Raw genomic sequence first — 51,928 nt, forward strand, 5'->3', positions numbered from 1 at the left:
CAGGTTCAGCACATCGGTGCCGGTGGTGCCGGTGACCGAGTCGATCGCCGAAACGGAGACGGTGCCGGCGGCCAGCAGCGTCACCGCTTCGGTCGTGTCGGTGGTGCCGATGATCGTGTCGATCGCCGAGACCGACAGCGAGTCGCCGGCGTTGGCCAGCGTGACCACCTCGACCGCGGTCGTGCCGACCAGCGATTCGACCGCCGACACGCTGAGCGAGCCGCCGCCGAGCATGTTGACGATGTCGGTCGTGTCGGTCGAGCCGATCACCGATTCGACCGCCGAGACGGTCATCGTGCCGGTGGCCAGCATCGTGATCGCGTCGGTCGTGTCGGTCGAGCCCAACACGGTGTCGATGTCGCTGACCGAGACCGCCCCGCCGGCCAGCAGGTTCAGCACATCGGTCGTCGCGGTGGTACCCAGCACGCTCTCGACGCCGCTGACCGACATCGTGCCGCTGGTGAGCATCGACAGCACGTCGGTGCCGGTGGAGCCGACGACGGTCTCGACATCGGAGACGAATACGGTGCCGCTGTTGGCGGTGTTCAGCGTCACCGCATCGGTGCCGGTGGACCCCAGGACGGATTCGATGTCGCTGATCGCGATGCTGCCGCCGGTGCCAAGCAGGGTCAGCACATCCGCCGTCGAGGTGGTGCCGCCGATGCTGCTGACGTTGCCCGAGATGACAACACCGTTGATATCGACCGAATCAATCATGAGAACTCCGAAGTCTGGAAGCGTGACGTTTTTGACGTTCTGGTGACCCGACAAGCTGGCGAACCGGCCAATGGCCGCATGCCCCCTCCTTCAGGTCGTCGTCGAGTTTTCGGCTTCTCGCGGTAGAGCTTGAAGTGCCAGTGAGGGCTATTCGCAGGCTTTATTTCTCGATTGAAGCGTTTACCGGAGGGCTACCCTCCCCGGCATTGGCTCCCGCCGTGCCCGGCGGGCGCTCGGCCATGGACCGAATTCGCGATGAACCCATCTGCATTGCCTGCCCGCCCCGTCAACGCGCCACGCCGCCGCGAAGGCCCGATGGCCCGCGCCCTGGCGGGCGAGAAGCGGGCGCTCGCGGCCTGTGCCATGTTCAGCGGCGCCTCCAGCATCCTGTTGCTGGTGCCGTCGGTCTATTCGATGCAGATTTACGACCGCGTGCTGTCCAGCCGTCACGGCGTCACGCTGCTGGCGCTGACCGCGATCGCACTGGGTCTCTACGCTTTGTTGGCAGCGCTCGACTGGGCGCGCGGCGAGTTGATGGTTGTGGCCGGAATGCGGCTCGACGAGAAGTTGCGCCAGCGGGTGTTCGATGCCGCGATGAGCCGACCCGGCGCCGGCGCAGTGGCCGCGAATGCCGCGCAGGCCGATCTGCACACGGTGCGCCAGTTCATTTCCGGCCCTGCCTTGCACGCCTTGTTCGACTTGCCATGGTTGCCGCTGATGGCGCTGGCCGCCACGCTGTTGCATCCCTGGCTCGGCGCCTACGTGGTGGCGGCGACGTTGACGCTGCTGGCGCTGACCTGGCTCAGCGAGTGGCGCAGTGCTGCGCCCCTGGTCCGTGCAGGTGTCGAGGGCCTGGCCGCCCAGCAATCACTGGCCGAAACCGCACGCCATGCAGAGGTGGTGCGTGCGCTCGGCATGCAGCCGGCCATGCGGGAACGCTGGCTGCGCCACCACCTGGCCATGCTCGGGTGGCAGTCGCGCGCCAGCCAGGCGGCCGAGACGCTGGGCGCCGGCACGCGCTTTGCGCGCATGGGGCTGCAGTCGCTGGTTTTCGCGCTGGGCGCGTGGCTGGTGCTCGACGCCGAACTCTCGGCCGGCGGCATCTTCGCGGTGTCGCTGATCGTGGGCCGTGCGCTGGCACCGGTCGAACAAGTGCTGAATCTGTGGCGCCAGGTCGTGCAGGTGCGCAGCGCCTGGGACCGGCTGGACGCGCTGTTGATCGATGCCGGCCAGATGCCGGACCGCATGGCGCTGCCGGCGCCGACCGGCCAGATCACCGTCAACCAGGCTTCGGCGCTGGCGCCCGGTGGCGCGCGGCCGGTGCTGGTCGGCATCAATTGCTCGGCGATGCCGGGCGACATTGTTGGCGTGATCGGCCACAGCGGCTCGGGCAAGTCGACGCTCGGGCGACTCTTGATTGGCCTGGACGCACCCGCTGCCGGCCAGGTGCGGCTGGATGGCGCCGAGCTGTCGCAGTGGCCGCGCGAAGCGCTCGGGCCGCACATCGGCTACCTGCCACAGACGGTCGACTTGATCGAGGGCACGGTGGCCGAGAACATCGCGCGCTTCGGCGAGGTGGATGCCGAGAAGGTGGTCACCGCTGCGCGCGCTGCCGGCGTGCACGACCTGGTGCTGAAGCTGCCCCAAGGCTACGACACGCCACTGGGGCCGGATGGCGCCGGTCTCTCCGGCGGCCAGAAGCAGCGTGTCGCACTGGCCCGTGCGCTCTATGGTGATCCGCGGCTGCTGGTGCTCGATGAGCCGAACGCCAACCTCGACGCCGACGGCGAGGCCGCGCTGCACGCCGCGCTGATCGGGTGCAAGGCCCGCGGCGCGACGGTCTTCGTGATCACCCAGCGCAACGGCGTGCTGGGCCTGGCCGACAAGCTGCTGGTGCTGCAGGAAGGCAGCGCCTTGGCCTTCGGCGCCAAGCAAGAGGTGCTGGCGCGCTTTGCCGTACCGAGCGCCGCACCCGCTGCGGCGCCACGTCCGGCAGGCCAGCACGAGACGATGGAGGCCGGCGCATGAACCCCGGCAAGACGATGGACACGATCGAGCTGGCGCCGCCGGTGCCGCTGGACCTGCAGCGGCCGCTGCGCTTCGGCCTCGGCGCGCTGGTGATCGGCGTTGCCGTCACGCTGTGGTGGTCGGCTGCGGTGCCGCTGGCCGAAGGCGTGCCCGCCGAAGGCGTGGTGAAGACCGAGGGCAGCCGACGCAGCGTGCAGCATGCGCGCGGCGGCACGCTGCGCGAGATCCTGGTGCGCGATGGCGACACGGTGCGCCAGGGCCAGCCGCTGCTGCGCCTGGACGACACCGACGCGAAGGCGCGCCTGGGCATGATCGAGGCGCGCTGGTGGCCGGCATTGGCGCAAGAGGCCCGTTTGCTGGCCGAGCGTGATGGCCTGGCGCGTGTCGCATTTCCCAGCGAACTGCGCGACAGCAAGGCCGATGGTGCGGCCGATGCGATCAAGGCGCAGCAGCGCCTGTTCGACGCCCGCCGTGCAGCCCTGGCGCAAGACGACGTGGCGCAGCAGGTGGCCGTCGACTCGCTGCGTGCCTACGGCAGTGGGCTGAAAGAGCAGTCGAGCACGCGTGAGGAACAGATCCGTTCGCTGAACGAAGAGCTGAAGACCTGGCGCGAGCTGCAGGCGCAGGGCTATGTGGCACGGGCGCGCCTGTTCGAGATCGAGCGCAACCTGATGGCGGTGCAGGGCCAGTACAGCCAGGACATCGGCACCTTGTCGCGCGTCGAAGGCAGCGTGGCCGAGACGCAGGCCAAGCGCGCACAGCGCCGGTCGGAGCTGCGGCGCGACATCGAAACGCAGCTGAGCGACGTGCAATCGCGCCTGGCCGAGCTGCGCGAACAACGCACAGCCTTGCGGGAAGAGTTGGCCCGTTGCACGCTGACCGCGCCGGTCGACGGCACGGTGGTCGACCTGGCGGTGCACACCGAAGGCGGCGTCGCCACTGCGGGCCAGAAACTGATGGACCTCGTGCCCAGTCACGAGGCGCTGCTGGTCGAGGCGCAGGTGCCGGTGCGCCTGGCCGACGGGCTGGTCAACGGCCTGCAGAGCCAGGTGCGCTTCACGTCGCGCGACCAGAGCCTGACCAAGCCGGCCGAGGGACGCGTGGTCTACGTGGCCGCCGACCGCAGCGCCGACATGCACAACCCCGAAGGCTGGTACCTGGTGAAGGTGGCCGTCACGCCCCAAGCCTTGCGCGAGGCCGGCATCGCCCCGCTGCAGCCCGGCATGCCGGCGCAGGTGATGATCGCGACCGGCCAGCGCTCGATGCTCGGCTACCTGCTGGATCCGCTGACCAAACGCCTGAATGGCGTGCTGGCGGAACGTTAACGCTTGGCAGCGCAGCGAGCGATTCGTGACCTTGTGCACGCGATGCGACCCCGCCGGCCCGGCGAAGAGCCGCTGCCAGCCGGGACACTGCCGGCTGCCCTTTCCGGTTGCTGTTTGAACCGATGCGCATGCGTACCTCGTTGCCCTTGACCCTCGCGCTGGCCGCCATCCTGGCCGGCTGCGCCAACCCACCACCGGCGCCCCCGGCCGAGGCCAACGCGTGGCGACCGATGAAGCTGCCGGGCAAGCTGTCGACGCACTACGAATGGTCCGTCAAGGAGGGGCGGGCAGCGGTGAGCGCCCAGGCCGATCGTTCGGCCAGCCTGTGGCGCCGCCACGTGGCACCGGAGTTGAAGCACGCTCGAGAACTGCAGTTTTCCTGGTGGGTGCAGGACATGATCCCGACCGCCGACCTGTCCGACCCGGACCTCGGCGATGCGCCGGCCCGTGTGCTGCTCGGCTTCGATGGCGACACGGCGTCGCTGCCCCTGCGCACGCGCCTGATGTTCGATCTGGCCAAGACGCTGACCGGCGAGGAGCCGCCGTATGCCACCCTGGTGTACGTCTGGGATGCCAAGTTGCCGGTCGGCACGGTGTTGAAGCATCCGCGCAGCGACCGTGTCCGCAAGATCGTGGTCGATTCAGGCGCTGCCCAGTTGCGCCGCTGGCGAGAGCATCGGCGCGACGTGGCGGCGGACTTTCGTCTCGTCTTCGGTGAAGAGCCTGGGCCGTTGCTGACGGTGGCCTTGATGACCGACAGCGACAACACCCGCTCACGTGCCCGGGCGTGGTACGGCGCCGTCGAGTTGCGTTGAGCGCAGCGCGCGCTGAACCGGCGTTCGGCTGAACCGATCGCCGCGGTCGCGGGTGGTCAGCCCGGCAGGCGAGTTCGGGCAGTCAGGCCTCGTCCGGGCCGCTGCCGAATCACTGGCCGGCTTCGAGGTGGTAGTCCGTCGCGCGCTGGACCTCGTTCTTCGAGCCCAGCACCACGCTGACGCGCTCGTGCAGCTTGGTCGGCACCAAATCCATGATCCGTTGGCGGCCGTTGGTCGCAATGCCGCCCGCCTGCTCGACCAGGAAGGACATCGGGTTGGCCTCGTACATCAGGCGCAGCTTGCCGGGCTTGTCCGGCTCGCGCTTGTCCCACGGGTACAGGAACACGCCGCCGCGGGTCAGGATGCGGTGCACGTCGGCCACCATCGAGGCGACCCAGCGCATGTTGAAGTCCTTGCCCCGGGGCCCTTCCTTGCCGGCCAGGCACTCTTCGATGTAGCGCTTGACCGGCGCGTCCCAGTGGCGCAGGTTCGACATGTTGATCGCGAACTCCTTGGTGTCTTCCGGGATCCGCACGTCTTCTTCGGTCAGCACCCACGAGCCTTGCTCGCGGTCGAGCGTGAACATCGCAACACCGCGGCCGACGGTCAGCACCAGCGTGGTCTGCGGGCCGTAGACGCAGTAGCCGGCCGCGGCTTGCTGCTTGCCCGGCTGCAGGAAGTCCTCTTCACTGATGCCGCGCTGGTTGTTGACCTTGCGCAGCACCGAGAAGATGGTGCCGATCGAGACGTTGACGTCGATGTTCGACGAGCCGTCGAGCGGGTCGAACAGCAGCAGGTACTCGCCCTGGGGATATCGGTTCGGCACGACGTGGATCGAGTCCATCTCCTCCGACGCCATCGCCGCCAGGTGGCCGCCCCATTCGTTGGCCTCGATCAGCACCTCGTTGCTGATCACGTCGAGCTTCTTCTGGACTTCGCCCTGCACGTTCTCGGAACCGGCGGTGCCCAGCACGTCGCCGAGCGCGCCCTTGTTGACCGAGATCGCGATGCGCTTGCAGGCGCGCGCGACCACTTCGATCAGCAGGCGCAACTGCGCCGGGATGTGGCCGTGCTCGCGTTGCTGCTCGACCAGGTACTGGGTAAGGCTGATGCGTGAACTCATGGGTGCGGTCAGGTAGTGATGGGGCAGAGGGCCTGGCTGGTCAGGCGGGCGTTCCAAGCGCAACCACGCCCGGATAGCCCACCGCGACGAACTGTCGACCGTCGAAGGCCGTCGAATTGAGAATGTCGCCGCGCTGACCGACCCGCGTCTCTTGCCAAGACAGCGCGTCGGTGCTGTTCAGGATCGACTGTCCGTTGGTCAGCACGAAGGTGCTTCCCAGGGAGGTCAGGGTGGTGTAGTTGGTCGGATCGAACCGGTGGCGCACAGTCCAGCGGATACGGTCGGTGCTGGTCATGAGGCCGCCGGCGGCGGTCGCGGCGACATAAATGCCGTTGCCATAAGTCATGTCCGCGATATCGACGATATTGCCGTCGACCTCGATATAGGCCTGGCTCCAGTGCTCGCCCGAATCGGTTGACATCAAGAGCAGCCAGCCGCCGCTTGTCAACGAAAACGCGTACACGATGCCGTTGACAAACTTCATTGGCGACAACGCGAACCCAACGCCGCTGGAGATCGGCTCGGACCAAGCCAGGCCATCCAGGCTGTGCCAGGTGTGCGCGATCAGGTTGTCTTGGAGATCGCCCGAAATCACGAATCGGCCGTTGCCAAAGGCGACGGTGTAGAAGCTCGCCGTCGGATGGCTGGCGACAAGGCTCCAGGTCTGACCGTCGACACTCCCGAAGATGCGGCCGGTCTCTGACACGGCCACGAAACGACCGTTGCCGAAGGCGATAGCCATGATCCGGCCGCTGTCTTGTCCCCCGACGTTCATCGCAACGGCTGTCCACGACCGGCCGTCCAGGCTGTACGAGACGGTTCGATGCAGCTCCTGGTTCGGCGTGGGGTCGGCCGACCCGACCGCAACGAACACCGAATTGCCATAGCAGACGGATACGAGCCCATTGGAGTCGGACTGGCGCTTCGCCTGGGTCCACTGGATGTCAGCCGTCGTGGCGTCGCTATCGCCGCCGCAGGCAGACAGCAAAAGGGGCGAAGCGAGTGCGAGCACGGCCTGTCTTCTGGATACGCTCATAACGGTTTCCTCTCTGCCTGTTTTGCTCTTACGCGTGGGCCACTGCGGCTGTCAGTCCTGCAGCGCGCGGTTGATGATCTCGGCGGTGTCGCCCGACAGGTCGGTCTTGGCAGCGACGCGGGCGATTGCTTCACGTGCGGCCGAGCGGTAGGGCTCCGCCAGCGCGCGCCAACGGTCCAGGCCGCGGGCAACTCGCGACGCGATCTGCGGGTTGATCGCGTCCAGCTCCACCACACGATCGGCCCAGAACACGTAGCCGGCCGCATCGACGCGGTGGAAGGCAGCCGGGTTGTAAAACGCCAGCGACATCAGCAGCGAACGCACGCGGTTCGGGTTGTGCAGCGTGAAGTCGGGGTGCTTGAACAACTGCTTGATCTGCGCGAAGACGCGGCCATCACGTTCGGGCGCGCGGGCTTGCAGCATGAACCACTTGTCGAGCACCAGTGCATCGTTGCGGAACAGCGTGTGGAAACGCTCGAGCGCCGGGGCGGCCAGCTCGGCGTGGGCGTAGACCAGGGCCTGCAGCGCACCGAGGCGATCGGTCATGTTGCTGGCGTCTTTGAAGCGCTGGTACGCGCGGCCCGGCCAGATGGTGTCGCCGGTGGCCACGGCGTGGCGTACCAGCATCGCGAGCGCCAGGTTGGCAAGCGCGCGCTTGCCCGCTTGATCGGCGGTCGGTTGGTAGCCCTCGCGCACCTGATGGGCGCCAAAGGCCCAGGTCCAGTCGTCGTGCAGGCGCGCGGCCAACTGGTCGATCATCGCTTCGCGCAGCGCATGCACACGCTGTGGGTCGACCTCGGTCGTCTGCTCGGCGATGTAGCCTTCGGACGGCGGCACCAACGCCAGCTCCTTGAAGGCCGGGTCCAGCGTGGCATCGCGCAACACGGTGCGCATCGCATTGATGAACGGCTCGTCCAGCTCCAGCGTTCCGCTGCGCAGTGCGGCCAGCAAGCGTGACAGTGCCAGCTTCTGGCCGGCTTCCCAGCGGTTGAACGCGTCGCTGTCGTGTGCCAGCAGCACCAGGCGGTCGGCGTCGCTGAGGCCGTCGTCCAGCAGCACCGGGGCCGAGAAGCCGCGCAGCAACGACGGCACGCAGTCTTCGGTGACGTTGGTGAACACGAAGCGTTGCGTGGCCTCGGTCATCACCAGCACGCGCTCGGTGCCGGCGGCTGCGGTTTCGCCTTCGAGCTGCAGCGGCAATGCGCGGCCATCGGCGCGGCCGACCAGGCCCATCGCGACCGGGATCAGCTGCGGCTGCTTGGCCGGCTGCGCGGCCGAGGCCGGATTGGTTTGCGACAACTCCAGCGTGTAGGTGGCACTGGTGGCATCGAACTGGCCACGCGCGGTCAGGTGCGGCGTGCCGGACTGGGCGTACCAGCGCTTGAACAGATCCAGGTTCTGCGTCAGCGCGCTGCCAGGGTTCGCGTCGGCGATCGCCTGGGCGAAGTCGTCGCAGGTCACGGCCTGCCCGTCATGGCGCTGGAAGTACAGCGCCATGCCCTCGGCAAAACCTTCACGGCCGACGAGGGTGTGCATCATGCGCACGACCTCGGCACCCTTCTCGTAGACGGTCGAGGTGTAGAAGTTGTCGATCGCCTGGTAGGCGTCGGGCCGCACCGGATGGGCCATCGGGCCGGCGTCTTCGGGGAACTGCGACTCGCGCAGGCGCAGCACGTCGGCGATGCGGCACACCGCGCGGGCCGACGCGCTGCCGGCCATGTCCATCGAGAATTCCTGGTCGCGGAAGACGGTCAGGCCTTCTTTCAACGACAGCTGAAACCAGTCGCGGCAGGTGATGCGGTTGCCGGTCCAGTTGTGGAAGTACTCGTGGCCGACCACGCTTTCGATGCCGTCGAAGTCGGTGTCGGTGGCGGTGGCGGCGCTGGCCAGCACGAACTTGGTGTTGAACAGGTTCAGGCCCTTGTTCTCCATCGCGCCCATGTTGAAGTCGTCGACCGCGACGATCATGAAGCGCTCGAGGTCCAGGGCCAAGTTGAAGCGGGCTTCGTCCCACACGACGGACGCGATCAGCGAGTTCATCGCGTGCTCGGTCTTGTCCAGGTCACCGCGCTTGACGAAGATCTGCAGCAGGTGGTCCCGGCCAGCCCGGGTGCGCACCCATTGTTCGCGGGCCACCAGGTCGGCCGCGACCAACGCGAACAGGTAGCTGGGCTTCGGGAACGGGTCGTGCCATTTGGCGAAGTGGCGGCCACCGTCCAGCTCGCCCTGTTCGACCAGGTTGCCGTTGCTCAGCAGCACCGGGTACTTCTTCTTGTCGCCCCGCAGCGTGACGCTGTAAATGGCCATCACATCGGGCCGGTCGAGGAAATATGTGATGCGGCGGAAACCCTCGGCCTCGCACTGGGTGTACAGGCCGCCGCCCGAGGCGTACAGACCACTCAGCTGGGTGTTCTTTTCCGGCGCGATCGTGTTGCGCATCTCCAGCACGAACTGGTCCGCCGCCGGCGCGTCGATCACCAGCATGTCGTCTTCATGGCGGAACGAGACGCTCTGCCCGTCGACCAGCACGCGCAGCAGGTTCAGCTCTTCGCCGTGCAGGCGCAACGGCTGCACCGGCTGGGCGCTGTTGCGCTCGATCGTGAGCCTGCTGGCGACGATCGTCTTCGCGGCGTCCAGGTCCAGCGTCAGATCGACGTTGCGGATCCAGTAGGCCGGCGCGAGGTAGTCTTCGCGGCGAATGAGGGGGGCGGTGCCTTCGCGCATGGTGTGTCTTGACGTTGTGGGTCGCGGGAGTGATGCAGCGGCGGCGCAACCGCGTCACGGTGCGCGCGGTACGGCCTGGCGCAAAGCGCCACGCAGCCGTGGCTGAGGCCGGGTAGGCCCAACCCGGCAGTTTACCGGCTGGCCGGGTTCAGAAACCGGCGAGGTCGTCGGCCCGCAAACGAGCCAAGTGACGAGAAATTCGCTCGCTGGGCGGGGCTTCCACCAATGGCGCGGCGCTCAAGGCGGGGTTTCACCCGTCCATTGCCGCCGCAGCTCGTCGATCGGGATCACCGGCGACAGGTGGCCGCGCACCAGCTCCTTCAGGCGCACACGGGTCATCCGGTACCAGAAGCCAAAGGCTTCGTGCATCTTCGGGTCGCCGTGGAACTTGACGATCGTGGCACCGGCAATGCGGGCCCGGCCCTGGGCCGCGTTGTGTCGCCCCAGGCGCACGGTCTTCTTGAAGCTGACGATTTGTTCCACCGGGAACAACGCCACGCGGTCGCGTAGGCCGTGGGCGTGGACCACGTTCTGGGTGAATTCCTGGTCGCCCAGCACTTTCTGTTTGTAGGTTTCGCCGGCGACGAAGGCGTCATAGACCTTGCGCAGGCCGCCGCGGCGAATGCGCATCACCGACGAGTTGAAGCCTTCGTAGTGCCAGTTCGGCACGATCACCAGGTCGGCCGGGTGGCCAAAGGCGAACGACAGCATCTCTTCCATGTCGCGCCGGATGACCAGGCTCAGGTCGAGGTAGAGGAACTCTTCGAAGGGCAGGTAGTCGGGGTTGAACAGGCCCAGCTTGCGGGTCGTGCCGCGCATGCCGGGACGGTCCAGCTCGGTCCAGCCCGAACAGTCATGCCGGATCACGCCGGCCGGCAGCGGGCGCGGCGAGTCGGTGAAGCAATGCAGTTCGAATGGCCGATGGCAATGCCGCTTGAGCATGCCGTGCAGGCGCTCGATGTAGGTGTCGGTCATCGGGTGCGGCTCGCCAAAGGCCATGCACACGATGGGCAGCGGCTGACCGCTCATGGAATGTTCCTCATGCATACTCCTCGGGTGATGGCGGCGCCAAACCCGGCTTCTGTAGCGATTGTGATGGATGGCAGTGAGACGGGCAGCGGCGCTTGCCTGTTCCTGGCGTCCACGCCGCTGCATACTTTTTTCGCGCTGGGCTTGATGGCCGGGCCGATGCGGCAAGCGCCGAAGCACCTGTGGCTGATCGACCAGCCCCCCGGTGCGCGCGACTACCTCGCCGAGGCACTGGAGCAGTCCACCGCCATCGATGTGAAGGTCGCCCGTTGTGCGGCGCTGCGCGGTATTGCCTCGGCGCGCGCGAAATTGCATGAGATGAGCGCAGAGGCGGCGCGGATTGCACCCGCGACCATCGCCGTCGGCATGGATCACCGGCTCGAGTTCTACGCGGCGCTGCGCGGTTGCCCGCAGGCGAGCCGGCTCTACATTGACGATGGCCTGTACAGCTACCTGCCGCATCAACATGCGACGGCACCTTGGCTCGAAGTCCTGACGAACTGGCGGCGCAGCCTGAAGTACGGCTTGCCGGTGGAGCGGCCGGCGCTGGTGGGTGGCTCAAAGGCGGTGCAGTCCGGGTTTGTGCTGCTGCCCGGCCAGGTGCATGCCGGGCTCGCCGGCAAGTCGGTGCGGGCGCTGCAACCCGAGTGGTTTGCGACCGATGTCGTGCGACGGACCTGCATCAGGGCCGCGGCCCTCGCCGGTTTCGACGCCGCCGGTTGCGCGGGTCTCGGCCTGCTGATGCTGTTGCCGCACCCGCGGTTTCTTCAGTCCGACCCCGCCTTGAAAGAACAACTGGCCCGGCTGGTGCGCAGCCATACAGAGCGCGGCCAGACCGTGGCACTGAAATCGCATCCCAACGCGGCCCAGCCCGCGCATCAGCAACTGGGCTTGCCCGAAGCCCCCTGCATCGAAGTGCCAGCGCGGCTACCGGCCGAGGTGCTGGCGCCCATGCTGGACAAGACAGTGGTCGTGGGCACGCTGACCACCGCGTTGCTGAGTCTGTCGTTGCTCGGCCACGGCTTGCGCGTGTTCCGTCTGCCCAGCGCGGTGGCCACCGTGAGCGCCTTCGAAGCCGGCGCGCAGCGCGTTTACGATGCGGCCGGTGTCCAGGTCTTTGACGCAGTGCAAGTGGCCTGAGCAGCCCGCATTTGCTGGCCCCTGACAAAATCCCCACGATGACCGAACCCATTCGCGTGTTTGTCGGCGCAGTGCATTCGCACCGGCTGATGTTCGAAGTCCTGCGCTGGTCGATCAAGCGCCATGCCTCGCGGCCGGTCGAGGTGCGCTCGATCGGCGAGTTGACCGCGCCCGGCCTGCCGGTGCCGAAGAAACCCGAGAACCGGCCGGTGACGCCGTTCTCGTTCCAGCGCTTTGCCGTGCCGATGCTGGCCGGCTGGCGTGGCCGGGCGATCTACTGCGACTCCGACCAGGTCGTCTTGCGCGACATCGCGGCGCTGAACGACCTGCGGATGCACTTCGGCGCTCGCATCATGCGGCGCACCGAGAAGGGCCCGGACGGCCGCACCGGCAGCCACGCGTCCAGCGTGATGCTGCTGCGCTGCGACAAGCTGCAAGCCTGGGAGCCGCAGCGCATTGCCGACGACCTGGACGCGGGCCGCTACGACTACCACCGGCTGATGAAGTTGAAGACGGTGTGGCTCAAGGGCTCGATGCCGCGCCACTGGAACGCGCTGGATCACCACGAGCCGGCGACCTGCCTGGTGCACTACACGCGCCGCTCGACACAACCGTGGATCGCGCGCGGTCACCCGCATGAAGGGCTGTGGTTCGAGGCGCTCTACAGCGGCCTGGACGCCGGCGAGGTCAGCCAGGACGCGATCGACTTCGCTGTCGCCAACCGCTATGTGCGCCCGTCCTTCGGCTGGCAGGCCGAGCGTCGCGAGAGTGATTCGAACAAGGTGCCGGCGGAGTTGCACGCCGCTGATGCGGCATTCCTGGAACACTGCAGCAAGCACCAGTTCAACAACCTCGACGGCGACTACCGCCAGACATGAAGCCCCCACGCGCCTTTCCAGTCGCTGCCCCCCGCGGGGGCCCTTGCAGCGGACCGGCGGACCCGGATCCGCGCAAGTCCCTTGGTTCGGAACACGCTTGTGCTGTCTTCGTCGTTTGTGATGCCTTTGATGGCGACCATGTGAGGTTCAAGTGCGTCGAGTAGTGACCTTCGGAACCTTCGACGTGCTGCACGTCGGCCATGTGCTGATCCTCGAACGCGCGCGGGCGCTGGGGGATCAACTGATCGTCGGTGTGTCGTCCGACGAGCTGAATTTCTCGAAGAAAGGCCGGCGCCCGATCTACAGCCAGAAGGACCGCGTGCACATCATCAGCGCGCTGCGCTGTGTCGACGAGGTCTTCATCGAGGAGTCGCTGGAGAAGAAGGGCGACTACCTGCGTGAGCACCGGGCGTCGGTGCTGGTGATGGGCGACGACTGGGCCGGCCGCTTCGACGAGTTCAAGTCGATCTGCGAGGTGGTCTATCTGCCGCGCACGCCGTCGATCTCGACGACGGAGATCATCGAGGTGATCCGTCAGGCGACGTGACCTGCTGAGGCCTGCGCTTCGACAAGCTCAGCCCGAACGGCGCATCTTGTTCAGGCGCGCGCAGCGTTGCCGCCGATCAAGTGGCGTGCGCGGATCCGGCTCTGCCGGTCCGCTGCGCGAGCCCCCTCGGGGGCAAGGCCCGGAAGGGCCTGTGGGGGCCTATTTCTCCAGCGCGTCGACGATGCGCTGCGAGGTCAGCCCGTCGCGCGGCCCGATCAGGTGTTCGATCAGCGCTTCACGCTCTGCCGATGGCGGTTTGCCGCTGCGCCGGTCGGCCAGTGCCTGCTGCAGCACGCCGGCCAACCCTGCTGGCTTGTCGGCGCCGTACGCCACCGCTTCGTAGCGCGGCGTGTTCGGGTCGATGCGCTGCTTGTAGCGCCAGGCGAAGACACCGCGGTAGCTCCAGCGCAGCTTCAGGAAGCGGCACCAGACGACGGGCTTGTTGAGTGCGGCGAACTCGAACAGCGCACTCGACGCATCGCTGACCAGCACATCGGCGCGCGCCATCAGCGGCACCAGGTCGTAGTGCTCGGGTCCCAGCACCTCGATGCCGGCGTCGGCCCAGCGCTTCATGCGTTCACGCTGCTTGGCGTATTGCGGCACCACCCACGAGAAGAAGTGCGGCTTGACGATCCAGTGCGCGCCGGGCACCAGGCGTTGCAGGTCCTCGGGCATCAGCTCGAGCGACGAGGGGTAGAAGGTCGGTGCGTACAGCAGTACCGGTGCGGCGCTGCCCGAAAGGGCGGTGGGCTGCACCGGGAGCAGCGGATCGAGCTTGGCGAAGCCGACCAGCGCCAGACGGTCGCGCACGCCGGGCTGGCGCGTGACCAACTCGTCCAGCACGCGTTGCGATTCGACGCAGCGCAGGTCGAAGCGGTTCAAGCGCGGGTCGAACAGCACGTTCTTGACGCCGATGCCGTGGTAGACCAGCGCAGTGCGGGTGTTCGGCGCGAGTGTTTCGCCCTCGGCCAGGAAGCTGCCGAACACCGCCCAGTCCGGCGCCAGGCTGCGCAGGGCGGCGTAGGCCTGGGCGGGGCTGTCGACACGCTGCAGCGTGTGCGAATCACCCTTCGGCAAGTCGACCGTCAACGGCACATCGCGCAGCTTCTCGTCCACCCGCAGCAGCGTGGTCACGCGGTGCCCACGCGCGATCAGCGCGCGCACCACGGGTGCAAATTGCGGCAGGTAGTAGAGCTGTTCGGCAAAGAAGGCGACGTGCATCGGGGCGGCGATTCAGAGCTTCCATGAAAAGCGGCCCTTGGCGGGCCGCTGTGGGGGTCACACGATCACAGCCCTTGCTTCAGGCTCGCTGCGATGAACGCGTCGAGGTCGCCGTCCAGCACCTTCTGGGTGTTGGAGATCTCGACGTTGGTGCGCAGATCCTTGATGCGGCTCTGGTCCAGCACGTACGAGCGGATCTGGTGGCCCCAGCCGACGTCGGTCTTGGTGTCCTCCAGCTTTTGCTGCTCTTCCATGCGTTTGCGCAGCTCATGGTCGTACAGCCGCGAGCGCAGGCGCCGCCAGGCCACGTCGCGGTTGCTGTGCTGGCTGCGGCCGTCCTGGCACTGCACGACGATGCCGGTCGGGATGTGCGTCAACCGCACCGCCGAGTCCGTCTTGTTGATGTGCTGGCCACCGGCGCCGGAGGCGCGGAAGGTGTCGGTGCGCACGTCGGACGGATTGATCTCGATCTCGATCGAGTCATCGACTTCCGGGTAGACGAACAGCGAGGCGAAGCTGGTGTGGCGGCCGCCGGCCGAGTCGAACGGGCTCTTGCGCACCAGGCGATGCACGCCGGTTTCGGTGCGCAGGTGGCCGAACGCATAGTCGCCCTCGACCTTGATCGTGGCGCTCTTGATGCCGGCGATGTCGCCCGGCGTCTCGTCTTCCATCGTCGCCTTGAAGCCCTTGCGTTCGGCGTACTTCAGGTACTGGCGCAGCAGCATGCTGGCCCAGTCGCAGGCCTCGGTGCCACCGGCGCCGGCCTGGATGTCGATGAAGCAGTTCAGCGGGTCGGCCGGGTTGCTGAACATCCGGCGGAACTCGAGCTTCTCGACGATTGCCTGCAGCGTAGCGGCTTCGGCTTCGATCGCCTGCAGACCGTCCAGGTCGTTGTCGGCCTTGGACATCTCGAACAACTCGGTGTTGTCCGACAGGTTGCTCGTCAGGTGGTCGATGGTCTCGACGACCTCGTCGAGCGCCTTCTTTTCCTTGCCCAACTCCTGGGCCCGCTTGGGATCGTTCCAGATGTCGGGATTTTCGAGGGTCGCGTTGACTTCCCTCAGACGCAGGACCTTGCGGTCGTAGTCAAAGATACCCCCGTAGATCGAGGGTACGCTGGGTCAGATCGGCCAGCGAGGTGCCGATGGCGTTGATGCGTTCGATGTCCATGGCGCTCATTCCAGTCTTGTCAAACCGCATATTTTCGCTCAAGCAGCGAGCCTGCGCTGCCAGGCCGGCCTTCCTCGGGTGCGCGCGAATGGGCGGCAGGCCGGCACGTCGGCACAATGGCTCACGGTCCCCCACCCAAGAGCCGCCCTCCGGCGGCATGTTTCGCCCCGACGCGCCCACCACCTCGCGATGACGGTTGTTGCCGACGACAGCTCCGCCGCAGCGCTCGCGCGCCGCCGCCAGGCCCATTGGCGGGCCGTGCGGCGCTGGACCGGGGGCTTGTTGCTGGTCTGGGCCGGCGTCACCTTCGGCGTGGCCTTCGAGGCCCGGGCCTTGAGCTTCAACTTCTTCGGCTGGCCGTTCAGCTTCTGGGTTGGTGCCCAAGGCGCCGTGCTGGTCTACCTGCTGCTGGTGGGTGTGTACGCGTGGGCCGCGCGGCGGCTCGACGAGGTGCACGACCTCGACGAACTGGATTGATGGCCGTGCCCCGACCACCCACCCGGAGTCGCCGCGCCAGCACGCTGTTCAGCAGCCGGCTGCGACGGATTTACGCCGCCTACACGCTGTGCTTCGTGCTGTTCGTGCTGGTGATGGTGATCGCCGAACGCTACGGCCTGCCGAAAAAGTGGATCGGCTTCATCTTTCTGGCCGCGCCGGTGGTGATCTATGCGGTGATCGGCATCGTCAGCCGGACCACCGAAGCGGCCGAGTACTACGTCGCCGGCCGGCGCGTGCCGGCGATGTACAACGGCATGGCGACCGGGGCCGACTGGATGAGCGCCGCCTCGTTCCTTGGCATGGCTGGCACGCTGTACCTGAGTGGTTACGACGGGCTGGCGTTCGTGATGGGCTGGACCGGTGGCTATGTGCTGGTGGCGCTGCTGCTGGCGCCGTACCTGCGCAAGTTCGGCCAGTACACGATCCCTGACTTCCTCGGCGTTCGCTACCAAGGCAACCTGGCGCGGCAGATCGGCGTCGCGGCGACGGTGCTGGTCTCGTTCATCTACGTCGTGGCGCAAATCTACGGCGTCGGGCTGATCACCACGCGTCTGACGGGAATTGCCTCGTTCGAGGTCGGGGTGTTTCTCGGCCTGGGCGGCATCCTGGTCTGCTCCTTCCTGGGTGGCATGCGGGCGGTGACCTGGACCCAGGTCGCCCAGTACATCGTGCTGATCGTGGCCTACCTGGTGCCGGTGGTGTGGCTGAGCGTCAAGCAGACGGGCGTGCCCGTGCCGCAGGCCGTCTACGGCCAGCAATTGCAACAGGTGAGCCAGGCCGAAGAGCGGCTGAAGGCCGATCTGAAAGAGCAGCAGGTGATTGCCACCTTGCGTCTGCGGGCCGACGAGCTGGGCACCAAGCTGCAGGATGTGCCGCAGGCGGTGGCCGCCGAACGCGCGGCGATGGAACGGCTGCTCGAGTCACTGAAGGCGGTGAACGCGCCGCAGCGCCAGATCCAGGCCGCCGAACGCGCGCTGACGGCGCTGTCGCGTGATCCCTCTGCTACCGCCGAGGCGTGGGGGCGCGAGCGCGCCGAGCTGGAAGCGCGCGCCCGCCCATTGGGCGGCATGCCCGATCACGCTCAACCCTATGCGGGCGACCCGAACGGGGATGTCGTCGCGCGCCAAGCCTACGAAGACTCGCGCAACAACTTCCTGGCGCTGGTCCTGTGCCTGATGATGGGCACCGCCGCGCTGCCGCATGTGCTGACGCGCTACTACACCACGCCGTCGGTACGCGAGTCGCGCGAATCGGTGGTCTGGTCGCTGCTGTTCATCGGCCTGCTGTACTTGACTGCTCCGGCGTTGGCGGTGATGGTCAAGTTCGAAGTCTTCACGTCGCTCGTCGGCACGCCGTTCGATCAGTTGCCGGCCTGGATCGCCAACTGGGCCAAGGTCGACCCGTCGCTGGTCTCGGTGGTCGACGTCAACCGCGACGGCATCCTTCAGCTGGCCGAGATGAAGATCGGCGGCGACATCATCGTGCTGGCCACGCCAGAGATCGCGGGGCTGCCGTATGTGGTGTCGGGCCTGGTCGCCGCGGGCGGGTTGGCGGCGGCGCTGTCTACGGCCGACGGGTTGCTGCTGACGATTGCCAACGCGCTGTCGCATGACTTCTACGGCCGCATGGTCGACCCCGACGCGCCGACCGCAAGGCGCGTGATGATCTCGAAGGTGTTGCTGCTGGTGGTGGCGTTGGCGGCAGCATTCGTGGCCGCGCGGCGGCCGGCCGACATTCTGTTGCTCGTCACGGCGGCGTTCTCATTGGCCGCGTCGGCGTTCTTCCCCGCGCTGGTGCTGGGCATTTTCTGGAAGCGGGCCAACCGCTGGGGCGCCGGGGCCGGCATGCTGGCCGGGCTGGGCGTCTGCAGCGGCTACCTGGCGATCACCCAGCCGTGGCTGCGCGAGCTGCTGCATCTGCAGGGGCCGCCTACGCTGTGGTGGGGCATCCAGCCGGTCTCGGCGGGCATCTTCGGTGTGCCGGTGGGGCTGGTGGTGATGGTCATCGTGAGCCTGCTGACGCCGCGGCCACCGCCGGCCGTCGAGGCCCTCGTCGACGACCTGCGCTACCCGCGGCAGCTCAAGCCTTGAGGGCTGGCGCGTCGAGAAAGGCCCTCAACCGCTCGGCCAGTGCGTCGGGCTGGTCGTGGTGCAGCATGTGGCCGCAGTCGGCCAACAGCGTCTGCTCGACCTTGGGTACCGCCGCCAGCCGGGCTTCGAAGTCCTCACGGGGATAGCGGTTGCCCCACCATTTGGTGACGTCGGTCTCGTTGCCTTCGACCCACAGCACCGGCGCGGTGATCAGCTTCCAGGTCTCGACGATCTCCTCCTTGCGGTAGAGGATCGGGTTCGCGCGCTTGTGGGCCGGGTCACCGAGGATGTGCCAGCGCCCATCGGCGCGCTCTTCGGCCCAGTGTGCGGCCAGCCACGCGGCGTGCGCGGCGTCGAGCCGCGGGTTGTTCTTCATCAGCCGCTCGGCCACTGCGCCCACGCTGGCGTAGTCGCGCAGCGTGGCTTCGGTGCGCAGTTCGTCCAGCCACTGGCGCAGGCGTTTCGGCGCATGGTGCGGCTTGGTCTCGGGCAGGCCGAAGCCTTCGAGGTTGACCAGCCGGCGGATGCGTTCGGGCCGCACGCCGGCGTAGCTCATCACCACGTTGCCGCCCATGCTGTGGCCCAGCAGGTCGACCGGTGCGTCGCCGTTCAGCCCCAGGTCGGCATGGTGCAGCAGCGCATCGAGGTCGCCCACGTAGTCGGCGAACCAGTAGCTGTCGGTTGGCGGCACGCGGGTCAGGCCGAAGCCACGCCAGTCGGCCGCGAGGATGTAGCGCGAATCCCCTTCCAGCGCCGCCAGCGCATCGACGACGAACTGGAATGACGCCCCGACATCCATCCAGCCATGCACCATGAACAGTGCCGGCTTCTCGGGCGTGATGAGCGACGGATCGCCCCAGGCGATCACGTGATAGTCCAGTCCGCGCACTGGCACGAGGCGGTCGGTGCCAGGGCGGCGGGGCGAATAGATGGGGGTGGGCGAATCCATGCAGCGGAATGTAGGGGCTGCGCCGAAAGTCTGCTGCCGCGGGGGTGACAGAATCGTTCGCATGACCGCTTCTGCCTTTACCCTGCGCGCGGCCGAGCCGCGCGACATCCCCGCCATCGTCGGCCTGATCGGCGAACTGGCCGAGTTCGAAAAACTGACCCATTTGCTGCAGGTGACGCCGGAAACACTGGCACCCCACCTGTTCGGCCCGAGGCCGGTGGCCGAAAGCTGGGTTGCCGAGCTGCAAGGTGATCAACACGGTGGCGAGATCGTCGCCTTCGCGCTGTGCTTCACCAACTTCTCGACCTTCCTCGCCAAGCCCGGGCTGTACCTCGAAGACCTGTACGTGAAGCCTGCGCACCGCAGCCTGGGCATCGGCAAGGCAATGCTGACGCACCTGGCGCGCACGGCGGTCGAGCGCGACTCCGGCCGCTTCGAATGGAGCGTGCTCGACTGGAACGAGAATGCGATCCGCTTCTACGAGAAGATGGGCGCGACGGTGATGCCGGATTGGCGCATCTGCCGGGTCACCGGCGACGCATTGGCCAAATTCGGCCAGGCTTGATCAACGCAGCGCCGCGTCCCACTGAAACGCACCCTCCGCCAGCCGCGGCACGCAGCTGCTGCCGTTGAGCTGGGACGCCAGGCGCACGTCGTCGGCGTAGCCGCGTTCGACCAGCTCGCGGCCCGAGGCGCAGGCGGTCAGTTTGTCGTGCAGGTGGTGGCGCGCGGCCAGGAAGACGGCCTCGGCGGCCAGCGCTTCGGGTGATTTGCTGCCCGGCAGCGCGTGCACGATCGCGCCGGTGCCGATCAGGTCTTCGAGCGCCACTCGCAGCGTGCCGTCGGGCCATTGTTCGCCGGCTGCGATGATCGCGACCGGGCCGTCGCTGCCACGCATCACCGAGCTGGCCACGGCGCCGGCGTTGCGCAGGCAGCCGGCGATCACGATCGGGGCATGGCAGGCGCGGGCCAGCGTGCTGCCGTTCGGCGACGGCAGCACGAGCCGGGTGCCAGCGGCCACCGTCTGCAGCGAGCCGGGCGACAGCGACAGCCCGCCGTGGTCGCGCGGGCCAGCCAGCAGCGCGCGGTGCTGGGCGGCGTAGGCCGCGGCTGACGAATCCTTGTACGGATAGGGCAGCACCGCGGCGCCGCGGGCGCAGGCGACGTCGACGCAGGTCGAGAACGACAACACGTCGACCAGCACCACGGCCGGGCACAGCGCCGCCACGTTGCGCAGGCCAGGCATGCCCCAGTCGACCCGCACATCGAAACCCTGCTGCGCGGCGAACATGGTTTGGGTGAATGTGGTCACTTAGGGTCCTCCGGTATCCCAGGCGCGCGCAGCGTCGCCGCAAGTCAAGTGGCGTGCGCGGAACCGGCTGCGCCGGTCCGCTGCGCGAGCCCCCCTCGGGGGCTGAGGCCGGACATGAACAGTCCCGAGGACTGTTCGTGCCTGCCGAAGGGATGAGTCTCTGGCTCGGCGCGGCCTGCAAGTCAGCCCGCCGGAGCGGGCGTGGGGGCTCATAGTTTCCCCAGGCGCTCCTTGGCGTCTTCGAGGTTTTTCGGGTGGCCGCGGCCGGCGCTGACGAATTTCTGCAGCAGTGCCTTGGCCTTCGTGAGGTCGCCCAGCTGCAACCAGACCAGCGCCTCGCGGTAGTCGATCGGCAACGACAGCTGGCCGCGCAGCGTGCGCGCCTGGGCAAACAGGCGCAGCGCCTCTTGCGGCACCCCGCCTTCGGATTTGACGCGGCCCAGCCCGTAGACCGCGAACGCGCGGCTGGAATCGAACTGGATCAGGCGCTCGAACAACGCCTGTGCCTGTGTCGGCTGCTTGTTGCTCAGCCTCTGCACGGCGATCTGGCCCAGGTTGCCGTATACCGCCGAGCGCAGCGCGTTGTCGTTGCCCGGCTGGACGGCCCACAGCAGCTTCTCGGCCTCGTCGAACTTGTCTTCGTAGATCGCGACCATGGCGCGCAGGCAACGGGCTTGTTCGGGCTGCTTGGCCTCGGTGGCCTGCGCGAGTTCGCGGGCCTTGTCGACACCGCCGCCGGCGATGCCGGGCGCTGCCAGGAAGTACTGCATCAATGCGGTGCGGTGATTGAAGGACTCCGGCTGCAGCGCCACCGCCTTCTCGAACGACTCGCGGATGCGGCCGGCCATGCCCATCGCCTTGAACATGCCGCCGCGCAGCGCCTGGACGCCCATCAGATTGCCGAGCATGTAGTGGCACTCGCCGGCGTCGGGATGGCGGGTGACGCAGTCTTCGACCAGCGGTACCGCGGCGTCCTGCTGCGCTGGCGTGCCCTGGCTCAGCAGCGCAAAACCCAGCGCCAGCGTGGCTTGCGGGTCGCCCGGCTGGGCCTTCAGGCGCTGGCGGGCCTGGGCTTCGAGCTCGGCGTGGCGGTCGTTTTCGAGCAGGGTCTCCCAGGCCGGATCGCGCAGGCTCTGGGCGGTGGCGGGCAGCAGCGGCAGGGCGCAGAGCAGGGCGAGGGTCAGGGTGCGCAGCGGCGTGAAGCGTGGGGGCATGGTGAAGTGATGTTTGAAGTGAAGCAGGGTGAGGCTGCAGATTTGCAGGGTCCGCCCGGTGGGCCGGCGCCGCGGCTGGCCGTACGCTTGGCAGGATGAACGATGAGCATTCGATTTCGGTTGACCGTGCGAATCCCGATGGCGCGAGCGCCGCGGATCGTCATGCCCAGTGGCACGGCAGTTTTCGCTGGCGCGTGCCGACGCGCTTCAACATCGCCGAGGCCTGCTGCGCACGCTGGGCGCGCGAGCGGCCGCAGGCGGTGGCGATCCGCGCCGAGCGCGAAGACGGGCGCGTGACATTGCATCGTTATGCCGAGCTGCAGGCGGCGGCCAACCGGCTGTCGAACGTGCTGCGCCGCCTGGGTGTGAAAGCGGGCGACCGGGTGGCGGTGGTGATGCCGCAGCGGGTCGAGACGGCGGTGGCGCACATGGCTGTCTACCAGCTTGGCGCGGTGGCGATGCCTTTGTCGATGCTGTTCGGGCCGGATGCGCTGGAGTACCGCCTGAACGACAGCGAGGCGCGGGTCGCGATCGTCGACGAATCGGCCATGGCCAACCTGTTGGTGGTGCGGGCACAGTGCCAGCACCTGAAGACCGTGCTCGCGGTGGGCGAGGCCGCCGGGCAGGGCGACGTGGACTGGTTCGCGGCATTGGCCGGCGAAGCAGCCACCTTCACCGCCCGGAAGACCCATGCCGACGACGCCGCGGTGCTGATCTACACCAGTGGTACCACCGGTCCGCCCAAGGGGGCGCTGATCCCGCATCGTGCGCTGATCGGCAACCTCTCCGGCTTTGTCTGCAGCCAGAACTGGCTGCGCGGTGGCCGCGCGGCGCCGAAGAAAAAGCTCGGCCCCGGCGGCGCCCCGGCCGACGCGGTGTTCTGGAGCCCGGCCGACTGGGCCTGGACCGGCGGGTTGATGGACGCATTGCTGCCTGCGCTGTACTTCGGCGTGCCGATCGTTGCCTTCCAAGGCCGCTTCGGCCCCGAGCGCGCGTTCGAGCTGATGCAGCGGCACCGGGTGACCAATACCTTTCTCTTCCCGACCGCGCTGAAGGCGATGATGAAGGCGGTGCCACACCCCCGCGAACGCTATGCGGGCCTGAAGCTGCGGGCGGTGATGAGCGCTGGCGAGGCCGTCGGCGACGCGGTGTTCAACTGGTGCCGCGACGAGTTGGGACTGACGGTCAACGAGATGTTCGGCCAGACCGAGATCAACTACGTCGTCGGCAACTGCAGCCAGACGATGGGCACCGACGGCCACCCCTGCATCGGCTGGCCGGCGCGCCCGGGCAGCATGGGGCGCGCCTACCCCGGCCACCGCGTCGCGGTGATCGACGACGATGGCAACGAATGCCCACGCGGCACGCCCGGCGACGTGGCGGTGCACCGGCTCGACGTGCATGGCGCGCCCGACCCGGTGTTCTTCCTCGGCTACTGGAGGCGCGACGACGCGACCCGCGCCAAGTTCACCGGAGACATGGGCCCTTCGCCGGGCCGTCCCAAGAAGGGCGCGCCCCCCCGGGGGGCCGGCGACGTACTCGGCGCCTTGGGGGTCGCTGCGTCGAGTTGGTGCCGCACCGGCGACACCGCGCTGATGGATGACGAGGGCTACCTCTGGTACCAGGGCCGCAGCGACGACGTGTTCAAGGCCGCGGGCTACCGGATCGGGCCGAGCGAGGTCGAGAACTGCCTGGTCAAGCACCCGGCGGTCACCAACGCCGCCGTGGTGCCCAAGCCCGATGCCGAGCGCGGTGCGCTGGTCAAGGCCTACGTCGTTTTGGCGCCCGGCTTCACCGGCAGTGACGCGCTGGTGGCTGATCTGCAGCGGCACGTGCGCGGCCAACTGGCGCCGTACGAGTACCCGAAGGAGATCGAGTTCATCGATGCGCTGCCGATGACCACGACCGGCAAGGTATTGCGGCGGGTGCTGCGGTTGCAGGAAGAGCAACGGGCCCGCGCCGCCAAGGCGTGAAGCCTGGTGCATCGCAGTTACCGGCAAGGGCTCAGCACGCGTCGTTCGGGCGGCACGCCACCGCGCCGGTACCGACGCCGTCCGTCGTCGCGTGTTGGCGCTTGTGAGCCGGTGCCGGCTCGCTGCGCCAGCCGGGCGGCAGCAGCAGCGCAGCGGCGAGCAGCCAGGCCAGCCATCGCAAGGGGCGCATCACTCGGTGTCTCCGGGGGGGCTACTTGGCACAGCGGCCAGTCGCGACGCGCGCGGCGAGAAAGGGCAGGCCCAGGATGCCGCCCAACCCGATCGGCCCGATCTGGCCGCTGGCGGCCTTCGGGTCTTTCAGGCAGTCGGCGGTGCCGGCCTCGGCCACTTCGCGCGCCAGCGCGGTGTCGGTGCGTGCGATCGGGATGCCCGTGGCCGCCGATGCGCGCTCGTGCAGCAGGGCCAACTGGCCGGTCTGTCTGATCGCCGCGCGGGTGGCCTCGGTGTCCATCAGCCGTTCCGCGGGTGGGGCCGATGCCACCGGCGCGGGGGGCGCGGCACTCGCCATCGGCGCCGGCTCAACCCAGATCGATTCGCGGGTAGGCGCGGGCGCGGGGGCGCTGGGCCGCATCGGTGCTGGTTCGTCCCGGTGGCGTGGCTGGCGAACTGCCGGGGAAGGGGCGCGCTCAGCGGGTTGGGGCGGCGCCTGGGTCAGCAGCGGTTGCACCCATACGAGCGGTGGCCGGTCGGGGCGAACGTCGACCTGGCGCTCACGCATCGTGTGGGCCAATGCGAAGAACAGCAGCAGGTGCAGCGCCAGCACCGCTGCCGCCATGCCGGGGCGGCGGCGGCCCGGCAACGCGGCCGGCGTTTCAGCTCGGCTCGTCATCGGGCCGGTACTCCAGCAGATCGCCGGGCTGGCACTGCAGCACCCGGCAGATCAATTCGAGCGTGTCGAAGCGCACGCCGCGCACCTTGCCGGACTTCAGCAGCGAGATGTTCTGCTCGGTGATTCCCACGTGCTCGGCCAGCTCGCGTGAGCGCATCTTGCGCTTGGCGAGCATCACGTCGAGGTGAACGACGATCGGCATCACGGCACCTTGCGGCCCTGCGGACTCATACGAAGCCCTCGTTCTCTTCGGCAACCCGCGCGGCCTCGGTCATCACGCGGGCGATCGCCATGAACACCAGCGCGCCCAGCACCAGCGCGTAGTCGTTCGAGCCGATGCTGACCAGCAGATGGCGCTGACCGGGTGGGTTGTCCCACGAGACGGCGATCGACATCAGGGCCTGGGCCAGCGGCTGCGCCAGCGACAACGCGAACAGCAGCGCTGCGAAGCGGCGGAAGCACGCCAGCGCGCGCGTACCGAACACGTCGCCGCGCAGGTACTCGCCGAACAGCGACCACAGCTGCCACAACAACGCCAACCCGAGCCCGACCGGAAGCAGCGTCACCGCCACCATGCGGACACGCACCGCAGAGGTGAGGCCACCCTGGGCCAGGTGCTTCAGCTGCAGGCCCGCCATTTCGCCCAAGCCCATCGCCAGCAGCGCGTCCGGAGCCGTCAGCAGCAACACCGGCGCGGCCAGCAGCAAAGGGACAGCCAGCAGCGCCAGACCACGCACCCACCGCGACAGTCGCCGCAAACGTTGACCGAGCGGCTGGGCTGGCGGGCGAACAAGTGGCCGGGTGGTGGTCGGTCGAGAGTGCATTGGATTTACTGTAAAACAATAAAAAATGGTTGTCAAACGCGCAACTCTTGCCGAGCGAGCCGCGGCGTTCGACCACTTGGGCCGGCGAAGGCAACAAGACCCCGCCCCTTTTCCGGGCTTTCCCAGGGGGGCTGCCTTGCGGGCCGCGCCGGGCCAGTGGCCGGCCGCTTCTTCGGCGGCATGCGGCACACTGCTGGCTTCCACTGAGGAAGCCTCCATGCATTTGAAGCCTCTCGGTGCCAGCGAGTTGCTGGTCAGCCCCATCTGCCTGGGCACGATGACCTTCGGCGAGCAGGTCGACGAGCCGCGGGCTCACGCGATCCTCGACCATGCCGTCGCGCGCGGCATGAACTTCATCGACACCGCCGAGATGTACTCGGTGCCGCCCCGGGCCGAGACCTATGGCGCGACAGAAACCATCCTCGGCCGCTGGTTCGCCGCGCGCCCTGGCATGCGGCAACAGGTGGTGCTGGCCACCAAGGTGGCTGGGCCGTCGCGTGGCATGCCGTGGGTGCGTGGTGGCGCCGCCAACCTGACACCGGCCGACATTCATGCGGCCTGCGATGCGAGTCTGAAGCGTCTGCAGACCGACCATATCGATCTCTACCAGATCCACTGGCCGAACCGCAACGCGCCGAGCTTTGGTTCGATCTACTTCGAGCCGGAGCGCGACACCGAGTACACCTCGATCCACGACCAGCTCGACGCTTTCGCAGCCTTGGTCAAGGCGGGCAAGGTGCGCCACATCGGCCTGTCGAACGAGACGCCCTACGGCGTGGCCGAGTTCGTGCGCATCGCCGAGGCGCATGGCCTGCCGCGTGTGCTGACGGTGCAGAACCCGTACTGCCTGATCAGTCGCTCGCTCGACAACGGACTGGACGAAACGATGCACAGGTTGGGTGTCGCGCTGATCCCATATTCGCCGCTGGGCTTCGGCCTGCTGACCGGCAAGTACGACGAGCGTGGCATCCACGATCCCGCCAACACCGGCCGCATGGCGCTGTTCGAGCGCATGAAGCAGCAGCGCTGGGGCCGGCCGGCCGCGCTGGCCGCCGCGCGCCGCTACAACGCCCTGGCGCGCGAACACGGGTTGACGCCCACGCGCATGGCTCTGGCCTGGTGCTACACCAACTGGCGCGTGGCCTCCACCATCATCGGCGTGACGACACGCGAGCAGCTCGACGAAGACCTCGACGCCTGGGGCACGACGTTGTCGCCCGAATTGCTGGCCGCGATCGATGCCATCCGTTGGGAAATGCGCGATCCGGCGCAATGAATCGAGATGGCCAAGAAAGACAAACACGTCAGTGAAACGCCGGCCACTCAGTGGCTCAAGGCCCAAGGGGTGACATTCACCGAGCATGTCTACGACTACGTCGACCATGGTGGCACGGCCGAGTCGTCGCGCCAACTGGGCCGGCCCGAGCACGAGGTGATCAAGACCCTGGTGATGCAGGACGACAAGGCCGAGCCGCTGATCGTGCTGATGCACGGCGACCGCCAAGTCAGCACCAAGAACCTGGCGCGCGCGATCGGCGCCAAGAGTGTCGAGCCGTGCAAGCCCGACGTGGCGCAGCGCCACAGCGGCTTTCTTGTCGGCGGCACGTCGCCGTTCGGTACCCGCAAGGCGATGCCCGTCTACGTGGAAGCCAGCGTGCTCGAACTGCCCGGCATCTTGATCAACGGTGGCCGGCGCGGCTACCTGGTGGGCATCGCCCCCGACGTGCTGACCACCGTGCTGGGCGCCAAGCCGGTGAGCTGCGCGCTCGCCTGACGCATCGAGGCGTTGCTCCGGTGCGCTGCTGACACGACGTTGTCAGCAGCGCTGGCACACAGTGCTGGCCTGCGCCGCGCCGACTGCGCGGTGTGCCAACAAAAGGAGCCAACCATGTCCGTCACCAAGAACTCGCCCGTCGTCTCGCTGGATCGGGCTGAGTTGATCCCTCGTCCGCCCGAATGGCAACCCAGCGGTGTCACGGCCGAGCGTTTTGACGCCAGCCGCGCCTTGCTGGGCGAGACGCTGGGTTTGAAGAAACTCGGGTGCAGCCTGACCCAGGTCGCTCCCGGCAAGGCGGCCTACCCCTTCCACAGCCACCGCGCGAACGACGAGATGTTCTATCTGATTGCCGGCCGCGGTGAACTGCGCCTGGGCGACCAGCGCTACCCGGTCGCCGCGGGCGACGTGATCGGCTGCCCGTGTGGTGGCCCGCAGACAGCGCACCAGCTGATCAACACCGGGCGCGAGCCCCTGCGTTACCTGGCGATCAGCACCCAGATCGACCCGGAGATCTGCGAGTATCCCGATTCCGGCAAGGTAGGGGCCTACAGCGATGGGCCGGCAGACACGGGCCTGTTTCACTTGAGCCGCCAAGACACCCCGGTGGGGTATTGGGACGGCGAGTAGCGTCGCCGTGGAGCCCGCCGTGCGACTGCCTGCCCGTGTCCCGTGACGGCCGCAGGCGTCGCTATCGGCCATCCAGCCCACCGGCCAGCGTTGTCGCGCCGCCGGCCATCACCGCGTCGATCTGTCGCAACACTTCGTCGAAGGCCAGGGGCTTGGTGACGTAGGCCCGCGCCCCGGCCGCAATGGCGGCGTTGACCGTCTCGTCCATGGCGTCGGCCGACACCATCACCACCGGCAACCGGCGCAGGCGCGGGTCGGCGGCCATCGTGTTCAGCAGGTCCAGCCCACGGCCGTCGGGCAGTTGCATGTCCAGCAGCAGCAGGTCGGGCGGCTTGGTGCGCAACGCGGCCAGGCCCTCGGCCAGGGTGCTGCAGACTTCGAGCGTCAGGTCGGGGCGGCGGCCCACCAATGCGGCCATCACCAGCGCGTTGACGGCGTCGTCCTCGACGTACAGCAGCCGCCGTAGCCGGCCTTCGGGGGGCTGCGAGTCGGTGAAGTCGTCGATCGGGTGTGGCACCACCTCGGCGGGCGCCTGCGAGACGGGCAAGGTCACGGTGAACTCGCTGCCGACGCCAGGCCGGCTGCGCACGCTCATGTGACCTTGCATCAGCGATACCAACGTGCGGGTGACCACCAGCCCAATGCCGGCGCCGGGCTTGCCGGAGGATTCGCGGCCGAGTCGATTGAAGGACTGGTAGAGGCCGTCGAGCTGGGTGCTGGTCATGCCCAGGCCGGTGTCGCGCACGATGATCTGGACCGTGTCCGGCGTGGTGCCCGGTTGGGTCCGCAGGCTCACCTTGCCGCCGGGGCGGTTGTACTTGACGGCGTTGCTCAACAGGTTGACGAGCACCTGCTCGACCCGCACAGGATCGGCGTGGACCCAGCGCGAGTTGTCGGCGATGTCGAGCGAGCAGCGCACCTGCTCGCGTTCGGCATCGGCGGCGACGAAGGCGATGGCGTCGCGCGCGAGCGGCGCCAGGTCGACCGGCCCGAGCGTCAGGCGCAGACGGCCGGATTCGATGCGCGACAGATCCAGCACGTCGCTGATCATTCCCGTCAGGTGCCAGCCGGCACGCTCGATCAACGCCACGCCTTCACGCCGCTTTGGGTGGTTCTGCACCTCCGGGTCCTGCGCCAGCGATTGTGCAAAGCCGACGATCGCGTTCAGCGGCGTGCGCAACTCGTGGCTCATGCGTGAAAGAAACTCTGTCTTGGCCAGGCTGGCCGCTTCGGCCGCTGCGCGGGCTTGCTCGGCAGCACGGGTGCGCAATGTGTCCGAAATGTCCGAAACAACGACGATCCAGACCACTTCGCGCGCGCCGCTGACCGGCGTGATCTGGGCCTGCGCTTCGAAGGCCGGCGCGCCGGCCGGCTGCAGCGTCAGCCGGTCGGTGCGCGATTCGCGCCGCCGCATGCGCGGGGCCAGCCATTCGGCCAGGTCGACTTCGCCGTTGGCCGTCTCGACCGCGGCCAGCCCGGCCAGCGAGCCACGGCGGGCCAGCGCGTCCAGCGGTTGGCCGAGCAAGCGGGCCGCAGCTTCGTTGGCATAACGCACGCTCATGGCGCCATCGAGCGCCAGCAGGCCGTCGCGCAGCGAGCCGAGGATCGCCGAGCGCTCGTGCAGGCCCTCGCGCAATTGCTGTTCGGCGGCCACCCGCAGGTTGGTTTCGCTGGCCCGGGCATCGAGAAAGCGGTTCAGCGCCTGGCTGAGCACGACGATCTCATCGCCCGATCCGTCGGCCCCCGCCTGTACCGGCAGCCTTGCATTCGGGTCGTCGCTCTTCAGGTCGCGCAGGTTGTGCACCAACGCCAGCAGCCGCTTGGTGACCAGGCGGTGCATCACCCACAGCAGGCCCAGCGCAATCGCCACCACCTTCAGCAGCTCCCATGGCAGGCGCTGCATCGCGCGGTGCTCGATCTGCGCGTCGATCTCGGCGAAGGACTCGCTGATGCGCAGCGTGCCGATGGGCACGGCGCGCGCCGCCACCTTCAGCGGCATGTCGTGCGGGACGCCGGCCATGGAGGGCTGGAAGCCGGGCCGCGACACATCGACCAGGGCCTTGCCGTCGTCAGCCAGCACCTGCACCCGCACGATCGCTCCATCGCGCACGAGGTTGCGGGCCAGCAGGTCCAGGGTCGCGAGGTCGTAGTTCCACAGTGCCAGCGCGATCGGCGGGGAACTGAGGTTCAGCGCGGCATCGGCACGCACGTGGGCGGAACGGGTCAGCTCGCTGCGTTCACGCCACAACTCGACGCCGCCGGCCAGGATGAACACCAGCACGGCAAACGCCGCAACCGACACCAGCATGCGTGTGACCAGCGACGAGTTGATGCGCAGCAAGCGGTCGGTCCCTCGGGGTTTTTTGCCGTTCAGCCGTTCTCGACGGCTCAATCTGTCCAGCATACCCAAGCCCCGGGTTGCCGCCAACCCGTGTTGCCGTCGAGGCGGCACCAGCCTGCGCGGGACATCGGCGCGCGCTTACACTGCGGCCCCGGCCTTTGGCCGACACGGTGAATCGGGATGTCGTACCTGTACTCGTTGGCTGCGGTGGCCGCGGCCTATCTGATCGGCTCGCTGTCGTTCGCTGTCATCGTCAGCCGGGTCATGGGCTTGTCGGACCCGCGCTCCTATGGCTCGGGCAACCCCGGCGCGACCAATGTGCTGCGCTCGGGCAACAAGCTGGCGGCACTGCTGACGCTGGCCTTCGATGCGCTCAAAGGTTATGTGCCGGTTCTGGTGGCGTTGCTGCTGCAGCCGCGCGTGGGTTGGGGCGAGCTGACCATCGGCCTGGTGGGCCTGGCGGCCTTCGTCGGTCATTTGTGGCCGGTGTTCTTTCGCTTCCAGGGGGGCAAGGGCGTGGCCACCGCTGCCGGCGTGCTGATGGCCTTGAACCCGTTGCTGGGCCTGGCGACGCTGGCCACCTGGGTCATCGTCGCTGGCTTCACGCGTTATTCATCGCTGGCCGCGATCGTCGCGGCGGCCTTCGCACCGTTTTTCCAGCTGCTGAACTGGGGCGCCTCGCCGATGGTGCTGCCGATCACCGTGATGAGCCTGCTGCTGGTGTGGCGCCACGAGGGCAACATCCGCAAGCTGCTGGCCGGCACCGAATCGAAGCTGGGCCACAAGGTGGCAGTGTCACCCCCTGCCGCGCCACCGGCACGCCATCACCATCACTCCAAACACCACCGAAAGCACTGAGCAAATGGCAATCACACGCTACGACGCTGGCCCCCGCATGGCCGAGATGACGGTTCACAACGGCGTGGCCTACCTGGCCGGCCAGATTGCCGAAGACGGCTCCCAAGACATCACCGGCCAGACGCGCCAGGTGCTGGCCGCCATCGACGCGCTGCTGGCCCGTGCCGGCAGCGACAAGACCAAGGTCCTGCGGGCACAGATCTTCCTTGCCGATCTGTCCGACTTCGCGGCGATGAACGCGGCGTGGGAAGGCTGGGTCGTGCCTGGCCAGACGCCGGCCCGGGCCACCGTGCAGGCCGCGTTGGCCAAGCCGGAGTGGAAGATCGAGATCGTGATCACGGCTGCCGTCTGACAGCCGCCCGCGACGAGCCGTGGTCGCGCGCAAGTGCGTATCGGCCGCCGCGCGAAATCGTTCGCTGCAGCGCAGCAATTGCACCATGCCGGGGCGTTATGTCCCGGCAATTGGTGACGAAGGAAAGAGTCTGTAAGCCGGGCTGACAAGCCTGTGCCATCCCGAGACACTCGCGCCCGAAACCGCTTTCGGGAACCGGTTCCAAAATTCCGGGATCCGCCGGCGGTGAGGGTGGCGGCTGCCCGGCCTTTCACATCGGTGCCATGGCAGCCCTTCGGCTTGTTGTCGTTGGGGGAGATGGTCCATGGACTCTGGAATTCATGTCGGCGGCCGGCGCGGTGCGGCCTTTGCGTGGGTGTTCGGCCTGACGGCGAGCCTGTTGGCTGCGTGCGGCAGCGGCTCGGATGGCACCGAGGCGGCGCCGGATGAAACCTCGGCACAGGCGCCGTCGAACCGCGTCGGTTCGACGGCCACGGTCTCCTCGGCCGACGCAGCCGTGGGGACGCTGCAAAGCAGCACGAGGGACCCCGCGGCCACCACCCCGACCGCGGCACCAGCCGAGTTCGGCCTTGCCGGTGCCCGCGCCACGTACGTGCCGCTGTACCCACCGGGCACCGAGGTGTTCGAGAAGCTGCAGTACCGCGAGCCCGACGGCACGCTGGTCACGCGGATGGGCATGCGGCCGACCGAGCGCCATGCGCGCGAGCGCGGCGAGGGCTGGACCGAACCGGACAGCGGCCCGGGCCGCTACCTGACGTTCCCGAGCTTCTATTTCCAGAACCGGACCTTCGGCCTCGAGATCCGCGATGGTGTACCGGCTGGCCGCCAGCGCATCGAGTTCTACTTGCGCGTCAGCGATGGCACCTTCGACGGCACCACCTTCAGCCTGTTCCGCAACGTCAACGACGTGAATGTGCGCGACTATGGCTGGGCACTGAACTACGGCTTCAACAACCCGAACGAAAACAACCTGCCGATCTGCCATGCGCGCCAGCCGAAAGAAGACTGCATGATGGTGGTCGAGTCGAACTGGCGCACCAGCCCGCACAGCCCGCTGAAGATCGGCGACCCGATCGAGCTGGCACCGGCACCGCGCCTGACACGCGACGCGAACGGCAACGCGCTGATCGACGGTGGCGGCAGCCGCTACTACTCGTTCGAGCAGCTGTATGTGGTGGGCGAGGGCTTGAAGCCCTGGTATGGCATCGAGCCGCGGCTCGATTCGGCGCCGCTGCCAGCGTCGACGTTGTCCGGCGGCATGGCCAGCGTGTCGTACAACTATTCCGAAGAGCCGATGCGCATGTTCCAGCAGATGGCGAACAACATCGGTATCGGCAACACCAAGCGCTTCGTCGAGGGCAGGCGCCTGTTCCACACCTCGTTCGCCGACGGCAAGCACTCGGAGAACCCGGACTCGAACCCGGTGTTCAGCGCGCACATCGGGCAGTTGGGTCCGCGCTTCAACCAGGAACGGTGCATCGCCTGCCACACCACCAATGGACGCAGCCTCGCGCCGCTGGTCGGTGCCCGGCTGGAAACGATGGGTGTGGTCACCACCGCTGCCGACTCCGGCCGCAAGATGCTGCCGGACCCGGTCTACGGCTTCAACATCCAGCAGCGCGCCCAGGCGCAGGGCGCCCCGGACTACGGCGTGACGCTGGCCCTGAACACGACGACCGTGCGCACGCTGCATGACGGTGAGAAGATCGAGCTGCAAAAGCCCGTCTACTCGTTCAAGGGGCCGCTGCCGGTCAACTACTCGGTGCGCCAGGCGCCTCAGGTCATCGGCCTCGGGTTGCTGGAGGCGATCGACGAGACCACCATCCTCGACCTGGCCGACGCCAACGACAAGAACGGCGACGGCATCCGCGGCATTCCGAACTGGATCCACAACCCCGAGACCGACGAGACGCACCTCGGCCGCTTCGGCTGGAAGGCCGGCAAGGCGACGCTGCGCCAGCAGGTGGGCGAAGCGCTGGTGCGCGACATGGGCGTCACCTCGCCGGTGTACCCGCGCCGCAGTTGCCAGAAAGACGAGACGGGCTGCCACAAGCCGGGCGGCGAGGCGCCGGCGATCAGCGAAGCCGAACTGCAGCGCATGGCGCACTACCTGGCGTTGATCGGTGTGCCGGCGCAACGCAGCCTGCGCAGCGGCTTCCCGGCCGACACGCGAATCTCGCCCGAGCACAACGTCGACCCGGGCAAGATCGAACGCGGCAGCAAGTTGTTCGCCCAGGCGCAGTGCGTGGCCTGCCACACGCCGAAGATCAAGACCGGCCCGAACCATCCGTTCGCCGAGCTGCGCAACCAGGCCATCCACCCGTACACCAACCTGCTGTTGCACGACATGGGCCCGGGCCTGGCCGACACGGTGACCGAAGGGCGCGCGACGCCGAGCATGTGGCGCACCGCGCCGCTCTGGGGCATCGGCTCACTGCCCTATGTGCAAGGCGGTGCGCAGAACGCCCGCTACCTGCACGACGGCCGCGCCCGCACGCTGATGGAAGCGATCGGCTGGCACGGCGGCGAGGCCGACGCGAGCCGCCTGAAGTTCGAGGCGATGTCGAAGGACGACCGCGCGGCGGTATTGGCCTTCCTCAACTCGCTGTGAAGTGACGTTGCGCGGCCGTGGGCCGCGCGGCGCCGACCTATTCGGCAACAGGCGTCAAGCCGAGCATCGTCGGGTCGCCGCGACCCTGGCGCACCAGCACCGGCGCATCGTCGCTGAGGTCGATCACGGTGGTCGGCTGCATCGGACAGGCACCCGAGTCGATCACCAGCTGAAGCTGCTTCTGGAAGCGCTCGCGGATCTCCTGCGGGTCGTTCATCGCCTCGTGCTCACCGGGCGGGATCAGCGTCGTTGCGAGCAGCGGCTGGCCCAACTCGGCCAGCAACAGTTGCAGCACCTTGTGTTCCGGCACACGCAGGCCGATGGTGCGGCGCGAAGGGTGTGAAACCCGACGCGGCACTTCCTTGGTCGCTTCCAGGATGAACGTGAACGGCCCCGGCGTGGCGTGTTTGAGCAGCCGGTACTGCCGGTTGTCGACGCGGGCGTAGGTCGCCAACTCCGACAGGTCACGGCACAGCAGTGTCAGGTGGTGCTTGTCGTCGACCTGGCGAATGCGCCGCAGCCGCTCGGCGGCACCTTTGTCGTCCAGGTGGCAGACCAGCGCATAGCTGGAGTCCGTGGGCACCGCCGCCACGCCGCCGGCGTGCAGAATCTGGGCAGCCTGCTTCAGCAGCCGCGGCTGCGGATTGTCCGGGTGAACCTCGAAAAGCTGAGACATGGCGCGATTGTCACCGCGCCAACGACGCCACGGCCGCAGGCAGCCCCGACGCGGCCACGGCGCCGGCAGCGCTTCGAGCCAGGGCATCGTGAGGGCGGGTGTACTGAACATGGTCCTCGACTTCAAGCAAAAGCGCGTCGTCGTGGTCGGCGGCAGCCGTCTCGATCGGCGCCGACGGCGCCGAGATGTGTGCAGTGCACGCACGCCGCGTTGGCAACCCCAGGTGGCAAGGCGCATGCCGGCGCCCGCGACGCGGCCGAAGCAGTCGCCTTCGCATACCCGGGAGTGATGGTCGCGACCGGGCCGGTGATCATGGTTCACGGTGGCCGATTGCTGAGGGTTTTGATACCGCTTCGGGTCAACAGCCGGGCCCTTTCAGCCGTTGTATGAGTTTCCCGACCCCCATCGAGGAGCACCCCATGAACCGTCCCACGCTGCGCCAGATGGCGCGTCGCTCTGCCAGCCTGATGGCTGCCGGCCTGATGCTCACGCTCGGCGCCTGTTCGGCGCTGCAACCGGCCGACGCTGAGCAGTTCGCCAGCAACCCGCCGTTGGCGCCCGGCTGGCAAGAGCACACCAGCCCGCTGTATAACCTCGGCCCCGGCCCGACCGCAGGCACCACGGTGTGGATGGTCTCGGCGCTGTTGCCGCGCGGCAACTACCAGGTCATCAGCCGGCAAGGTGACCGCGCCCGCATCCTCGAGGGCCATCGCTTCGAGGTCGACGGCACCGTCAACAAGGAAATCCGTCTGATCCTGCCATTTGCCTCCGGCAGCCTCGAGGCCGTCGAAGAGCGCTACGTGATCGCGCAGGCAAGCACCAAGCCCAAGACCAAGCCGTGACGCGGTGAGCCGTGCCGGGCCCCTTTGCGCGCCTGGCCGGCGCGCGAGGGGCCCGCGGCCAAGCGGCGTTATGCTGACTGCATGGCACTCGAAACTCTGGAAGGGCAGACCGGCCCGCAGCCGCAAACCTGCATCATCGTGCTGCACGGCCTGGGCGCCGACGGCAACGACTTCGTCCCCGTCGCACAAGAGATGGATTTGCGCCCCGTCGGCGCCGTCCGCTATGTGTTCCCGCACGCGCCGATCCGCCCGGTCACGATCAATGGCGGCAGCCGCATGCGGGCTTGGTACGACATCCTCGGCACCGATCTGGCGCGCAAGGAAGACGAACCTGGCCTGCGCGCCTCGCTGAGCGAGGTGCAGGCACTGATCGACCGCGAGGTTGCGCGTGGCATCGCCGCCGAGCGCATCGTGCTGATGGGTTTTTCGCAGGGCTGCGCCATGACGCTGCTGGCGGGCCTGCGCGCCCCCCAGCGTCTGGCTGGGCTGGTCGGGCTGTCGGGCTACCTGCCGCTGGCGGCCAGTACCGCCGCCGAGCGCAGCGCCGCCAACCAGCACACGCCGATCTTCATGGGCCACGGCCGCCACGACCCGATCGTGCCGCACGCCGGTGGGATGGCCTCACGCGACGCACTGCGGGCGCTGGGCCACGAGGTCGAGTGGCACGACTACCCGATGGAGCACTCGGTCTGCGCCGAGGAGATTGCAGACCTGAACCGCTGGCTGCTGAAGGTGCTGGCACCGAAGCCGGCCTGAGCGCTTACTTCGAGCCGCTGGCAGGTGCGGAAGCCGGTGTTGCCGGGATCAGCATCACATCGGCCTTGCCACCGACACAGCCGGTGGTCTGGCCCTTGGCGCAGGGCTGCGCGTTGTCCGGGAACTTGCGCACGTGCCAGCCCGGCCGGTAAATCAGCAGCATCCACAGGGCGACGACCGTGGCCGCGGTCACGGCGACGATGATCAGGCGCTGGCGGCGCGAAGTGGGGCGGTAACGGTCGCTCATCGGCGCGATTGTCCCAGCTGTTCGCCTGTCAGTCGGCGATGGTGTCGACGACCACCGGGTCTGCCGGCTTGCCGGCCGCGCGCATGTTGAGCCAGGCACCTGCTGCACCACAGGCCGCGATCACGCCCATGCCGACGAAGGCCCAGCCATCGGGCACCTGGCGAAAGATCAGCCAGCCGGCGATCGTGGCTACGGCGATTTGCAGGTAGACGAAGGGCATCAGCGTCGCCGTCGGCGCCAGGCCCAGCGCGAGGATCAGGAACAGGTGGCCGACGGTGCCCAGTGCACCGATCGTCAGCATCAACCCGATCTGCCAGGCCGGCGCGACCTGCAGCGTGGCCCACACCGGGATCGGGCTGGCGAGCAGGAACGGTGTCAGGATCAGCGTGCCGGTCAGGCCGGTATAGAAATGCGTCGCATACGGGCTCTCGCTGCCCGACAGCCGCCGCGTCAGCACCTGGAAGCTTGCATAGAACAACGCACCGGCCAGCGGGAACAGCACCGCCCAGCCGAACACGCCCGAGCCGGGGCGGATGACGATCAGCGCACCGATGAAGCCGCCGGCCACCAACGCCCAGCGCAGCGGGCTGACCTTTTCGTGCAACCACCAACCGGCCAGTACGATGACGAGCAAGGGCGTCAGCATGTTGATTGCGGTGAACTCCGGCACCGGCATCTGCTGCACGCCGTAAAAGCTCATCGCGCTGGTGGCCGCCAGCAGCCCGCCCCGGATGAACTGGAAACGCGGGTGGGTGGTGGCGAATGCGCGCCAGCCGCCGCGCACAGCCAGCCACACCGCCATCACGGTGGCCTGGAAGCCGTAGCGGGCCCAGAAGAACAACAGCACCGGCATGAAGCCGCCGAGGTAGCGGCTGCTGCTGTCCATCGTCGCGAAGCAGCTCGCCGCCAGGGCGATCAGGGTCACGCCGAGCAGTGGGCGTGGGCGCGGCAGCGTACCGGCCGCGGCTCTCTTCACGAGACGGCCGTGTCGGCGGCCAGTGCGCCCGGCTGACCGGCGCGCGGGGGGTGCCGGCCCGACAGCGTGTCGGCCCAGACCGACCACAGCGGTTCGACCTTGCCGGGCAGGTCAGGCAGGGTGCCGAGCGGCACGCGGCTCTCGTCGGGGGCGTGGAAATCGCTGCCGCGCGAGGCGAGCAGATCGAACTCCAGCGCCATGTCGGCGTAGCGCGCCACTTCGTCCGGGAAGTGGCTGCCGCAGGTCACTTCGACACCGCGGCCGCCATGGGCCTGGAACTCGCTGAACAGTGCGAATTCGACCGTCGGCGTGAAACGGTAGCGCGCTGGATGGGCGATGGCCGTGACGCCGCCGGCGCCGTGGACCCAGCGCAGCGCTTCGCCGAGGCCGGCCCAGCGGTGCGGTACGAAACCGGGCTTGCCTTCCTTCAGGAAGCGGCCGAAGACCTCGTGAACGCTGCCGCAATGGCCATGCTCGACCAGGAAACGCGCGAAGTGCGTGCGCGAAACCAGCTCGGGGTTCGGCGCCAGCGCCAGTGCGCCTTCGTAGGCACCTGGAATGCCGGCCTTGGCCAGGCTCTCGCCCATTTCCTGGGCGCGGGTGATGCGGCCGGCACGCAGGTTCGCCAAGCCGGCGACCAGCGCGGGCTCGTCGGGGTCGAAACCGAAACCGAGGATGTGCACCGTTTCGCCGGCGAAACTGACCGAGATCTCGACCCCGCTGACATAGGCGATGCCGAGCGCCTCGGCGGCGGCGCGAGCCTCGCCCTGGCCCGCGATTTCGTCATGGTCGGTCAATGACCACAGCTGCACACCGCCTTCGTGGGCCCGCTGCGCCAGCGCGGCGGGGCTCAGGCTGCCGTCCGATGCAGTCGAGTGGCAGTGGAGGTCGGCGTTCAGCAAATGCACGCCGCCATTGTAAAAAATGACGCCTGCCCCGCGCTGGCCAGGGGGTTAGCGGCGCTGCAGCGGGTGTCGAAACGGCGGTCGAGCAACAGCGAAGCCGGCTCTAGCCGCCGCGTGAGGCATAGATGCGGCCGCCGGCGGTTGACTGGAACTGCTGCACCAAGTCCATCCGGCGCGGGCCCGTCCAGTCGGGATGCGACAGGTCGATCACGTGGCATGAGACCGGAGCGTCGAGCAGTGCCAACAACTCGGCCCAGTCGTGGCGCGGGCCCGGCTGGTCGAGCGAGGTGGAGCGCTCGATCACCAGCAGGTGCAGCACCCAACCGCGGGCACGGGTGTCGGTCTTGGCCAGCAGCCAGGCGCGGCCGATCGCCGGTTCGCGCTTGAGCCGCTCCAGCAGGGGCCGCAGCGTGCGGCCACCCATCTTGGCCGGGCCCAGGATCTGCTGGCCGGAGAAATCGGTCAGCACCTCCATCGCCTTGTCGGTGTCCCGCTCCAGCTCGGCGATGCGCAGGCGCACCGCACGCAGCGCCTCGATGCCTTCGCGTTGGATCAGTGCACGCTCCAGCCGCCGCGCGGCGGGCAGCGCCCAGCTCAGGTCGTTGCTGTCGACGGCGCCGCCGCCCTTGGACTCTTTCGCATCGTCGTCGGACAGTTCGCGCAGCAGACCCAGCGCCTCGTTGGCGTCCGGTGGCAGATCGGGCAGCAGGTGGCGCGACGGCAGCAACCCGCGGGCATCGAGCAGCGTGCAGGCCAGCAAGTAGCGCGCGCCCGGGCTCTTCGGATGGCGGGTGACGGCTTCGCGGGCGATCGGCACCGCGCTGGCCGGCCCCTGCACCTGACTCGCGGTGCGGATCCACAGCAGGTGGTCGTCGAGCGCCAGCGGCCGCGAGGCGTGGCTTTCGGCCAACTCGGTCAGCAGCTTTTCGCGCTCGCGGTGGGTGCGGTGCACGTCGGCCCATTCGGCCGCGGCCGCGCGTTGCCAGTGGGCGTCGAGCAGGTCGATCCAGCCGTCGAGCTGGCGGCCCAGCAACGCGTCGGCCGCGCTGCGGCCCTCGCTGGCACGCTTGGACAAACGGGCCGCGTCGCCGGTCAAGGCCAGGCGGTCCCGCAAGGCTGCGCGCAGGTCACCTTTGGGTGGCAAGGCTTGCAGCGAATCGTGCAGCCAACCGGTGGCCTGCGGGTGGCGCAGGCTGGCGCCGATCAGCGCCCGCAGCTCGCGCAGCGGCAGCACATTGGGCAGGTGCGACTCGCGGGCGCTGGCCCAGCGCTGCGGCCAGAACACCTCGTCGAGGAAGCGCTGCTGCACGGCGGGGCCCATCAGCGCGGTGGCCAGTGCCGGTGCGCCGCATTGCGCCAGCACCAGCCGGTCGGCAGTAGCAGCCTCTTCGCGGCCCAGCACCACGGCACGAGCGTTGAAACGCGGCAGGAAGCGGTTCATGAACGGCGCCAGCACCGCGTCCTGCCACCACGGCAGCAGGCGCGACGGCGTCCACACGGCCGCCAGCGCAGCCCAGGTGCGGCGCTGCCGCTCGACCCACGCAGCAGGCTCGCGCATCGCTTCGCGCCAGTCCGATTGCCGGCGCAGCGGCACCAGTGCATGGGCCACCAGCGCAGCCAGCGGCTCGGTGCCGAGCGCCATCATCAACGGCAGGCCGATCACCAGCACATGGCGCGGCCAACCCAGCACACCCAGGCGCGGCTGCATCACCAGCTTGACCTCGAGCGAGGCGTCGAAACGCAACTCGTCGATCGGTGCGGCGTCCAGCGCCGAGCGCGTCTTCTCGACCAGCGCGTGCACTTCCTTGGCCTGCTGGGGGCCGACCACGACGCCGTCGGGTTCGGCCGCCCGCAGGCGAAGCGCGCGCATCAGGGGCCAGGCCGCCGCCAGCAACGACAGGCCGAAGATCAGCCAGAGCGAGCCCCAGGAACCGCGCAGCCAGCCGAACAGCGACACCAGCAAGCCGATGGCCAACACGACGCCCAGCGCGGCGACGGCGCCCAGCGCGATGGCGGCATCACGCCCGGTACGCCGGGCAAATTCGCGCGGCCGGTCGCGCCAAGAATTGGTATGCCGACCCACCTGGCGGCGAAACCATGCGTCATCCATCATTCGTGGAAGCGTTTTTGACTGCAGAACATCTGGGGCCGATTGTCCGCCCTGTGCGGGCAGCGGGGCGTGACGTCGTGCGCGATGTCAAGCGCCGTGATCGCGCGATGTGAAACGTCTTGTGACATGCGGACAATGCATGCGCCACCGATGGCGCTGAATCGGCCCCAGCCGTGTTCAGCGTTCGATGCGCAGCAGCTGGCCGCTGTCGGTCAGCAGGTAGATCCAGCCGTCCGGCCCCTGGCGCACGCAACGCACGCGGGTGTCGAGCATGCCGGAAAGCGGCTCTTCGCGCGAGACCTCGCTGTTGCCATTGAGCACCACTCGCCACAGCGTCTCGCCGGCCAGCGCACCGATGAAGGCGCTGCCCTGCCATTCCGGAAAGCCTGCCCCGGTGTAGAACAGCAGCGAGCTCGGCGCGGTCGAGACCGGTACCCAGTACGACACCGGCTCGACGTAGTTCGGCGCATGGGTGCCGCCGCCGATGCGGCAGCCGTTGCCCACGGGTGAGCCGTATGGGCAGCCGTAGCTGACCAGTGGCCAGCCGTGGTTGCCGCCGCGCTGCACACGGTTCAACTCGTCACCGCCTTGCGGCCCGTGCTCGGTGCTCCACAGCTCGCCGGTCGTCGGGTGCAGGGCCAGCGCCTGCGGGTTGCGGTGGCCGTAGCTCCAGATCTCGGGCCGGGCGCCCACGCCCAGCGCCGGGTTGTCGGGCGGAATGCTGCCATCGGGCCGGATGCGCACGATCTTGCCCAGCGAGGTGACCAGGTCTTGCGCCGGGTTGCCCAGTTGACGCTCGCCGAGGGCAACGAAGAGCGTGCCATCGGCGGCAAAGACCATGCGCGAGCCGAAGTGGCCGCTGCCGGTGGTCTTGGGCACCTGGCGGTAGATGACCTCCACGCCCTGCAACGTGTTGCCGACCAGCCGGCCCCGCGCGACCGCGGTGCCCGAACGGCCGAGGTCGGGGCCGCTGCCCCGCTCGGAATACGTCAGATAGACCCACGGCGTCGCCGCGAAATCGGGGCCGAGCACCACGTCGAGCAGGCCGCCCTGGCCATCGGCGACGACCGTCGGCACGCCGCTGATCTCGGCTTCGATCGTGCGGCCATCGGCGGACACGCGCCGCAAGCGGCCCGATTTTTCAGTCACCAGCATGCGGCCGTCCGGCAGGAAGGCCAGGCTCCACGGGCCGGACAGGCTGCTGTTCAGCGTCGTCAGCCGGGGGGCGCCGGGCGGCGGCGGAGGTGACGGCGCCGCCTCGCTGCCGCCGCCGCCACAGCCGACCCCCATCGTCGTCCACGCGGCGGCCAGCGTGGCCCAGCGCGCGGCGCGGCCGAGCCACTCGCGGCGCGGTGGGTCTTCGGGTGGGGGCGGGGCGGGGGGCGGCGTCGACATGGTGGGTCGGATGTTGGCACCGGCAGGCGGGCTTGCCAACCACGGGGTGTTGGCAGGGTGGCCGGTGGAGCGCAGCCGCCATGGACGACAGCAATCGACGTGCCGCCCGCGGCGCACGGTCCGTCGTCTGCTCCGTCGTCCTACACCGATTGCGCGTGCGATCCGATGGCGCGCGCCGTGGGTGTTCGCGAGCATGCGAGAACCCCTAGCTCCCAGGAGGGACCCATGAGCAAGCTGTCCGTTTCCCAACTCGCCCTGGTGCCGGCCGTGGTGACCTTGCTGTTGACCGGCGTGCCGGCCCAGGCGGCCACCTCGTCGGCGCCCACCGCCAGCCAGGCTGCCCGCGCCAAGTACGCCCGTGACACGGCCCGTTGTCGCACCTTGCCGGTGCATTCGACGGCGCGCGCGAACTGCCTCAGCGAGGCCAGCACCGCTTTCGCCCAGACGCAGCCCGACAAGCCTGAAGAAGCGCCGGCCCTGCTGGTGCAAAACGCGATGCGCCGTTGCGACCCGCTGCCGGCCGTCGAGAAGCAAGACTGCCTGGCCCGCATGCGCGGGGCGGGGACGGTGAGCGGCAGCGTGGCCAGCGGAGGCATCCTGCGCGAGCTGGTTACCCGCGAAATCGTCGTCGATCCGGCCGCGTTGCCGCCCACAGCGGCGGGCACGGCGGCCTCGGGCGTGATCACGCCCCCTGCGCAGCCGATGCCAGCGCCGCAGCCTGTGGCACCCGTGCCGGCGCCGACGCCGGCGCCACAGCCCGCGCCCCCGGTTCCCTCGGCGCCCCCGGTCGAGCAGGTGCCGCCGGCGGGTTACCCGCCGCCGCCGATGCGGCCGACGCCTTGACGTGGATGAGACCCCGCCCGCCGGTTTCGCGGCGCGGGGTCGATCGTCATTGCTCGCGGCGCGGGCTACTGCTTGAAGAACGGCGTGATCGTGTCGATCCAGTCGCGCTTCGGGACCCATTCGTTGCCGCGCTGATAGATCACGCCGTACTCGTTGGGGTTGCCTGCGGCGCGGTACTCCCAGTACGCGAAGCCGAGGCGGTTGGCCACCAGGTGCGACAAGACCGCCTTGACCGCCCAGCGGCTCGGGTCTTCGCCTGAGCGCACGCCCACCTGTTGCACGAAGACCGGCACCTTGTGGGTGGCGCGCAGGTCCAGCACCTTCTTCGCGCGGCTGCGCAGCTCGTCCAGGCTGGCTTCGTTCGCACCGCGCTTCGCGTGCAGGAAAAGATTGCCGGTATAGACCACATCCTTCCATTGGGGGTCGTAGACCTGACGGATCGCCGGGGCCCGGTAGGCGCGGCCGCCGATCAGCAGCGGCACGCCCGGCGCTGCCTCGCGGATGGCGTTCATCACTTCGGCGTAGAAGGCCTTGATCTGGTCGTCCGGGACGCCCGGCGGGTTCGGCTCGGGCAAGGGCTCGAACATCCCGATGTAGGCTGTGTCACGGTAACGGTCGGCAATGAATCGCCAGACGGCGATGAACTTCTGCCGCGCGGCCTTGTCGGTCCAGAAGTTGTGGCCCTTGGGGTATTCGCCGCGCGGGTCGCAGTACTTGCGCTCCTGCGCGTCCTGGGTGCCGTTCTGGCCGCAGTCCGAATCGATGAACAACACGATCCACAGCTTGGCCGCCGAAGCCCAGCGAATCATTTCGTCCAGGTGCTTCAGGTGGGCGGGATCGATGCCTGCGGAGGTGCTGGCGTTGTCGTCTCGACTGTCGACGCCCCGGCCTTCGTACCAGCCCCACCAGCGCAACGGGATGCGGACGACGTTCGCCCCCTGCGCCGCATTGTCGGCAGCGTCCGACGGCTGGGCCTTGCCCCAGTGGCCCCAGTTCCAGCCGCGCAGCAAGATGGGGTGTCCGCTGGGATCGACGATCTCCTGGCCCTGCACCGACAGGTGCGGCGCAGCGAGCGCTGCAACCGGAAACGCCATTGACAGCGACAGACCAAGCGCCAAGGTCATGGATCGAACAAGCATGGAGTCCTCCTTGACTTCGATGGTGGGTCTCGTGGCAATCGGCTTGCCTGGCAGTGGCCTTGAAGCTCCAGTGTGCGCGCCGCGTGTTGCTGCTGCTCGCGATGGATGGAAACAAGCCGTTAGAGCTTCGACGCCAGTGCACGGCGCAGCGCCGGCGCGAGGCGGGCGACCAGGCCGGCGATTTGATCGGCCGGGCTGCCGGCATATGACAGTACCAGGCCGCGTCGCGCGGTGCCGACGCAGTAGACCGACAACGGGATCGCCGTGACGCCGAGGGCCCGGCAACGCAGCGCGAGGGCCTGGTCGTCGACCTGGTCGGGCAGCCCGATCGTCAGGTGCACGCCACGCGCGCCGCCCAGCAGGCGCAGGCGCTCGGGTGTCTCCAGCAGATCAGGCAGGTGCAGCCACAGCGCCTGCACCAGCGCTTCGCGCCGCGCGCCGTACTCGCGCCTCAGCGCCCGCACATGCGCGGCGTAGTGGCCCTCGGCGATGAAGCGTGCCAGGCCATGCTGCACCAGCTGGTCGCCGTCGCGGTAGAAGTCGGCCGAAGCGTTGCCGAACACACCGGCCAGGGCGATGGGCACGACCATGAAGCCGACGCGGATGCCGGGGTACATGGTCTTGCTGAAACTGCCGAGGTAGAGCACCCGGCTGCCTGCGCCGACATCGCCCTCCAGCCCTTGCAGTGAAGGGAAGGGCATGCCGGTGTAGCGGTACTCGCTGTCGTAGTCGTCCTCGATCAGCAGCGTGCCGTGCTGGCGGGCGTGGGCCAGCCAGTCGAGCCGGCGCGCCAGCGGCATCACCGCGCCGGTCGGGAACTGGTGAGACGGCGTCAGGTAGGCCAGGCGAGGGCGGGGCGCGCCGCGGGTGGGCGCAGGGGGCACCGGCAGCCCGTCATCGTCGACGTCGATCGGTTGCAGCGTCAGCCCCAGGTCGGCCAGCGTCTGGCTCGCGCCCCAGTAACAGGGGTTCTCGATCCACACCCGGTCGCCGGGGTCGCACAGCAGCCGGGCGATCAGGTCCAGCGACTGGGCGGTGCTGTCGGTGATGATGACCTGCTCGGGCTCGCAGTGCACGCCGCGGGTCGCGCGCACATGCTGCGCGATCGCCTGTCGCAAAGGCGGCGCGCCACCGGGCTCACCGGCGTCAAGCAAGGCCGCGTCGGCGTGGCGCAAGGGCTGGGCGAGCAGGCGATTCCACAGCGCATGCGGGAACAAGTGGGCGTCGAACAAGCCTGGGCAGAACGGCTGCCGGCTCCAGAAGCGATGCAGCGGGTGCTCCTGGTAGCGCTGGCCGCGGGCCGACAGCGTGGGGGCGGGCAGCGGTGCCGCGTCGACCTGTGCGCGGGTTGAACCGGCGCTGACGCGCTCTGGTGCCACACGACAGGCGTAGGTGCCCGAGCCCCGGCCGGCGACGACGAAGCCCTCGGCCGCGAGCTGCGCGTAGACCGCCACCAGCGTGTTGCGCGCCACGCCCAGGCGCTGCGCCAATGCCCGGGTGGCCGGCAGGCGTTGACCAGCAGCGATCACCCCCTGTAGAACAGCATCACGCAAGCCCTGCGCCAGACGCGCACCGAGCGGCTGGCCGGGCTCGGTGTCGCCCCGGGCGGTCAGCCAATCGGACAAGGTATCGGTCAGCGAAGCCTGCGTCATTGTTCACATCCGCCCATGCGTCGCCCCAAAGTGGACCAATCAAGGAAGCGAAGATTGGCCCAATCTAATGGGCCATTTCAATCCTATCATCCGGGCTCGACCGCTATGCCTTTACCCATGAGCCCGATCACGCCCCTGCCCCCCATCGACCGTGCGCAGGCTTCTGCCGCGTTGTCCCGCCTGGGCGTCAAAGCGGTGGAATGCGCGCTGGGTGATTTCACCTCGCTGGCGCGCGGCAAGCGGGTGAACCGCGAGGATTTCCTGTCGCTGGGCGGCTGCAAGCTGCCGTCGGTGATCCTCGGCCTGACGCTGACGGCCGGTGAGCCGGACGAGGTCTTCGGCCCGATGCTGCCGACAAGCTACATCGACATGCACCTGGTGCCCGACTTGGCCACACTGGCGCCACGGCCCGGCCGCCCGGGCGAAGCCACGGTGCTGTGCGAGCCGACCGGCCGCTGGTGGTCCGCCCACCACGGCCGCGAGATCGATGCCAGCGAGCTGTCGCCGCGCGCCGCGCTGCGCCGTGTGATCGCCGGCTTTGAAGCGCAAGGCCTGCAAGCCCTGGTCGCACCCGAGCTGGAACTCTTCCTGCTGCACCGCGAAGAAGCCGATGGTCGCGTGCACCTGGGCAGCGCCCGCGCCCACAAGGGGGCGCTGGCCCGCGAGGGCGCGTGCGAGGCCTTCTCGCTCGAGCGTGCCGGCCACTTCGAGGCCTATTTCGACGAGCTGTACGCGGCGTGTGAGGCGATGGCGATCCCGCTGTCGGGCCACGCGCATGAATCGGCGCTGTCGCAGTACGAGGTCAACTTCCGTCCCGGTGCGCCACTGGCCCAGGCCGATGCGGTGTTCCGCTTCAAGCGCGTGGCGCGCGAGATCGCCGCCCGCCATGGCTTCCTGGCCAGCTTCGCCGCCAAGCCCTTCCTCGATCAGCCGGGCACCGGCATGCACTGGCATTTCAGCGTCCAGCGCCGCGCCGCTGCCGGCGAGTGGCCGCACCTGTTCGCCCATGCGACAGGCGATTCGAGCGACGAACTGGGCCACTTCGTTGCCGGCCTGCAGACCCACACGCCGGCGGCGATGGCGTTCTTCGCACCGTACGACATGGCCTACGACCGCATCGCGCTGAGCGACGCGTCGCCGTCGCATTCGAGCTGGGGCCCGGAAGACCGCTCGTTCGCGTTCCGCATCCCCAGCTCGGGCCCGCAGGCCCGCCGGGTCGAGAACCGCCTGCCCGGCGGCGATGCGAACCCCTACCTGACTGTCGCCGCGACGCTGGGCCTGGGCCTCGCCGGCCTGGCCGCTGCGCAAGCCCCGCACCCGGGCGCCGACGACGCGCACGCGCTGCCGCGCACGCTGCCCGCCGCGCTGGACGCGCTGACCGCCAGCCCGATGCTGCGCGAGTTGTTCGGCGCCCCGCTGGTCGATGCCTTCGTCGCGATCAAGCGCCACGAGCATGCCGAGCGCGCGAAGCTCGCCGACCCGCGCCACCAGTGGGACCTGACCCACCTGGTCGAACTCGCCTGATTCCCTTTCCTCAACCACTACTCTTCTTCACCGCACCTCGCGGGCCGAGCGCTGGGCCGCTCCCGAGCCGGCCCGCATCCCCTCGGGGGATCGGCTGACGTACTCGTCGGACGAGGGGCAGAAAGTTCATCATGTTCCGCAGCAGCCCCCAACACACCGACACCTACTACGCCGCCACCTCGCGTGAATGGCAGGTCAAGCGACCGGCGCTCGACGAACACCTGAGCGTCGACGTCTGCGTCGTCGGTGCCGGCTTCTTCGGCCTGTACTGTGCGCTCGAGCTGGCCCGCGCCGGCAAGAAGGTGGTGGTGCTGGATGCCAGCCGCGTTGGTTGGGGCGCCTCGGGCCGCAATGGTGGCCAGATGATCATCGGCTTCCCGTGCGGCATGCAGCGCTTGAAGGGCGTGATGGGCTATGAGCGCGCGAAGGAAATGTTCGACGAATCGCGCCGCGCGGTGCGCCGCATCCGCACGCTGATGCGCGAAGAGCAGATCGACTGCGACCTGGTCGAGGGCCACCTCGAAGTTGCCGTGCTGCCGCGTCGCATCGGCGACCTGACCGGCTGGATCGAGGAGTGCCAGCACGAGTGGTTCTACGACAAGCTGCAGTTCGTCGACAAGGCCAATCTGCCGAAGTACCTGAACTCCGACCGTTACCAGGCCGGCATCATCGACCCCGAAGGCGCGCACATCCACCCGCTGAAGTACGTGCTGGGCCTGGCCCGTGCGGTCGAGTCGGCCGGCGCGCGCATCTACGAACAGACCAAGGTCGAAGGCTATGAAGAAGGCCCGAACGGCATCACCGTGAACGTGGCCGGCGGCCTGAAGATCAAGTGCGACCAGATCGTGCTGGGCGCCAACGCGTATGTCGACCAGGTCGAGCGCAAGCTGTCGTCGCGCATGCTGCCGGTCGGCACCTTCATCGGCGTGACCGAGGTGCTCGGCGAGTCGGTCTGCCGCAGCATGATTCCGAAGAACCACGCGGTCTACGACAACCAGTTCATCCTCGAGTACTTCCGCACGACGGCCGACCACCGGCTGCTGTTCGGTGGCAAGTGCACCTACCTGGGTGGCACGCCGACCAACCTGCCCGAGGCGATGAAGACCAACATCAAGCGCGCCTTCCCGCAGCTGAAGGACGCGAAGATGGACTACGCCTGGGGCGGCCACATCGACATCACGATGCGCCGCATGCCCGACTGGGGCCGCCGCAACGACCGCGTTTTCTGGGCCCAAGGCTTCTGCGGCCACGGCCTGGTGCCAACCCGCGTCGCGGCCACGCTGGTGACCGAAGCGATGCAAGGCAACACCGAGCGGCTGGACTGGTTCTCCGGCATCGTCAACCCGCCGTTCCCTGGCGGCGAGCGCCTGGGTGGGCTGATGCAGGCGGTGGGCATGGGCTGGTACCGGGTGCGCGACTTCGTCTGAGCCGCAGGCTTGGGCGCCGGGGCATGGTCCCGGCGCTGCGAGTTACTTGTAGAGCACCTGGGCCTTCAAGTTTTCATAGACCTGGCCGCCCAAGCGCTGGTAGTCCTTCAGGATCTCAGGGCTGCATACGGCGACCGAGGTTTTGTCCTCGAACGTCCGGCGCACTTGCAGGACGTTGCCCTTCAGCGAGTAGCTGGCGTCGTATCGCTGCACGCTGTTGGAGAGAGAGGCCTTGTCCGGCAGTGACACGACCTTCATCTTCTTGGGCAGCTCTATCGTGTACTCCTCGACGGCCTTGCCGCTGGTGCAGGTGCCGGCGTGTTCTACCGGCTCGCCTGTGTCGGGCGCAACGATGCTGGCGATGACCAATCCGCCGAGCAGCGGTGAGACGTAGAACGCACCACTGCCGGGGAAACGTATGAACTTGTCGGCTTGGTCGATGACGAGCTTCACGCGGTATTGGTCGGACAGTTCGGTGGCGTCGTCCATTTCGACACGGCCCTTGCCGCTCATGCCCATCGACCGAAGCATGTTCTTGACCATGTCTTCGCGCGACTCTGTCGTCTGGTTGCGAGCCCATTCACGCATGCTGACGGCGGTGTCGCCCTTGAAGTGCGCTTCCACGGTGCCGGACATGGAGCCATCCGCGCCGATCTTCAGCTTGCTCACCGTTCGTTGTTCGCTCGCCCCGGATGGCACGGGCAACTGGCGCGGCGTGGTGTCACTTCCGACCAGCAGCACAGGCTTGCCGCGCAACTGAGGCGGCAAGCTGCCGAAAGGAGTGATGTTGGACGTGGAGTCAACGTACAGCTTCAACGACGGGATGTAGTTGATGACGTGGTTGACGCTGCTGACCCGAGGCACCCGTGGAAGCGTGTAGACGGAACCTGCATTGACGAGGGCTTGCTGGCTTTCGATGCCGCGGGCCGCGAGCAGGGCCTGCAGCAGGGTGGCGTGGTCCTTGCAGTCGCCCATGCGGTTGTCGATGACGAAGTCGAGGTCGCGCGGCACGACAGTCCCTACGCCGACACAGTTGCCGCCGTATGTGATCTTGGTCGCCACCCATTCGTAGAGCGAACGGGCTTGCGCGGCGGGCTCCTGGTGGTTGCCGACGATCTCTGCGGCCAGTTGCTTCACGCGTTCGGTAACGGCCGCTTTCGGCGTGGCGCGAAGTCCGTATGCGTCGGCAATGGCGACGTAGTCCTTGAACGTTGAGAAATCGAAGCCGACCTCTTTGTCCGGGTCGTAGACGGAGTAATTCGCTCGGTCGTTGCGAACAGGCTTCGGATTGGACCAGCGCCACTGAACGGTTCGCCGGCCCGTGGCTGCAGGCGGCTCGCTTTGCTGCATGTCGCGGGTTTCGAAGCGGGCCTTCAGGGCCGCCGGGTAATCGATGCTGACCCTCACGTCGTCGTAAGCGCCTTGTCGCGAGAAGGTCTGTCCTGCATCGAATTGGCCCGGAAAGATCGGCTCGCTTTGCGAGACGCGGTAGGAAAACACGACGGTGTCGCCAACCGCCACGTCCGGGAAAACCACCGACAACGACGAGAAGTCGGAAAACGCCGGGCCTCCCGGTTCGCGTCCCTTGTTGATGTTGATTTGATAGTTCTCTTTGGGGACGTCGATTCGTCGCCCATCGGCCTTGCGGGTGTAAGCCTCGAGCACCTCCGCCTTCTGCACGCTGGTGCTGTAACTGACGTTGGCGCGCTTCACCCAATCAATCGCTTGTGTCTTGAGGACGGTGGTGGACCACGACCGTGTTTCACTCGATGTCACATCGTCGTTGATCACGTAGTCGACGTGGTAGTGGCCAAATCGAATCGGCAAGTCCTGAATCGGTTCCGGCTCGCCGGTCTTGGCTGCGGTGCTGTTCACCGTGGCAGCCAGGATCAGCGGCAAGGCAAGCCGTTTCCATCCGTTCTTCATGGGATCCCTTCCCTCTGTGGGTATCTGGCAAGGCACCACGCCTGGCCCTGGAATGAGGCAACCATCGTACTGGAGTGACGGCGCTGCGAAGACCCCTCGTCAGCGCTTCAATCGCGTTGATGTCCTCGACGTCGATGCACTGGGCTCGCTGCCGATGTAGGCCCGCAGACCGTCTACCAGCGCTGCAAAGGCCACGGCGCAGCGCGGGCTGTCGCGCAGGTCGGCGTGCATCGCGATCCAGGTGTCGAGCGGGAAAGCGAACGGTTTCGGCAGCACGCGCACCAGGCCATCGCGCCGGGCGAGGCCGACCTGGCAGACGCCGAGGCCGAAGCCGGCGCGGATCATCGCGAGCTGCGCCAGGTCGCTGTCGGCTCGCAGCGCGAAGATCGAGCGGTCGAAGCCGCCGATCGTCGACTGCATGCGCCGCAGGCGCGCGGTCTCCTTGTCGAAACCGATCAGGCTGTGGCGGGCCAGTTCGTCGACGTGCTTCGGCGTGCCGCAGCGTGCGAGGTAGTCCGGCCGGGCGTGCAAGCCCAGCTCGATCACGCCGACGCGGCGGGCGATCAGCGCGCCTTGCGTCGGCCGGACCATCCGCACCGCGATGTCGGCCTCGCGCCGCAGCAGGTCGTCCATCTGGTTCGACAGCATCAGCTCGATCACCAGCTCGGGATGCTCTAGCCGCAGCGCGGCGAGGATTGGCGGCAGCACCTCGACGCTGACCACCTCGCTCGCGGTGATGCGCACGGTGCCACGCACGCCTTCGCGTTGGCCGCTGGCGGTGCGCAGCAGGGCCGCGGCGGTGTCGGCCAACCCGATCGCATAGGGCTTCAGCGCCTGCGCCGCATCGGTCGGCGCGAAGCCGTCGAACGAGCGGGTGAACAGCTTCAATTGCAGTGCGGTCTCCAGCGCGTCAATGTGACGGCCCAGCGTCGGCTGGGTCAGCCCCAGCACCCGTGCCGCAGCCGACAGGGAACCTTGGTCCAGCACGGCCAGGAACGAGCGGTACCACTGCCAATCCGGTTCCATGGAGGCTATTCAATCATGAATAGCTGCTAGCCGAGTATCGTCAATTTTCTTTTGCCATGGGGATTCGCACACTGCTTTCCATCGCAGACCAAAACCCCCGCTGAAAGGAAACTCCGATGTCCACCGCCCCCGCCAAGACCGCCCCGAAGATTGCCCTGTTCGGCGCCGCCGGCGTCATCGGCCAAAGCATCGCCACCGCGCTGCGGGTCCAAGGCCGCGCCTACCGCGTCGTCGGCCGCAGCGAAGGCAGCCTGCTGCGCCAGTTCGGCGGTGACCCGCTGGCCGAAGTGAAGACCTGGAACCCCGATTCGCCCGCCTCGGTGCAGGCCGCGGCCGACGGCATCGACACGCTGGTCTACATGGTGGGCGTCGACTACTGGCGCTTCGAGCTGCACCCGCAGCTGATGCAAAAGACGATCGACGGGGCGATCGCCGCGGGCGTCAAGCGTATCCTG

General features: G+C 68.2%; 47 protein-coding genes. 22 read left to right on the forward strand and 25 right to left on the reverse strand.

From position 1 onward, the window contains the following. Positions 1–717: hypothetical protein (locus VFY73_RS24210; protein WP_329723666.1), on the reverse strand; the 717-nt coding region annotated here is incomplete at its 3' end. A gap of 255 nt (positions 718–972) precedes the next feature. Between VFY73_RS24210 and VFY73_RS24215 the strand changes: the two genes are divergently transcribed. From VFY73_RS24215 to VFY73_RS24225, 3 genes are all read left to right on the forward strand, one after another. After that, complete coding sequence (locus VFY73_RS24215; protein ID WP_329723668.1) at positions 973–2,745, forward strand: type I secretion system permease/ATPase; 1,773 nt, start codon at positions 973–975, stop codon at positions 2,743–2,745. Next, positions 2,742–4,070: an HlyD family type I secretion periplasmic adaptor subunit gene (locus VFY73_RS24220; protein WP_329723670.1), complete on the forward strand. Its 1,329-nt coding sequence runs from the start codon at positions 2,742–2,744 to the stop codon at positions 4,068–4,070. The genes VFY73_RS24215 and VFY73_RS24220 overlap by 4 nt, the downstream gene beginning before the upstream one ends. A gap of 128 nt (positions 4,071–4,198) precedes the next feature. After that, complete coding sequence (locus VFY73_RS24225) at positions 4,199–4,885, forward strand: DUF3047 domain-containing protein (protein ID WP_329723672.1); 687 nt, start codon at positions 4,199–4,201, stop codon at positions 4,883–4,885. A gap of 109 nt (positions 4,886–4,994) precedes the next feature. On the opposite strand, the gene VFY73_RS24230 is transcribed toward VFY73_RS24225, so the two are convergent. The 4 genes from VFY73_RS24230 to VFY73_RS24245 all read right to left on the reverse strand — a co-directional run bounded on the left by VFY73_RS24230 (position 4,995) and on the right by VFY73_RS24245 (position 10,743). Next, positions 4,995–6,008 (reverse strand): class 1 fructose-bisphosphatase, encoded by a 1,014-nt coding sequence (locus tag VFY73_RS24230; RefSeq protein ID WP_329723674.1) that lies wholly within the window; start codon positions 6,006–6,008, stop codon positions 4,995–4,997. Between the two features lie 40 nt (positions 6,009–6,048). Continuing rightward, the gene (locus tag VFY73_RS24235; RefSeq protein ID WP_329723676.1) at positions 6,049–7,020 is read right to left on the reverse strand and encodes a hypothetical protein; all 972 of its coding nucleotides are present in this window, start codon (positions 7,018–7,020) and stop codon (positions 6,049–6,051) included. A gap of 75 nt (positions 7,021–7,095) precedes the next feature. Continuing rightward, the gene (gene pepN, locus VFY73_RS24240) at positions 7,096–9,768 is read right to left on the reverse strand and encodes an aminopeptidase N (RefSeq protein ID WP_329723677.1); all 2,673 of its coding nucleotides are present in this window, start codon (positions 9,766–9,768) and stop codon (positions 7,096–7,098) included. Between the two features lie 237 nt (positions 9,769–10,005). Further along, the gene (locus VFY73_RS24245; RefSeq protein WP_329723680.1) at positions 10,006–10,743 is read right to left on the reverse strand and encodes a hypothetical protein; all 738 of its coding nucleotides are present in this window, start codon (positions 10,741–10,743) and stop codon (positions 10,006–10,008) included. Between VFY73_RS24245 and VFY73_RS24250 the strand changes: the two genes are divergently transcribed. The 3 genes from VFY73_RS24250 to VFY73_RS24260 all read left to right on the forward strand — a co-directional run bounded on the left by VFY73_RS24250 (position 10,714) and on the right by VFY73_RS24260 (position 13,362). Next, positions 10,714–11,937: a hypothetical protein gene (locus VFY73_RS24250; protein ID WP_329723682.1), complete on the forward strand. Its 1,224-nt coding sequence runs from the start codon at positions 10,714–10,716 to the stop codon at positions 11,935–11,937. The two genes, VFY73_RS24245 and VFY73_RS24250, sit on opposite strands and share 30 nt — an antisense overlap. Positions 11,938–11,975: 38 nt before the next feature. Continuing rightward, complete coding sequence (locus tag VFY73_RS24255) at positions 11,976–12,815, forward strand: hypothetical protein (protein WP_329723684.1); 840 nt, start codon at positions 11,976–11,978, stop codon at positions 12,813–12,815. 163 nt (positions 12,816–12,978) lie between these two features. Continuing rightward, a complete protein-coding gene (locus tag VFY73_RS24260) occupies positions 12,979–13,362 on the forward strand; it encodes an adenylyltransferase/cytidyltransferase family protein (protein WP_329723686.1) in 384 nt (127 codons plus the stop codon). 159 nt (positions 13,363–13,521) lie between these two features. On the opposite strand, the gene VFY73_RS24265 is transcribed toward VFY73_RS24260, so the two are convergent. Together VFY73_RS24265 and prfB are read right to left on the reverse strand one after the other, a co-directional pair. Beyond that, positions 13,522–14,583 (reverse strand): CDP-glycerol glycerophosphotransferase family protein, encoded by a 1,062-nt coding sequence (locus VFY73_RS24265; RefSeq protein ID WP_329723688.1) that lies wholly within the window; start codon positions 14,581–14,583, stop codon positions 13,522–13,524. Positions 14,584–14,648: 65 nt separating this feature from the next. Then, positions 14,649–15,753, reverse strand: a protein-coding gene (gene prfB / locus VFY73_RS24270; RefSeq protein WP_329723690.1) for a peptide chain release factor 2 whose coding sequence is annotated in 2 segments (ribosomal slippage) — positions 14,649–15,671 and positions 15,673–15,753 — 1,104 coding nt in all. Because the reading frame shifts where the segments join, the coding sequence is not laid out codon by codon here. A gap of 189 nt (positions 15,754–15,942) precedes the next feature. On the opposite strand from prfB, the gene VFY73_RS24275 reads away from it, so the two are divergent. Next, entirely contained in the window at positions 15,943–16,230 is a 288-nt protein-coding gene (locus VFY73_RS24275; protein ID WP_329723692.1) for a sodium/substrate symporter small subunit, read from the forward strand. Beyond that, complete coding sequence (locus VFY73_RS24280; RefSeq protein ID WP_414654519.1) at positions 16,230–18,341, forward strand: sodium:solute symporter family protein; 2,112 nt, start codon at positions 16,230–16,232, stop codon at positions 18,339–18,341. The genes VFY73_RS24275 and VFY73_RS24280 overlap by 1 nt, the downstream gene beginning before the upstream one ends. Here the strand turns inward: VFY73_RS24280 and VFY73_RS24285 are convergent. Further along, a complete protein-coding gene (locus VFY73_RS24285; RefSeq protein ID WP_329723696.1) occupies positions 18,331–19,290 on the reverse strand; it encodes an alpha/beta hydrolase in 960 nt (319 codons plus the stop codon). The two genes, VFY73_RS24280 and VFY73_RS24285, sit on opposite strands and share 11 nt — an antisense overlap. Positions 19,291–19,351: 61 nt before the next feature. On the opposite strand from VFY73_RS24285, the gene VFY73_RS24290 reads away from it, so the two are divergent. Next, positions 19,352–19,855, forward strand: coding sequence for a GNAT family N-acetyltransferase (locus VFY73_RS24290; protein WP_329723698.1), 504 nt, complete (start codon positions 19,352–19,354; stop codon positions 19,853–19,855). On the opposite strand, the gene VFY73_RS24295 is transcribed toward VFY73_RS24290, so the two are convergent. Both VFY73_RS24295 and VFY73_RS24300 read right to left on the reverse strand, forming a co-directional pair. Further along, on the reverse strand, positions 19,856–20,602 hold the full coding sequence (locus tag VFY73_RS24295) for a 2-phosphosulfolactate phosphatase (protein WP_329723700.1): 747 nt from the start codon (positions 20,600–20,602) through the stop codon (positions 19,856–19,858). 209 nt (positions 20,603–20,811) lie between these two features. After that, positions 20,812–21,816 (reverse strand): hypothetical protein, encoded by a 1,005-nt coding sequence (locus VFY73_RS24300; RefSeq protein WP_329723702.1) that lies wholly within the window; start codon positions 21,814–21,816, stop codon positions 20,812–20,814. 95 nt (positions 21,817–21,911) lie between these two features. Between VFY73_RS24300 and VFY73_RS24305 the strand changes: the two genes are divergently transcribed. Continuing rightward, the gene (locus tag VFY73_RS24305; RefSeq protein WP_329723703.1) at positions 21,912–23,789 is read left to right on the forward strand and encodes an acyl-CoA synthetase; all 1,878 of its coding nucleotides are present in this window, start codon (positions 21,912–21,914) and stop codon (positions 23,787–23,789) included. A gap of 31 nt (positions 23,790–23,820) precedes the next feature. Here VFY73_RS24305 and VFY73_RS24310 read toward each other — a convergent pair whose 3' ends face one another. The 4 genes from VFY73_RS24310 to VFY73_RS24325 are packed head-to-tail and all read right to left on the reverse strand — an operon-like array spanning position 23,821 to position 25,463. Continuing rightward, positions 23,821–23,982, reverse strand: a complete 162-nt coding sequence (locus VFY73_RS24310; RefSeq protein ID WP_329723705.1) for a hypothetical protein — start codon at positions 23,980–23,982, stop codon at positions 23,821–23,823. A gap of 18 nt (positions 23,983–24,000) precedes the next feature. Continuing rightward, positions 24,001–24,639 carry a hypothetical protein gene (locus VFY73_RS24315; RefSeq protein WP_329723707.1) on the reverse strand — a complete coding sequence of 213 codons (639 nt, stop codon included), beginning with the start codon at positions 24,637–24,639 and terminating at the stop codon, positions 24,001–24,003. Further along, complete coding sequence (locus VFY73_RS24320) at positions 24,623–24,841, reverse strand: helix-turn-helix transcriptional regulator (RefSeq protein ID WP_329723709.1); 219 nt, start codon at positions 24,839–24,841, stop codon at positions 24,623–24,625. The genes VFY73_RS24315 and VFY73_RS24320 overlap by 17 nt, the downstream gene beginning before the upstream one ends. Before the next feature lie 25 nt (positions 24,842–24,866). Next, positions 24,867–25,463 carry a DUF2975 domain-containing protein gene (locus tag VFY73_RS24325; protein WP_329723711.1) on the reverse strand — a complete coding sequence of 199 codons (597 nt, stop codon included), beginning with the start codon at positions 25,461–25,463 and terminating at the stop codon, positions 24,867–24,869. 217 nt (positions 25,464–25,680) lie between these two features. Between VFY73_RS24325 and VFY73_RS24330 the strand changes: the two genes are divergently transcribed. The 3 genes from VFY73_RS24330 to VFY73_RS24340 all read left to right on the forward strand — a co-directional run bounded on the left by VFY73_RS24330 (position 25,681) and on the right by VFY73_RS24340 (position 27,867). Beyond that, positions 25,681–26,739, forward strand: a complete 1,059-nt coding sequence (locus tag VFY73_RS24330) for an aldo/keto reductase (protein WP_329723713.1) — start codon at positions 25,681–25,683, stop codon at positions 26,737–26,739. A gap of 6 nt (positions 26,740–26,745) precedes the next feature. Then, the gene (locus VFY73_RS24335; protein ID WP_329723715.1) at positions 26,746–27,237 is read left to right on the forward strand and encodes an aminoacyl-tRNA deacylase; all 492 of its coding nucleotides are present in this window, start codon (positions 26,746–26,748) and stop codon (positions 27,235–27,237) included. Positions 27,238–27,351: 114 nt separating this feature from the next. Next, a complete protein-coding gene (locus tag VFY73_RS24340; protein ID WP_329723717.1) occupies positions 27,352–27,867 on the forward strand; it encodes a cupin domain-containing protein in 516 nt (171 codons plus the stop codon). Positions 27,868–27,928: 61 nt separating this feature from the next. On the opposite strand, the gene VFY73_RS24345 is transcribed toward VFY73_RS24340, so the two are convergent. Then, the gene (locus VFY73_RS24345) at positions 27,929–30,208 is read right to left on the reverse strand and encodes a hybrid sensor histidine kinase/response regulator (RefSeq protein WP_329723719.1); all 2,280 of its coding nucleotides are present in this window, start codon (positions 30,206–30,208) and stop codon (positions 27,929–27,931) included. A 180-nt stretch (positions 30,209–30,388) separates the two neighbouring features. On the opposite strand from VFY73_RS24345, the gene plsY reads away from it, so the two are divergent. The 3 genes from plsY to VFY73_RS24360 all read left to right on the forward strand — a co-directional run bounded on the left by plsY (position 30,389) and on the right by VFY73_RS24360 (position 34,029). Next, positions 30,389–31,066: a glycerol-3-phosphate 1-O-acyltransferase PlsY gene (gene plsY, locus VFY73_RS24350; protein ID WP_329723721.1), complete on the forward strand. Its 678-nt coding sequence runs from the start codon at positions 30,389–30,391 to the stop codon at positions 31,064–31,066. 4 nt (positions 31,067–31,070) lie between these two features. After that, positions 31,071–31,418, forward strand: coding sequence for a RidA family protein (locus VFY73_RS24355; protein WP_329723723.1), 348 nt, complete (start codon positions 31,071–31,073; stop codon positions 31,416–31,418). Positions 31,419–31,722: 304 nt separating this feature from the next. After that, a complete protein-coding gene (locus VFY73_RS24360; RefSeq protein ID WP_329723725.1) occupies positions 31,723–34,029 on the forward strand; it encodes a di-heme oxidoredictase family protein in 2,307 nt (768 codons plus the stop codon). 37 nt (positions 34,030–34,066) lie between these two features. On the opposite strand, the gene VFY73_RS24365 is transcribed toward VFY73_RS24360, so the two are convergent. Next, the gene (locus VFY73_RS24365; protein ID WP_329723727.1) at positions 34,067–34,705 is read right to left on the reverse strand and encodes an L-threonylcarbamoyladenylate synthase; all 639 of its coding nucleotides are present in this window, start codon (positions 34,703–34,705) and stop codon (positions 34,067–34,069) included. 419 nt (positions 34,706–35,124) lie between these two features. Here VFY73_RS24365 and VFY73_RS24370 point away from each other — a divergent pair, with 419 nt between their 5' ends. Both VFY73_RS24370 and VFY73_RS24375 read left to right on the forward strand, forming a co-directional pair. After that, a complete protein-coding gene (locus VFY73_RS24370; RefSeq protein WP_329723729.1) occupies positions 35,125–35,547 on the forward strand; it encodes a hypothetical protein in 423 nt (140 codons plus the stop codon). An 81-nt stretch (positions 35,548–35,628) separates the two neighbouring features. Then, positions 35,629–36,303, forward strand: a complete 675-nt coding sequence (locus VFY73_RS24375; protein ID WP_329723731.1) for an alpha/beta hydrolase — start codon at positions 35,629–35,631, stop codon at positions 36,301–36,303. Between the two features lie 4 nt (positions 36,304–36,307). Here the strand turns inward: VFY73_RS24375 and VFY73_RS24380 are convergent, their stop codons facing one another. The 5 genes from VFY73_RS24380 to VFY73_RS24400 form a co-directional block, all read right to left on the reverse strand. After that, positions 36,308–36,550 carry a hypothetical protein gene (locus VFY73_RS24380; RefSeq protein WP_329723733.1) on the reverse strand — a complete coding sequence of 81 codons (243 nt, stop codon included), beginning with the start codon at positions 36,548–36,550 and terminating at the stop codon, positions 36,308–36,310. A gap of 28 nt (positions 36,551–36,578) precedes the next feature. Beyond that, positions 36,579–37,475: a DMT family transporter gene (locus VFY73_RS24385; protein ID WP_329723735.1), complete on the reverse strand. Its 897-nt coding sequence runs from the start codon at positions 37,473–37,475 to the stop codon at positions 36,579–36,581. A gap of 47 nt (positions 37,476–37,522) precedes the next feature. Next, the gene (locus tag VFY73_RS24390; RefSeq protein WP_329723736.1) at positions 37,523–38,434 is read right to left on the reverse strand and encodes a PHP domain-containing protein; all 912 of its coding nucleotides are present in this window, start codon (positions 38,432–38,434) and stop codon (positions 37,523–37,525) included. Positions 38,435–38,534: 100 nt separating this feature from the next. Further along, a complete protein-coding gene (locus tag VFY73_RS24395) occupies positions 38,535–40,544 on the reverse strand; it encodes a hypothetical protein (protein WP_329723738.1) in 2,010 nt (669 codons plus the stop codon). Positions 40,545–40,718: 174 nt separating this feature from the next. Continuing rightward, positions 40,719–41,936: a PQQ-dependent sugar dehydrogenase gene (locus VFY73_RS24400; RefSeq protein ID WP_329723740.1), complete on the reverse strand. Its 1,218-nt coding sequence runs from the start codon at positions 41,934–41,936 to the stop codon at positions 40,719–40,721. A gap of 225 nt (positions 41,937–42,161) precedes the next feature. Here VFY73_RS24400 and VFY73_RS24405 point away from each other — a divergent pair, with 225 nt between their 5' ends. Then, positions 42,162–42,779: a hypothetical protein gene (locus VFY73_RS24405; RefSeq protein WP_329723742.1), complete on the forward strand. Its 618-nt coding sequence runs from the start codon at positions 42,162–42,164 to the stop codon at positions 42,777–42,779. A 65-nt stretch (positions 42,780–42,844) separates the two neighbouring features. Here the strand turns inward: VFY73_RS24405 and VFY73_RS24410 are convergent, their stop codons facing one another. Together VFY73_RS24410 and VFY73_RS24415 are read right to left on the reverse strand one after the other, a co-directional pair. Continuing rightward, complete coding sequence (locus VFY73_RS24410) at positions 42,845–43,918, reverse strand: glycoside hydrolase family 5 protein (protein ID WP_329723744.1); 1,074 nt, start codon at positions 43,916–43,918, stop codon at positions 42,845–42,847. A gap of 119 nt (positions 43,919–44,037) precedes the next feature. Then, positions 44,038–45,570, reverse strand: a complete 1,533-nt coding sequence (locus tag VFY73_RS24415) for a PLP-dependent aminotransferase family protein (protein ID WP_329723746.1) — start codon at positions 45,568–45,570, stop codon at positions 44,038–44,040. Positions 45,571–45,687: 117 nt separating this feature from the next. On the opposite strand from VFY73_RS24415, the gene VFY73_RS24420 reads away from it, so the two are divergent. Together VFY73_RS24420 and VFY73_RS24425 are read left to right on the forward strand one after the other, a co-directional pair. Then, a complete protein-coding gene (locus VFY73_RS24420; RefSeq protein WP_329723748.1) occupies positions 45,688–47,094 on the forward strand; it encodes a glutamine synthetase family protein in 1,407 nt (468 codons plus the stop codon). Between the two features lie 131 nt (positions 47,095–47,225). Then, complete coding sequence (locus tag VFY73_RS24425; protein WP_329723750.1) at positions 47,226–48,521, forward strand: FAD-binding oxidoreductase; 1,296 nt, start codon at positions 47,226–47,228, stop codon at positions 48,519–48,521. 42 nt (positions 48,522–48,563) lie between these two features. Here VFY73_RS24425 and VFY73_RS24430 read toward each other — a convergent pair whose 3' ends face one another. Continuing rightward, complete coding sequence (locus VFY73_RS24430; protein ID WP_329723752.1) at positions 48,564–50,447, reverse strand: DUF3857 and transglutaminase domain-containing protein; 1,884 nt, start codon at positions 50,445–50,447, stop codon at positions 48,564–48,566. 99 nt (positions 50,448–50,546) lie between these two features. Beyond that, positions 50,547–51,473: a LysR family transcriptional regulator gene (locus VFY73_RS24435; protein ID WP_414654520.1), complete on the reverse strand. Its 927-nt coding sequence runs from the start codon at positions 51,471–51,473 to the stop codon at positions 50,547–50,549. Between the two features lie 116 nt (positions 51,474–51,589). Between VFY73_RS24435 and VFY73_RS24440 the strand changes: the two genes are divergently transcribed. Beyond that, positions 51,590–51,928: NAD(P)H-binding protein (locus VFY73_RS24440; RefSeq protein WP_329723754.1), on the forward strand; the 339-nt coding region annotated here is incomplete at its 3' end.

This window comes from Ideonella sp., from assembly GCF_036277275.1.
GTDB lineage: Bacteria > Pseudomonadota > Gammaproteobacteria > Burkholderiales > Burkholderiaceae_C > Ideonella.

What these genes read in the sequence shown, in the direction of transcription:
- VFY73_RS24315 (WP_329723707.1), bottom strand. Translation starts at nt 24,639, where the DNA reads ATGACGAGCCGAGCTGAAACGCCGGCCGCGTTGCCGGGCCGCCGCCGC.
- VFY73_RS24320 (WP_329723709.1), bottom strand. Translation starts at nt 24,841, where the DNA reads ATGCCGATCGTCGTTCACCTCGACGTGATGCTCGCCAAGCGCAAGATG.
- VFY73_RS24360 (WP_329723725.1), top strand. Translation starts at nt 31,723, where the DNA reads ATGGACTCTGGAATTCATGTCGGCGGCCGGCGCGGTGCGGCCTTTGCG.
- VFY73_RS24280 (WP_414654519.1), top strand. Translation starts at nt 16,230, where the DNA reads ATGGCCGTGCCCCGACCACCCACCCGGAGTCGCCGCGCCAGCACGCTG.
- VFY73_RS24365 (WP_329723727.1), bottom strand. Translation starts at nt 34,705, where the DNA reads ATGTCTCAGCTTTTCGAGGTTCACCCGGACAATCCGCAGCCGCGGCTG.
- VFY73_RS24265 (WP_329723688.1), bottom strand. Translation starts at nt 14,583, where the DNA reads ATGCACGTCGCCTTCTTTGCCGAACAGCTCTACTACCTGCCGCAATTT.
- VFY73_RS24375 (WP_329723731.1), top strand. Translation starts at nt 35,629, where the DNA reads ATGGCACTCGAAACTCTGGAAGGGCAGACCGGCCCGCAGCCGCAAACC.
- VFY73_RS24370 (WP_329723729.1), top strand. Translation starts at nt 35,125, where the DNA reads ATGAACCGTCCCACGCTGCGCCAGATGGCGCGTCGCTCTGCCAGCCTG.
- VFY73_RS24425 (WP_329723750.1), top strand. Translation starts at nt 47,226, where the DNA reads ATGTTCCGCAGCAGCCCCCAACACACCGACACCTACTACGCCGCCACC.
- VFY73_RS24245 (WP_329723680.1), bottom strand. Translation starts at nt 10,743, where the DNA reads ATGACCGACACCTACATCGAGCGCCTGCACGGCATGCTCAAGCGGCAT.
- VFY73_RS24430 (WP_329723752.1), bottom strand. Translation starts at nt 50,447, where the DNA reads ATGAAGAACGGATGGAAACGGCTTGCCTTGCCGCTGATCCTGGCTGCC.
- VFY73_RS24380 (WP_329723733.1), bottom strand. Translation starts at nt 36,550, where the DNA reads ATGAGCGACCGTTACCGCCCCACTTCGCGCCGCCAGCGCCTGATCATC.
- VFY73_RS24305 (WP_329723703.1), top strand. Translation starts at nt 21,912, where the DNA reads ATGAACGATGAGCATTCGATTTCGGTTGACCGTGCGAATCCCGATGGC.
- VFY73_RS24230 (WP_329723674.1), bottom strand. Translation starts at nt 6,008, where the DNA reads ATGAGTTCACGCATCAGCCTTACCCAGTACCTGGTCGAGCAGCAACGC.
- VFY73_RS24330 (WP_329723713.1), top strand. Translation starts at nt 25,681, where the DNA reads ATGCATTTGAAGCCTCTCGGTGCCAGCGAGTTGCTGGTCAGCCCCATC.
- VFY73_RS24300 (WP_329723702.1), bottom strand. Translation starts at nt 21,816, where the DNA reads ATGCCCCCACGCTTCACGCCGCTGCGCACCCTGACCCTCGCCCTGCTC.
- plsY (WP_329723721.1), top strand. Translation starts at nt 30,389, where the DNA reads ATGTCGTACCTGTACTCGTTGGCTGCGGTGGCCGCGGCCTATCTGATC.
- VFY73_RS24340 (WP_329723717.1), top strand. Translation starts at nt 27,352, where the DNA reads ATGTCCGTCACCAAGAACTCGCCCGTCGTCTCGCTGGATCGGGCTGAG.
- VFY73_RS24395 (WP_329723738.1), bottom strand. Translation starts at nt 40,544, where the DNA reads ATGATGGATGACGCATGGTTTCGCCGCCAGGTGGGTCGGCATACCAAT.
- VFY73_RS24335 (WP_329723715.1), top strand. Translation starts at nt 26,746, where the DNA reads ATGGCCAAGAAAGACAAACACGTCAGTGAAACGCCGGCCACTCAGTGG.
- VFY73_RS24290 (WP_329723698.1), top strand. Translation starts at nt 19,352, where the DNA reads ATGACCGCTTCTGCCTTTACCCTGCGCGCGGCCGAGCCGCGCGACATC.
- VFY73_RS24275 (WP_329723692.1), top strand. Translation starts at nt 15,943, where the DNA reads ATGACGGTTGTTGCCGACGACAGCTCCGCCGCAGCGCTCGCGCGCCGC.
- VFY73_RS24410 (WP_329723744.1), bottom strand. Translation starts at nt 43,918, where the DNA reads ATGCTTGTTCGATCCATGACCTTGGCGCTTGGTCTGTCGCTGTCAATG.
- VFY73_RS24435 (WP_414654520.1), bottom strand. Translation starts at nt 51,473, where the DNA reads ATGGAACCGGATTGGCAGTGGTACCGCTCGTTCCTGGCCGTGCTGGAC.
- VFY73_RS24415 (WP_329723746.1), bottom strand. Translation starts at nt 45,570, where the DNA reads ATGACGCAGGCTTCGCTGACCGATACCTTGTCCGATTGGCTGACCGCC.
- VFY73_RS24285 (WP_329723696.1), bottom strand. Translation starts at nt 19,290, where the DNA reads ATGGATTCGCCCACCCCCATCTATTCGCCCCGCCGCCCTGGCACCGAC.
- VFY73_RS24215 (WP_329723668.1), top strand. Translation starts at nt 973, where the DNA reads ATGAACCCATCTGCATTGCCTGCCCGCCCCGTCAACGCGCCACGCCGC.
- VFY73_RS24420 (WP_329723748.1), top strand. Translation starts at nt 45,688, where the DNA reads ATGAGCCCGATCACGCCCCTGCCCCCCATCGACCGTGCGCAGGCTTCT.
- VFY73_RS24225 (WP_329723672.1), top strand. Translation starts at nt 4,199, where the DNA reads ATGCGTACCTCGTTGCCCTTGACCCTCGCGCTGGCCGCCATCCTGGCC.
- VFY73_RS24405 (WP_329723742.1), top strand. Translation starts at nt 42,162, where the DNA reads ATGAGCAAGCTGTCCGTTTCCCAACTCGCCCTGGTGCCGGCCGTGGTG.
- VFY73_RS24220 (WP_329723670.1), top strand. Translation starts at nt 2,742, where the DNA reads ATGAACCCCGGCAAGACGATGGACACGATCGAGCTGGCGCCGCCGGTG.
- VFY73_RS24400 (WP_329723740.1), bottom strand. Translation starts at nt 41,936, where the DNA reads ATGTCGACGCCGCCCCCCGCCCCGCCCCCACCCGAAGACCCACCGCGC.
- VFY73_RS24355 (WP_329723723.1), top strand. Translation starts at nt 31,071, where the DNA reads ATGGCAATCACACGCTACGACGCTGGCCCCCGCATGGCCGAGATGACG.
- pepN (WP_329723677.1), bottom strand. Translation starts at nt 9,768, where the DNA reads ATGCGCGAAGGCACCGCCCCCCTCATTCGCCGCGAAGACTACCTCGCG.
- VFY73_RS24325 (WP_329723711.1), bottom strand. Translation starts at nt 25,463, where the DNA reads ATGCACTCTCGACCGACCACCACCCGGCCACTTGTTCGCCCGCCAGCC.
- VFY73_RS24255 (WP_329723684.1), top strand. Translation starts at nt 11,976, where the DNA reads ATGACCGAACCCATTCGCGTGTTTGTCGGCGCAGTGCATTCGCACCGG.